We start from the raw sequence: 57,671 nt of genomic DNA, 5'->3' as shown, positions 1-57,671 counted from the left end.
GTATTAACAGACACATCTGCCCATGAAAATGTTGCAAAGCTGATTGCAACCATCAAGATGGAAGCTACCCATTTTAGATATTTTGTTATCATTATTTCATCCTTTCTCTAAATATAAAAGAATTTACCTACTTAAAAAAACTTAACTTAGGCATTTTTATGTGCAAAATGATACTTTAGTAAGGAACACTATGTTGTAAAATAGACTAACGTATGTTATATGCGCACACTTACCTCATTTTCACTTAATTCTAGTGCTTTTGCAAGATAAATTTAGAAAGTTTGACATATGATCAATGTATTTAAAAATCGTACACGTTTGTGTGCGTTGACAACGAGTGCTCTCTTCTTTTTACAAAGTGTGGATCCTTCTGTGGCGTGGATAAGCTTCCTTCCCAGCTTGCCTTCAATCAGAATACCAAGCATATTGAACTTTGGATCCAGTTCTCCTAAAGAATCAGGAGAAAGAGGGGATGAAACAGAAGAAAGGGGTGAGAGTCTTCCTCAAGCAGAGAAGGTCGTGGGCGTTCCTTCGCAGGATAATCCCTCTATGGATATTGTTTCTAATCCTTTTTCATTATCTGGTGGATTAGTGTTTTCTAATCAGTGTAATATTGAGGGAGGTAGTGGAATTACGGGAGATCATGAGCCGATTTCATGTGAAGATGGTGAAAGACATGAAGTAAAAAATGGCAGCATTCGTATAAAACAATTTGGCCAGAACGCTGTGTATGCAATGGGAAATCTCATGAAGGGTATTGAGGTCATAACGAATGGCCAAGTGGCTGGGGGGCATTCTACTGCTGACACTGTAGCTACGCAAGGTGGTAGCTATACTATTGGAAATGTTCCGGTGCCTGGAGGAGGGCTTCAGACGGATATTTCTAATCAGACGGATATTTCTAAATTAAATCCTATTATAGCTAAAGAGACAGTTATTGAAATGGAGGGGATGAATATTATTGGTTTAAGTCCTTCTGTTGAGGATCTTAAAGGTCTGCAAGTTGATAGTGAGGATTATAGTGAAGATGGGGATTTTGATGAATTTGATGCCATAAGTTTCGGAAGTGCTATATTTTCGGCAGTAGACGCACGGGTTGCTTTGAAAAATTCAAATATTCAGGATTTCATTACTGGGCTTGATGCCCAAGACAACGGGACCATTTTGATGGAGGGGGGAAGCATAACAAAATCTTATATAGGTGCTACGGCTGATTCCGGATCAGCTGTTTTGTTAGAAGGGGTGAACATTAATGTGGAAAGGACTAGTGAGAGCATACCTTTCAATGTAAATGGTCTGAGAAGTTTTGGCGATTCTGTTATATTAATGCAATCCGGATCAATTACCTTTCCAGTAGGTGGGGTAGGGATTATAGCGGAAAAAGATGGGTTTGTTGCACTAAAAGGTGTTAAAATTAACATTGCTGCAAAAGAAAGAGAAGAAAGGGTAACTAGAAACGCTGAAGAGATTTTAGCAATAGAAGAAGATGCTAGTATTCTTTTCTTGTTGCAAGGAGGTACTATTTCCCTTAGTGATGAAGAATTTGAAGGTTCCAATGCCGTTGTCTTTTGGGTTGAGGGTAGCCCCGTTGTTGATCAAGGTATTTTGAATATCATCGATATTTATTCTGATAGCTTTGATGGAGCCTCTGATAGTTTTAGGAAAATTGGAGTCTCTAATAGTCTTGGGGAAGTTGTTGATGGCATTTTGGCTGACACATACGCAAAAGTTAGCATTAGTCTTACATCTTCAAAGATTAAAGTAGAGGGAGAGGGGGCTTATGGCTTCTATTTTAATGGGGAAGATAGAGGTTTAGAAGAATTAGGAGAACAATCGGATTCTTTAGGTAAAACATCTTTGCAAGTTGATAGAGATGCAGTTGGGAGGCATATAGCTGTTTTGAAAAAAGCTTCTCTCAAGGTTCCGAGTGGTGTGGCCATTTATGGTGATAGTGCGGTTGCTTCTATTGTTTTAGGAGAGGATTCAGCTCTCTCTAGTGACGTATTATTGGAAGCTAAATCTTCTTCTGATTTTTCGATTTTTGTTCATGACTCTAGAATCGCAGGTGCTGCTCGCATTGACAAAAGTTCTAACGCAAGGCTTTTTTTATCCCATGGATCAGAGTGGCATGTAATAAAAAGCAAAGATGAAAATCGGGAAAGGGGGGATTGTACAGATTCATGTATTTCATTGATCAGTCTTGAAGATAGTAACATTAGATTCTTTTCTCCTTTAAGAAATGGAACTTCTGGTCAATATCAAACGCTTCGCATTGGAAATGGAAAGGGTACAGTTTACACTGCTTCTCAAGACTCTGCTATTTACTTTAATGTGCATTTAATGCCTGAAGATGAAAATCGTAGCAGTCAAATATCTGATAGGCTTTTAATTCACGGTGATGTTTCTGGAAAAACGACGGTGTATGTGGAAGATACTTCAGATGGTACGTTAACTGTATCACAAGCTGAAAATATGCCTTACAGTGTTTCTCTTATTCAGGTTTTTGGAAAAGCAGAAAAAGATTCTTTTAAGCTGAAAACTGATTATATTACACGAGAAGGGTTGCCTTATAAGTATGTTCTTCGTGCTTATGGTCCAACTATTCCTCCAAGAATGCAGTATTTTGATAAGGACCTTGTTAAAGATAGTACTGAGGTTTGGGATTTTCGTATAGAAAACCAATATGTTGTACCTTCTGTTTCTTCTGCATACACTGCTGCCACTGATTTTCAAGTTACTTATCCTTATCCTAGACGTCAGCGTGTTTTAATTGTTCCCAGTGTTGAAAATAGTGTTGATCTTGGTGAAGGTGAAGTAAATGCTGAATCCATAATTCTTCCTGTTCCTAATTCTTCTGAGGGTTCTACTCCTGTAACTCCTCCTCGAGGTGATTCATTTGCAAGATCTGAATCATCTGAAGATTTATATGATGTTTATTATGATAATGATTATGAAGAAGATGATTATGAAAGTTTTGAGGAATTAGATTCTTTTCCGACTCTATCTGAGAATGGAGATGGTCGGACATTAACATTGATTGATGGGACTGTTGTACCGTATTCAGAGGATATCCCTGTACTTGTTGGTTTTTATGAACCTGGTAATCCTTCATCTACACTTGGAAGATCTGAAACAGATGATGCTCCTTTAGTTGCTATTTCTCCTAATAGAGATTCTACAGAATCTCCTACTGTTCCTGCTACATCTCAGTCTACAGGTGGAGAATCTGCTACATCTTCTAATGTTTCTGGTGAATCTGAAGTTTCTGAACCTAGAGGACGTGTTCTCCTTACTACGCCTGTACGCTCTGGAACATCTGGAACTGTAGCATCCACTGTTTCCTCCCTTGCCCCTTCTGCTTCTCCTACTGTATCTAAGGGAGTTGCAATTATAGAACGTGTTCTCTCTGCTGCATCCACTGAATCCATGGAATCTTCTGTTTCATCTGTTGATGGACGAGCTGTTTCTTCTAACTGTGATGATACGAATAAAAATGGTACGATAGGATCGTCTACTCCTTATTCATGCAGTGATGGTAAATCCCACACTATAAAAGGTAGTACACTCAATGCAGATGGTAGCAATCAGTATTCTATACGGGCAAATAAACCCAATACACTTATTAATGTAGAGGGTACGGCTATCATTGGTAAAGTTTCTTCTGATGGTGTTGGTCTTAATCAGAAGCCTGTAAGTGCTGTGCTTGCAGAAGAAAATGCAGAGATTGTTTTAAGCAAGCAATCAACTGTTCAGTCTACCCTAATCGGGCTCGAAGCTCAAAGGGGTGGAAAGGTCAAAATGACCGATGGGACGATTAATGCTCATTATGCGGGGGTTCTGGTGGGGCGTGGATCCTCTGTTGATTTAGGTGATACGAAAATTAGTGTGAGTGGATCTTCGGCTGTAGCTGGTCTGGTTAGTAACGGTGGTCAGATAGCAATGAACTCTGGATCGATTACTCTTACAAATGGAGCAGCAGTCAGGTCTGAATTGCAGGGGTATATTAAACTAGACAAAGTTGACATTATTGTGAAAAAAGAACAAACAGGATCGAACACTGAAGAGGTATCTGGGCGGGCGGCTTTTCTGTTGAGTGATAATAGCTCTGTTGATTTTACTAATGGGAATGTTGTTACTGATGCCAATGCTGTGTGGGTTAGGGGAGATGATGATGGTGCCGTTGGGACGGGTGCTTCCAGGAGGAAGAGGTCCTCTGACGACGTTCGCTCTTCTATGAATCGTGCTAATATAGAGTTTTCTAAGATTCTAGTGGAAGGTGATAGATCTTATGGTATATATTTTGATAGAGTAGTACGGCAAGAAGGTGATACACAAAATCCGAATCAAGAAGTAATTTCAGGATCTTCAGTAAATCATCTTGGAGTAGGAACTTCTGTTGAAAAGGGAACGGTTGTTAAACGACATGCTGTGCTTCCACAGGAGAAAACACCTATAGGCATAATGGGAGCGGTTTCATTGAAAAGAACTGCTTTCGAAGTTCCAGAGAGTGTCGCTATTTATGGTAATAATTCTCATGGTCGCGTTTCTCTAGAAAGTAACACAACTCTTTCTGGTGATACGCTGTTGAGCGCTGAGAATAATTCTAATATATCGGTTTCGGTTGATAGCTCTATGATTGTAGGTGGTGCACGCGTTGACAAAAGTTCTTATGCTAAATTAGATTTTTTGAATGGATCAGGTTGGATTCTGAAAAGAAGTGTGCATAAGAATTCGAGTTCTCTAGAGGCGACGTGCATGGATTCGTGTGTTTCCTCTGTAAGTCTTGTGGATAGTATGATTGAGTTTGTATCTGAGGGATCTGGGTATCAAACTCTTCATATTGGAAGCGGGAAAGGTAGGGTTTATGAGGCGAGAGGCTTTGCTTCAATTCATCTCAATGCACGTTTGAATCCGCATGATCCGAGTGATTCTCAAGTGACCGATAGGCTTTTAATTCATGGTGATGTTTCTGGAAAAACTATAGTGCATGTGAATGCCGTTTCAGGAAGTGCTGAAGAAAATAAGAATAATGCTCGGGATGCTCATAGTGTCTCAATTATTCAAGTTTATGGAAAAGCAGAGCGGGATTCTTTCCGACTGAATGGTAATTATGTTGCACTGCAGAATTCGCCTTATAAATATACTCTTCGTTCTTATAGTCCAGAAATGACTTCGAAACAGGAGCATATCAATCAGAAATTTATGAAGGATGGTGGAAAGTTTTGGAATTTCCGTCTAGAAAATCAGTATGTTAAATCTGGTGGTTTTTCTGCCAATATTGTTCCTGATGAACGAGTTGTAAGGTCTGTCGTTCCGCAAGTTCCAACTTATCTCATTTTGCCCAATACCCTATTCCATGCTGGGTTAATGGATATCAATAATCAAAGCAAGCAGTTGGAAATACAGAGAAGCACTTCTAGTGGAATGTTAGAAGTTCGTGAAAACCCTGCTTTATATTTGCGTGGCTATGGTGGAAGTTACCGTTATGATTCAGATTTATCTGCGCTTGAATATGGTTACGGGGGCGAACTTGATTATAAGGGTGTAGAGGCAGGTGTTTTGCTGCAAACAATTGAGAATGCTGACATTGCAATGTCCTTTGGTGTTATGGGGTCTTATGGAAAGCTTTCTTTGCAGCCTTTAGAGGTTGAACAAAGCCTGAAAAGTGCATTTGATAAATGGACTGCTACAGCCTATGGTAGCGTGCAGCATGAGCTGGGCTTTTATGTAGATGGTCTTTTCTCCTACGGTTTGTTGAAAGGCGATGTTCTTACCCTTGCACGGGGCAAGACAGCGACATTGAAGGGTAATCCTCTAAGTGTTTCCTTGGCTGGTGGTCAGACATTTGCAATGGGGTATGAGGGTTTTGTCCTCGATCCGCAGGTTCAGGTTGTTTATCAATATCTCCAGTTTGATAAAGCTAGTGATATTGACAAATTTGATATTGAAATGGGTAAACTTGATCAGTGGGTTGCACGTGTTGGTGGGCGTTTGACAAAGAATCCTGCTGGATCTGAAGGGGTAAATGCTGTTGCTTTTTATGGTAAGCTTTATCTTGTCCATGGTTTTGGAGGAAAACAATCTGTACACTTTAAAGATGCGTTTCAGTTGGGTGCTTTTGGCTCTGCCTTAGAAGCTGGGTTAGGCTTTAATGCTAAACTGTTGCCAAAGTTTTCTCTTCATGGCGATATTGTCTATCAACATAAGCTCAATAAGGTTGGTTTTTCTGGAGCCAGTTTTTCTGGTGGAGTACGCTATCAGTTTTAGGATAAGGTATAGTCTATACCTTTAGATAAAAGGCAGCACAGTGTGCTGCCTTTTTTCCTTATAACAATCTGTATTTCTTTTAGATCTTTGTTCTTTTTGTAGAAGTGAAAAGAGTCACAATATTTTTCTTTTATTTTGCGCGTGAAAGTACCTGATGGTTATATCCATTTTCTTTTCGACTAGAGTGAATTTTTTTAAAGTTTTTGGTGATAAGCTACAATACAGTGAGTGATTTTTAAGGCTCTTTAATATTAATGGCCTGGGAGCTCATTTTTAGTGAACATATCCTGCTTTATGTAGATCTGATTTATCTGCCATAGTGTTCAATGCTTCCTAAATCTTGTTTTGAGAATTCGTTTTTTACTGATTTTGGCAACTTTTTTCATTCATATCTCTGGTTATCTGTTGAAAGATAACAACAATAAAGTGTGTATTTAACAAATTACACGGGATGATTTTATTTTCCCTTTACACGAAATACAGAATGCATTATACACCTATAGAGTGTATTAAAGTTATTCACCTATAACGGGGTGTTATGTTGCGTGTAAATTTTCCGCCGAGTTTATTTGAATAACGCATCACACTAGTCAAATGAGCCGTAGAGGCATCCTTTTAATTACACCTTTCTCATATGTTTGGTGTTCAGGGCAGTGTTTTTACGAATGCTTTTGTTTTCAACGAGAGGGGAAGGAAAGTTTCGAGGGAACTATGATTAAAGTTTTTAGAAATCATGTATGTTTATGTGCTTTCACAACGGCACTTCTTTCTTTGCTACAAAATGGAGTAGGGGGTTGTGCAACTGCTCAGGAGGGGGCAAACTCTTATGGCATCAGTGGTAGCTCTGTGCACAATAATGGGTTGCCTTATAGTATTACTGTTACCTCTATGTCTCCTAATGGGCCTTCACCTAGTATACCGTCTATATCCTCTATTAGAGTCAGCAGGCAAAGCGGAGATGGTGATTATAATAGTTTTGAAATAGTCAGTCCTTATAATTCTTCTGGACGGAGCGGAATTAGTGATTCCAGTTATGGTAGCAATATTCCCGAGATTGTGGTTACTCCACTCGTTTCCACTATTCCAATTAACGGGAATGGGTATGGGAGTATAGGCGGGTATCCTATCCCTGATGTCGACGGGTATCCTATTAACTATACTAATAGCTTTATTAGTGGAGGTGCTAGGGAAAGTGGAAGTGCATATGCCCATGAAGTATATGAATATAATAAGCTTATTTTACATGATGGATTATATTATATGTGCGACGGTTGCACAATAGGGCATGTAATTGATAACCGGTCTTATGAGATTAAGGATAAGAATATTCCTCTTAATCCTGTTGCTATAACGGTGAAGGGAGCAGGTACGAAAGTTAGCGGGAAGAATGTAACTGTTGGAAGCAAAGTTTATGGTGAAACTTTTCTATTTGGTGTATCTGTATCAGAGAACGGTAAAGTCGTTTTGGAAGACCTGGTTCTCAAGAATGCAGATATAGCCCTTCATGCTAGTTATGGAACAATTGAATTAAAGAAGGGGATTGTTGAGGAAAGTCAGAGGGGGGTTGACGCAATAGGGGATTCGTTGGTTATTTTAGAAGATACAAATGTCAAAACGAGGAATGGGAAGGCCAGTCTTTTGAGCTATGACGGTGCAGAGGTCAGGATGAAAGGTGGATCAATTGACTTCATGAACAGTCATGCGGTTTCTTCGACACTAGATGGAAAAGTAAATCTCGACTATGTTAGAATTACTGGAAAGAGTAGCAAAAACAAGGATCATGCAGTTTTTCTTATGGATGTAGGAGGTTCGGTTGACTTTAAGGGGACTATAGATGTCACTGATGTTCATGGCATCTTGTCAGAAAATACAGTTGATACTTTTAACTCTATTCCGTTGTCTAAGAAGTTGTCAAAGCGTGATCGTGTGACTGAGGTTAATATTGAATCCTCTTCTGTTACAGTGAAGGGTGATGGATCTTACGGTATATATTTTAGGGGAGAGAAGCCTTTAACAGAATACAGGCATAAAGAAGGCGCTTTAGGAGAAGAAAAAACTCCACTCAGAACAGAAGCTGTTAACATAAGAAAGACTATGTTTTCTGTTCCAGATAGCGTAGCTATTTATAGTACAGGCACTACTTTGGGGGTTGTTAATTTAATGCAGACCAATCTTTCAGGCAGTTCATTGTTAAGAGCTGAAAAGGGTGCTTTGGTGAAAGTTTTAGCAAGCACTTCTACCCTTGAAGGAGATGCCTATGTTGATGATGCATCTACTGCTGAAATTTATTTAGGGGCCGGTTCAACGTGGATTGTAAAACAAAATCAACAAAGAGAGCTCCATGAATCTGGTTTGATAGATAATTCATCTATTTCATTAGTATACCTAGCGGATGATAGTTCTATTAATTTTAAAAAACGAAAATCTGCTTCGACTTACGATTATCAAACACTCCGCATTGGAAAAGGAACGGGTGAAGTTTACAAGGCACAAAATGGTGCGCATATTTACCTTAATACATATCTGAATGAGGGTGGGGAGCTTAAAAATCAAAAGACGGATCGTGTTTTGATACATGGTGATGTTTCTGGAGAAACGACAGTCCATGTGCATGGCACTTCAGGAAGTCCAGGAGGAACCACAGGGAGTGGTGGAAATAATCAAGGTATCTCAATTATTCAGATTTCTGGGGAAGCGGATGTAAATTCGTTTCAGTTAGAAGGCGGTTATACCACATTGGAGCATTCACCTTATCAGTATAAGCTCTATGCTTATGGTCCAAAATCTGATTTAGGGAAAGCGGATTCATCTCAAAGATTAGTTGCAGGCAATGGTGAGTTTTGGGATTTTCGCCTGGAGAATAGATATATGAAGCCTAAGCCTGAACCCAAACCTGATGAACCTGGTCCTCAGCCTGATCCGGAGATTAAGGCTGTTGTTCCGCAGGTTCCCACTTATCTGCTTTTACCAAATGCTTTGTTCCATACGGATTTGATGAATATTACCAATCAAAGTAAGCGGTTAGAAATTTTGCGAATTGCTTCTGGAGAGGGAGAGATGCGTGAAAGTCCTGCACTTTTTATACATGGTTATGGTGGAAGTCATCGTTATCTCTCAAATCTATCGGCAGCTCAATATGGCTATGGAGGTGAGCTTGATTATAATACATTCGAGGTAGGTGTTTTGCTGCAAACAATCGAAAATGCATATGGTACTGCTTCTTTTGGGGTTACAGGAACTTATCAGAGACTTTCTTTGCAGCCTTTAGATGTTGAACAAAGCCAAAAAAGTGCGTTTGATAAATGGACGGCTACAGCCTATGGTACTATACAGCATGATGAGGGTTTTTATGTTGATGGTCTTTTCTCCTATGGTTTGTTTAACGGTGATGTTTCTACTCTTGCTCGGGGCAAGACGGCAACATTAAAGGGAAATCCTCTCAGTGCTTCATTGGCTTCTGGTAAGGTGTTTGTCTTAGGAGAGACGGGGCTTATTTTAGATCCACAGGTTCAGGTTGTGTATCAGCGTCTCCAGTTTAATAAAGCCAGTGATGTTGACGATTTTAATATTGAGATGGGTAAACTTGACCAGTGGATAGCACGTGTTGGTGGACGCTTAACAAAAACGTTTACTGCCACCGATGAGGCACGTGTTGTTTCCTTCTATGGTAAACTTCATCTTAATCATGGCTTTGGAAAAAAACAATTTGTGCATTTCAAAGATGCTTTTCAGTTGGGTGATTTTGGTTCTTCCTTAGAAACGGGATTAGGTTTTAATGCTCAATTGTCTCAAAAGTTTGCACTTTACGGTGATCTGGTTTATCAGCATAAGCTTACAAAGGCGGGTTTTTCTGGTGCTAGTTTTTCTGGTGGACTGCGTTATCATTTCTAGTTTCATCATGTTTTGATCATCCTTTAAAAAGCCACAAATATAATTTGTGGCTTTTTTCTTTTCTTGCATTCAGTTTTCTCTGGGTAGAATTTCTAAAGATGTAGATATCTTGTCTCTTTCAGATATGTTTTTTAGTTAGATTTTAAATTCTTTTTGAGAGGTTTGTTCAGATTTGTGCGTAACAGTTTCCAAATTCTGGGTTTCGTAGTGATTTTCCATTTTAGTATATAATGCATTCATTTATAATGATAATTTATTGTTTTACATATTGAATAAGAATCGCGAATATAGCAAAATTCTTTTATTTTAAATCCTCTTATCTTGAATCAATAAAATCGTTTTCTTGTCTATCATACAATAGATTGGTGGATGAGTAAAAAAACATTTAAGAAAGGGGTAAGTATATTTTTTTATGAACCCCATTTAAATATAAAATTAGACGCAACATTGGAAGTTGATAAATAGAATGCTGGTACCATCTATCTACATCTTTTAAGCGTAAAGATAGGAGTGTTCAATGGATTTTGGGTTATACTTTTCACGAGAGTCGCTTGGAAATATGGTCGGGGCAAGGTAAGATGTTGCTTTAAGATAAGGACATGAATGAACAATGCAATAGTGTGCTGTTCTTCGTGAGGAGTGTGATCTCATTAAAGAACGCAAAAAACAAAAGTTTTAGTATCTTAATAACTTCTATTATTTAAAAATATGGTTTGAGATGCTTTTGAAAGTTATAAGGCGGAATGAAAGGGAAAAGATGGCTGATGACTTTCACCTTTACACCTTCATATTCTGCTAAAGTGGGCTTGACTTTTTATTTCAGAACTTACTCAAATAAATGTTCACAATATTCTTTCTTATTGAGTAGATAAAAGCTGATACAGCTCGTAGGGTACTTAAGTATTGGGACTGTGTTAGGGCTGAATGTTTATTTACAGGAAACAGCTAAAGCACGCATTTTAATTATTGCAAATTTACAAGAACTGTTTTGGATTATAAATAATACAAAATATATTATTTAATATAAGATATTTTTAACATTGTGTGTTAAATTTATTTTACGTGTTCAAGGTAGTTTGCCAGAACATATATTCTTTGTAAGACGAGATAAAAATTACGGCGGAATCATGGTCAAAATATTTAAAAATTATTTCTCTTTATGTGCTTTTACTACAGCTATTCTTCTTTTTACACACAATGCAGATGCAAAGGTACAAGCTGAAAGTTCTACAGTTCAAACTAATAGGGTTAGTGGTGATGCGAAAAATAGTAAGGATTTCTGTAATGAAGATACCACATTTTATCGGTGTAATGATGGTAAGACATATGAAATATTAAATAAAACTTACCAGAAAACTCATGGGGAAAGTGCTGAAGAGGTAGCCATAGAAGTATCTGGAGAAGGGACAGGGTTTAAAGGGGAAAATATAATTATTAGAGATGCTTCGAGTGCTGATAAGTTGGAAAAAAGCTTTTGGAAATACAGTATAATTGCAAATAATTCTGGAAGAGTTGAAATAGAAAAAGGAGCGATTGATCTTACAAATGGTAGCGGCGTTCAAACAGGAAAGGAGGGAATGGTCTATTTAACGGGTGTTTCCATTACCGAAAAGGGGAGTCACAAAACTGATGTAGACAGGCATAATAAAAATTCAGTTTTTCATATGTTCGAAAATGGTGGTTATATTAAGTTTAAGGAAGGTAAAGTTAAGGTTGCAAATGCTCATGGCGTTTCATTTCATGGAGATGCTAGCTATATTGATATTTTAGACTCCACTGTTATGGTGGAGGGTAATGCATCTTATGGCTTCCGTTTTGTTGAGGAGCAAAAGAGCGAAAATAAGAAAAAGGCAAATTCTTATGTCAAAGAGCGGCTCTATACTTTTTGGGGGGAAAGCACGCTATTTGAAGGTTTGCCAAGAGAAAACTTACCTAAAAGAGGAAGTGTTAATTTGTACAACACTGTGTTGATGGTTCCAAATAGTACGGCTATCTATAGCAGAAAATCCGGTAGCCTTATTAAACTTTTAGAGAATTCTAAAATTTCTGGAGATTTATTGCTGAAGGCTGATGATGGCTCTTATATGAAAGTTTCAGCTGATTCCTCGATATTTGTAGGGGGAGCTCGTGTTGATGAAAGTTCTACTGTTGAACTTCGGTTAAGGGATGGTTCAAAATGGACTTTATCGCGACCGAAAAATGAAAATTTGCGAAATTCTGGCTCTATAGGTGATTCATCGATTTCATTGATACATATTACGGATAGTTCTCTTCTTTTTGAAAAACCGCAGTTCAGTGCAGCTGGTAATTATCAAATACTCCGTATTGGAAAAGGAATAGGTGAAGTTTATAAGGCCCAAGGTAAGGTGCATCTTTATCTCAACACATATTTGAATCAGGGTGGTGCTCTTCAGGATCAAAAAACCGATCGACTTTTAATCTATGGTGATATTGAGGGAAAAACAACAGTACATGTGCAAAGCGTTCCTGGAAGTCCAGGGGGATCTACAGGACAAGGCGGAAATAGAGAGGGAATCTCCATTATTCAGGTTTCTGGAGAAGCAAGCGAAGATTCTTTTCAGCTGGAAGGTGGTTACGTTGCATTGGAAAGTTTGCCTTATCAATATAGGCTTTATGCTTATGGACCAGGATCTCACCTAGGGAAAGCGGATTCATCTCAAAGATTAGTTGCAGGAAATGGTGATTTTTGGGATTTTCGTTTAGAGAATAGATATATGAAGCCTAGTCTTCAGCCTGCAATTAAGCCTAGTTCTGATCAAAGATTAGTTCCAGGTAATAGTGATTTTGGGGATTTTCGTTTAGAGAATAAATATATTAAGGCTAATTTTGAGGAGAGGGTTAAGGATGTTGTTCCACAAGTTCCGATTTATCTACTTTTGCCAAATGCCTTGTTCCATGCTCGTTTGATGGATATCAGTAATCAAAACAAGCAATTGGAGATACAGCGAACCATTTCTACTGGAATGTTAGAAGTTCATGAAAATCATGCTTTATTTTTACGTGGTTATGGTGGGAATTACCACTATACTTCAGATTTATCCGCATTGGAATATGGCTATGGAGGCAATCTTACTTATAATGCTGTAGAGGCAAGTGCTTTGCTGCATACAATTGAAAATCCCGGCATTACTGTGTCCTTTGGGGTTATGGGGTCTTATGGAAAATTTTCTCTACAACCTCTAGATGTTGAACAAAGCAAGAAAAGTGCGTTTGATAAATGGTCTATCACAGCCTATGGCAGTATGCAGCATGGTGCGGGTTTCTATGTGGATGGTCTTGTATCCTATGGTCTGTTTAAAGGTGATGTTCTCACTCTTCTACGGGGCAAGACAGCAACATTGAAGGGTAATCCTTTTAGTGTTTCGTTGGCTGCTGGTAAAGCGTTTGTGATAGGGCATAAAGACCTTGTTTTTGATCCGCAGGTTCAGGTTATTTATCAAAATCTGCAATTTGATAAAGCGTTTGATATTGATGGTTTTGATATTGATATGGGTAAACTTGATCAGTTGCTCATGTGTGTTGGTGGGCGTTTGATTAAGACACTGACTACATCTCAAACGGAGGGTGTTATTTCTTTCAATGGAAGGCTTCATTTTACCCATGGTTTAAAGGAGGCACAATCTGTGCATTTTAAAGATACTTTCAAATTGGGTGCTTTTGGTTCTTCTCTAGAAGCTGGCTTTGGTTTTAATGCTCGACTTTCTTCAAAGTTTTCCCTTAAGGGTGATCTTGTTTATCAACATAAGCTTAGCAAGGCTGGTTTTTCTGGAATCAGTTTTTCTGGCGGAATGCGCTACCGTTTCTAATTTGATTGTGTTTTTGATAAATTCTTTTAAAAGCCACAAGCTACGTTTGTGGCTTTTTTCTCTTTCAGTTTTGTTAGCAATTTTGAGAACAAGTCTTTTAATATGTCTAAAATGTGTTTTTAGTAGTACTTATTTTCTTCTTTCTTAAAAAAACTAAGTTAAGCTTTTTTATGCATAAGGGTTTTTAAATCCCACTTTTCTAGCGATTTTTACGACCTGTGTAAACTGATAAATTGTTTTAAATAACTGCTTTTCTTGTGAATTCAACATTGTTTTTCAGCTGTATTATGGCGAATTTTTTATGAAAGTTACAAATTTATATTGTGTCTTTTTTAGTATTTTTAAATTTCAACTTTACACATAATCCAAATCAGATTATTTCAATGAAACATAATGGATTTATTTATAGATTTGCCTCTTCAGTTTTTAATGAGGATCAGAAAAGAAAGTTTAAAGTTAATTATGATTAAAGTATTAAAAAGTCATGTATGTTTATGCGTTCTTACAACGTCTGTTTTTTTTTTCATGCAAAATATAAATGCTAAGGCGCAAGATAAACCTTTTTGTGGTCCTCTTCTTAAGGTGTATTCATGTGATGATCTTAGTAGTGATGGTGTATTGTATCAAAATAATTTTGATATAGGTTCTCTTGATGCTATGATCATAAAAAAGTCTGAAGTTATTAGGGCAGAAAAAAAGACGAATTCACACACTGGGGAGATTTTGCAATTTAAAAACTCTGAAACGATTACCTCAGAGGTGTTTGCACCCAAAAAGACAATAACTGTTTTGGAGAATGTGTTTGTTATCACAGAAAATAAAGAAGCAAATAGCAGTGATGATAGTGTATCTCACACAGTTTTTGGGGTGCAGCAAGGTGGTTCTCTTTTTATTAAGAACAGTAACGTTAATGTTACCGATGTCCATGGGATAGCAGGTGAAAGTTTACCATGGACTTCCAGTCTTGACCAGACTCCACAGTTCGATTTACGCAAGTTAGATATGTCGAGGGTTGTTGCTGAAAACTTAAAGGTCAAGGTTAAAGGAACTAAATCCTATGGTCTCTATTTTCGGGGGAGTTCTTCACAAGATGAATATGAAGAAGGAGAATTAAGGGTTCAGTTAGGAGATCTGCAGTTTAAGAAGAGCATCTTAAATGTCCCAGACAGTGCAGCTGTTTATATTGATGATGCTAGAAGATATCTTATTCTTTCTTTATTAGATGGTTCCAGTATCTCTGGTGATCTTTTGTTAGAGGCTAAAAATCACTCATTTATAAGAGTTGAAGCTAATGCTTCTTCTCTTGTAGGGGGGGCACGCGTTGATAGCGGTTCTTATACTGAATTTGAATTATCTAATAATTCACGATGGACTTTGAGGCCAAGCAAAAAGAGTAATTTACGAGATGGGCAATTTGGAGATTCGTCTGTTTCATTTATAAAGCTCATTGGTAGTTCTATTTTTTTTACGACACCAACAGCTGGTACTTATCAAACACTTCATATCGGAACAGGATTAGCTACGGATTCTTTAGATTATGTTTACATTGCGGAAGCTGGTGCACGTCTTTATGTAAATACATATTTCACTGCAGATAATCAAAAAGAGAGGAACAAGACGGATCGGGTTTTGATTTATGGGAATGTTTCTGGAACAACGACAGTGCATGTACGAGGTGTCTCAGCAGTTTCAGGAGAAAAAAAGAACTATAGCGAAAATAATCAGAGTATTTCAATTATTCAGGTTTATGGAAAAGCAGAGGAAAGTTCCTTTAAATTGCCAGGTGGTTATGCAGTGCTGAAGGGCTCACCTTATAAATATATTCTTCATGCTTATGGTCCGAAAGAGGCAAAAAATGAGAACAGATTGATTAAAGGGAATGGGGATTTTTGGGATTTCCGTCTTGAACGTCAATATATCACGCGAAATTCCCCTACATTTTCTTCTAAGTTAAAAAAGAGTGTTTCTCTTCGCCGTAAACCTCGTTCTGTTGAAGCTAGCACTGGTTATAATTCCATAGTATTTGATTCTGATTCTTCAGTTTTTGATCCTGAGGTGGGCATTAGTGCAGTTGTTCCGCAAGTTCCGACCTATCTACTCTTACCAAATGCTTTGTTTCATGCTGGCTTGATGGATGTTAGCAATCAAAACAAGCAGCTGGAAAAACTGTGGGCTGGGTCTGAAGATCTTTTGAAAAACGGTGAAAAACCTGCCTTTTTTGTGCGTGGTTATGGCGGAAGTCACCGTTATGTCTCAGATTTATCCGCATTGGAATATGGCTATGGAGGCAATCTTGATTATAGTGCTGTAGAAGCGAGTGTTTTGCTAAAGGTGATTGAGGGTGCACGTCATTCTACATCCTTTGGAGTTATGGGAACTTATGGAAAACTTTCTCTACACCCCCAAGATGTTGAACAAAGCCAAAAGAGTACGTTTGATAAATGGTCGGTTACAGCCTATGGCAGCATGCGGCATGACGCGGGCTTTTATGTGGATGGTCTTTTTTCTTATGGTTTGTTTAAAGGTGATGTTCTCACTCTTGCAAGGGGCAAGACAGCAACATTAAAAAGCAATCCTCTGAATGCTTCATTGACTGTTGGTAAAGCGTTTATGACAGGACATGAAGGTCTTGTTTTTGATCCGCAAATTCAGGTTATTTATCAAAATTTACAATTTGATAAGGCATCTGATATCGATAGTTTTGATATTGAGATGGAAAAACCGGACCAGTGGGTGATGCGTGTTGGTGGACGTTTAACAAAAACACTTGCTGCCTCTGAAGAGGGGTGTGTTGTTTCTTTCAATGGCAAGTTTCATCTTACTCGTAGCTTTGGGGAAAAACAATTTGTGCATTTGGGAGATGCTTTCCAGTTAGGTGCTTTTGGTTCTTCTCTAGAATCTGGGTTGGGTTTTAATGCCCAATTGTCCTCAAATTTTGCATTTCATGTAGACATGACTTATCAGCAGCGGCTTGGCAAATCTGGTTTTTCGGGAGTGAGTGTTTCCGGAGGTCTACGATACCGCTTTTAGTTACAGATTTAAATTATTATTGTAGTTATTATTCACTTTTAAAAAGTAAGAGGGGTTTTATACAATAGAGCTATGATAAAAATATTTAAAAATTATTTGTTTTTATCTTCATGTGCAACGATTATTCTTTTTTATTAGAGATCGTAGATGTTAATGCAAATGAGGCTTCTGTGGTTTTGTCTAATTCAGAGGCTCAGTTTTACGAATGTGATGATGGTGAAAAACACAAAATCGAAAATAAAACCTATCATTTAACAAGTTCTCAGGGAGAAAATCTTGTTTTTTCTCCCATTTCTGACGTCTATGTAGGAAAGCAAGGCACAGTTGTTGATGCATATCAGATAAATGTTTTAGGCGATAATCCAGAAAGAATATCTGCATATGGTGCGTCTATGACAGATGGTGGAGAGCTTATTCTAACGAATTCACATTTTAAGGATATACCTGGTCTTCGTGCTCAGGATGCAGTTATTAGCATGACAGACGGGTCTATTCAGGGGAGTTTGCAAGCTGTTTATGCATTGGGGGGAAAAGCTGATATTGCTTTAGTTCGTATAAATGTTGAGATTGAGCCAGGCAATTTGAATACGAGAAGTATAGGTATTGTTAGTGGTTTTGGTGCATTTGTTAGGATATCAGGTAGCACATTTAATTTTAAGGAGAGCGGTTCGTTTTTAACACGGTTCAGGGGGGGAGGTATCTTCTCTATAACACTACAATAATGGACAAGGAAAAAAGGAAAGCTCTATAGTTGGTGATAGAGATGTAAGTTCATTACCCCAAGCTTTTGAGGTTTATCAAGGTGGAGATGTTCATTTGAGGGATGTGTCTCTTCAACTGACACCGATATGCATGGTTTCATAATTAAAAATTTTCAGGTTTTATAAATAGCAGAGGCCAGCTTATTCAACAGTATGGTTCATCAGATATCTTTAAGAAGACAGATATTAAGATTGAAAGGTCAAATATTTCTGTGCAGGGGAGGGGAACTTATGGACTTTATTTTGATCTGTTAGATTCCACTACAGTGGCCGAATATTACGGATAAAAAGATGTTTCAAAAGAGCCAAGAATCACTATGGGGATGGTATCTGTTCATTTGTTAGATACAACTTTTGGAGTTCCAGATGGTACGGCTATTTATGCTACTAGGTTTAATGGTCATGGGGTTAAGGTTACGCTTGAATTATCAAAAACAAAAATCTCCGGTGATTTATTGTTAGAAGCTGAAAAAACTCTTCTATAACTATTAAAGCTCATGATTCTTCACTCACAGGAGCTATTCGCGTGGGAGAGATGGCTGTGGCTGACTTACAGTTAATGTGTGGTTCGACATGGTCTTTCACCAAAAGCAAATATAAAGATTTGCATAAATCAGATTCTACAGCTTCATCACTTTCATCTATAAGTCTTTCTGATAGTACACTTGTTTTCAATCAGAATGCATCAAAGGGTTATCAAATACTGCGCATTGGGAGTGAACAATACGGGGGAGCATACTATGACAAAGCATACAGTGCAGAGGGGAATGTTCAGATTAAGCTTAGTGCATTTTTGAATAATGATGGTTTGTTTGATCCTCAAAAAACTGATCGTATTTTGATCTATGGTGATGTTTCTGGAACCTCTGTGATCCATATGCAGAATTTTTCAAAAATTTCGAAAAAAAACATAAGTGATGGAGGAAGCCAAAGCAATTTCAATTGTTCAAGTTTCTGGAACAGCACAAGAAGATTCTTTTAAATTAGCCAATACTTATACGACTGTAAATGGTTTTCCTTATCAATATTATCTTCGTGGTTATGGTCCAAGTTCCTCTTTTGGAGAAGCTGACCCGAAGAATAGATTAGTTGCAGGTGATGGAAGGTTTTGGAATTTTCGTCTTGAAGCTGTCTATGTTGGTTTTCAATCGGATTCTTCCGAGATTGTACCTGTCTCACTTACGCCTTCTCCATCTGTGCCATCTGCTCCAGGAGATCCTACACCTATAGACCCTGTTCCTACTCCATCTACATCTGCCTCACCTACACCTTCTCCATCTGTGCCATCTGCTCCAGGAGATCCTACACCTAGAGACCCTGTTCCCACTCCATCTACACCTGTCTCACCTACACCTTCTCCATTTGTGCCATCTTCTCCAGGAGATCCTACACCTATAGACCCTGTTCCTACTCCATCTACACCTGTCTCACCTACACCTTCTCCATTTGTGCCATCTTCTCCAGGAGATCCTACACCTATAGACCCTGTTTCCACTCCATCTACACCTGTTTCACCTACACCTTCTCCATCTGTGCCATCTACTCCAGGAGATCCTACACCTATAGACCCTGTTTCCACTCCATCTACACCTGTCTCACCTACACCTTCTCCATCTGTGCCATCTACTCCAGGAGATCCTACACCTATAGACCCTGTTCCCACTCCATCTACACCTGTCTCACCTACACCTTCTCTATCTGAGTCATCTGATCCGATAGATCCTTCGCCTATTCCCCCGTTCCGGTTAAGCTTGATATTTGTCCTGAGCCAGGAATTATGGCTGTTGTTCCGCAATTGCCAACTTATCTTCTGTTTCCAAATGCCTTATTCCATGCTGGCTTGATGGATCTTACTTCTCAAAATAAAAAATTGGAGACAATGCGAAGCACTTCTCATCGTTTTTTGAAAAGTGATGAAGATTCGGCATTTTTTGTTCGTGGTTATGGTGGAACCCATCATTATGCTTCGGATTTGTCTGCTTTTGAATATAGGTATGGAGCCGAACTCGATTATACTGCACTGGAAGCAGGTGTTGTGCTGAAGGAAATTGAGAGTTTATACAGCCGCAAATTCTTTGGAATTATGGGAACTTATGGAAACCTCTTTCCCCATCCTCTAGATGTTGACTACAGCAAAAAGAGTACATTTGATAAATGGTCTGTTGCTGCTTATGGAAGTCTACAGCATGATAGAGGTGTTTCTATGGATGGAGTGTTCTCTTGTGGTCTTTTTAGAGGAGATGTTTTCACTCTTTTCCGGGGTAAGACAGCAACGTTAAAGGGTAAACAGCTTAGTGCTTCCTTGACCAGCGGTAAAACCTTTATAATGAGACATAAGGGTGTTTTTTTGACCCACAGATTCAGCTTATTTACCAGAATCTTCAGTTTGATCGCGTGCATGATGTTGACAATCTTGATGTTGATCTGGGAAAATTTGATCAATGAGCTGTATGTGTTGGTGGCGTTTAACTAAGATTGTTTCTGCTTCTGAAAAGAGTCAGGTTATTTCCTTCTATGGTAGGTTTTATCTTTCGCATAGTTTTTACGATAGACAGTCTGTGTATTTTAAAAAAGATTTCCATGTAGGTGTTTTCGGCTTTTCCCTAGAAGGGGGCGTGGTTTTTAATGCGCAATTGTCTTTAAAATTTGCACTTCATGGAGATATAACTTATCAGCATCGGTTTACCAAAGCAGGGTTTTCAGGAGCGAGTTTTTCTGCTGGTTTGCGCCGCCTTTTTTGATAAGATATAATGTATACTTTTGTGCAAAAGGCAGTATAGTCTGCTGCCTTTTAATTTATTAAAATCTCTCTTACTTCATCTCAATGGTTCTTTATATATTGAGGAAAAAAATCACAATATATGATTTCTTTGATTTGTGATTGAAAGCGCTTAGTACGTGTCATTGTTTTTTTCTATTCTACAATGTATCTTTTAAAGGTTTTTGAGATTTATAATATAATATGGAATTGGCAATTCCATTTTGATTTTGAGAATCTTGAAGTATGAATGCTTGACACTCATATTAATATTCCAAAAGATTTTTCGTTGTTGATGGTTTTTCTGTCAATATGAGTGGGTCAAGAAGGTTTTTTTTAAGCCTTTTTTCTGTTATTTTTTACCTATCTTTTTACCAGTTTTGAGGTAGCTTGCAAGTTTGAGTTGTGATCTTATTATTATGTCTTGTTTTCATTTTTGCTTTATATGAAAATATAAAATCTATTAACTTACAAAAAGAGTTAATACTTCTATTTTTGTTTTATTTTCTTCTTTTTAAAATGTTTACTTAGATATTTTGTGAGAAATATTTGTATTGAAAGAAAGAGAGAATGCAGTTTAAGGTAAAATAATAACGAAAATATTTTTTAAATATTACTGTTTTTTTATAGTCGTTATTTTTTTGCCAATTATAGGCACCCATGCAAATTTTGAAAAAGGTAGATTTTAATTTCTCTTCTTTTGACCAGAGGAGCGTAAGAAGATGAGAAGGTGATGGTGTTGCAATGATCGGCATTCTAAATAATAGTGTTGGAAAAGAGAGAGTTTATAACCAGAAACTTTAAAAAAATAAGTGCTGGCTTTGTTGTTAGAACAATGTTTGATGTTTTCTCAAAAAGTTCTTTTACGCGTTTTTACTGGTTTATTTTCAAGCATGATAAATTTTTTTAATCTTTGCTAGAGCGATTTTAAGCAAAACAGTTTTAAGTGGCATATCTTTTCATATTGGAAATGAATATGTTGGTATTCTCGGTGATGATGGAAGACGATTTTTATCCGAGGTTTTAAGGATAAAGACCTTTTATTAAAATCTATAGCATGACACAGTTTTTTATAGGGATGGAGGCTACCTTATTGTCTGATTAGGGACCAGATGTTTTTACTCTTGCGGAGGCAAAACAGCAACGCTGTATTTTGTATTGAGGTGATTTTGGGGGGCACGTCCGGAAGTAGAACCAAAAACCGAACTGGCAAAACAGTTACGTGAAATAAGACGGATGCTTGGAAATGAAGAACGGGGCGTTTTTGCGCAACGCTTTAATTTACAACGAGGTACCCTTGGTAATTACGAAATCGAGGCATATGAGCCGCCATCCTTAGTAATTAACGCTTATTATACAGCCTATAATATTAATCCTCATTGGCACGTTAGGGGTGAAGGTGGGATGTTTACAGACATGACAAAGGCGAAAGCAGCAGGTTTTAAGGCTCCCACCATTTCTGCTGGATTGATGAAAAAGCTCGGTCGCGTAGCTTACACAATTTGTCGCGATGCAAATATAAAAATCCTCCATGAAAATATTGTGGAATTAGCGGTAGAGCTTTATCGAGAGTTGCAAGAGCTTGTTCAAAACATCAACGATATGGAGGAAGTCGCGCTTACTTTGCCTCTTCTAAAACTGTATTCAAAGTGAGACTGAAAGAGCATGCTCTAAAAACTAAACAAGATACGACTTAATACCCCTTTAAAATAAAAGATGAAGGTGCGTCTCTTTTTACATTAAAAAAACTTTGTTAACGCATTGTTTTTAAAAGATTATACCTTATAAAAATAGAAATGCACCATATGGTGTATATCTTTTTTGTTTTTTTGGTCATTTGGAGCTGTTTTTAAGGCTCTTTGAACTTTTAGTTTAATTTTTTTAAAGGTCTTTCAAAGGCGGTTTTTTGGGCTATCACAGACTTTTTAAAAATCTTCAAAGCCTTTTCTCATTTTTATCGCCAAATTCTGATTTTTAAAATTTTTCACTCTGTTTTGCAATTTTAGATGTTAAAATCTAATTTTATAAACAACGCATTTAATGGTAAAAAATAGTCATAAAAACGATGAATTACCACCTGTTCCTCCCTAATTCTACCTCTTTTTACTTAATACAAAACCTTCTGTCAAACTACAGACATGAAAAGGTAAACAGTTTAGATATTTCAAAAGTATTTTCTTGTGTGAAGCGTTCGTTTTTTTTAGAGAGGAAATAGGGGAGGGGTGATGTTAATCGTCTTTGAAGGAGTATGCAGCTGTTTTTATCTGAAATGGTTGCTATTGTTGGTGTTTTTCTTAAAGAGTAATATCAATAACACCACATTCACCATTTTCGCTGCCGAAGGCTAGGTTATGTCCGGTTTGATCCCAGTTTAGCGCTGAAATGGCGCTTTTTCCACAATCTTTTAGAAGGACTTCTTTTTCAGCGCGAAAATGTGCACATAAAATCATTCCATCATTGAAGCCTATTGCTATAATTTCTTCGCTTGGATGGCATGCAACGGTGCTGACAAACGCATTTGCTCGTGTGCCGAGTTCCAATGGTGTTTTACCCATGGGACCATCTTTTGTATGAAAGGGCCAAATGATTGCTGCTGATGCGCCTGATGTTGCTAGCCATTTTCCTTTTGCGCTCCAAGACCAGCTTTTAACTTTGTTCGGATAGCCACTCATGCATAAATGTTGATTATCAGTAAGACGCCAGCCATGGAGGGCATTCTCTTGCATAGTGGAAATGACAAAGCGGTTGTCTGGTGAGAAGGTGACACCAAAATGTGCTCCTTTCCATTTCAGTGTGGTTGGAGCTGTCTGTGTTGATAACCAATGAAGGGTAACACCATTGTAATGGGCAACGGCTAGTCGTAAACCCTTTGGAGCGAAAGCAAGGCCTTCCACACTGCGTTCATGAATAAGCTCTTGAAGTCCTTTTCCGACATTTGCCAATGTTAAACGTGAAGAGGCAAAAGCAAAAACTTTCTCTGGTCCGAAAGCAACGCTACTTATCCATTTGCGTTTTTGTTGTTCTAGCACTTGTGTAAGACCATTTGCTGTTGTTTGACAGGCTTTTCCATCTTCTCCCCCAGTGATGATTGCGCTGTTATCATGAGAAAAGTGGCTTGAAATTATTCCTTGGTGAACTTCAATGGTTTTGGGGATTGGATTTAAAAAAACAATAAAACCTTCTACAGAAACGAAGGTTGGTTTATTGTCCATAAAACCGCAGGAAAGACAGTAGCTTTGGAGATCATACTTGGTAATGCTTGGCATTATCACTCACTTATGCGCGCAGTTTTCAAAACCAGTTTTAAGCTTTTCAGCATCAAGGTTGCGGCCAATAAAAACAATTCGGCTTTCACGCTCTTCATCTTCACGCCATGGACGTTGATGCTGTCCCTCAAGAATCATGTGTATACCTTGAATGACATATCTATCATTGTCTCCTTGAAATGCAATAATCCCCTTTAAACGCAAAATATCAGGACCTTGTTGCTGCGTAATTTGTTGGATCCATGGAAAAAACTTTTCTGGTTGAAGAGCTCCTGTTTTTAAACTTACAGAAGTGACTGTAATGTCATGAATGGGGGATGCGTGGTGATGTTGATGATCATGATTGCAATCGGGACCACATACATGGTCTGAATGGTGGTGATCAAGAAAATGGGGTGTATTATCTAAAACACGTTGGAGATCAAAGGAACCAAGATCAAGGAGTTTATCAAGAGAGATATTGGTGCGCTCTGTTGCATAAAGTACGGCTCGGGGATTAATCGCAAGAATAAGCGATTGCGCATGAGCACGTTCTTGTGCATTGACAAGGTCAATCTTATTTAAAAGAATGATATCAGAGAAGGCAATTTGATCTTCAACTTCACGGCTCTTTTTAAGTTGAGAGGATAAATGTTTTGCATCAACAACTGCGATAACACTGTCAAGAGCGGTTTTTTGATGTACAGTATCATCCATGAAAAAAGTTTGTGCAACGGGAATAGGATCAGCAAGTCCTGTTGTTTCGATAATGATGGCATCAAATCGGTGAGAACGTTGCATCAGGCTTTCCAGAATGCGAATAAGGTCACCACGTACAGTGCAGCAAACACAACCATTATTCATTTCATAAATTTCTTCGTCCGATTCAACGATAAGGTCATTATCTATGCCAATTTCACCAAATTCATTGACAATAACTGCATAACGTTTGCCATGATTCTCGCTGAGAATGCGATTGAGAAGAGTGGTTTTTCCTGAGCCAAGATAGCCCGTAAGAACGGTAACGGGAAGTTTATGGGGCGTATTTTGTGTCTTTTCCATGGAGGGTGCCTTTTATCGTAATGTGTCTATTTCAAATCGATTGATATCATAAAGTAAATCACGAAGCCCACAAAGAACATGAGAAAAAATTGCTTCTCCTGCTTTTGATGTTGCTTTGCTTGCATTGCCTGCTGCTCCCTGTGTATTGAGATCACGCATTTTCCATCCAAAAGCATGGGGACCATAAGCGCGTAAATACCGATAATTGGCAATCATATCAGCTTGCTTATTATGAAAATTTTCTGCCTTTTCCATATGCACTTTTTCTGGTGCTAAATAAAGCATTAAGGAGGTTTCGATAAATCCTCCATGGATATCAAGATGTTGTTGAGATGGCTCCATTAAACTTTGCGGTAGGCCAAAACGGCTCCAGCTTGTCGCAACCGCAAGCATTGAAAGTCGCTGTCGTAATTCTGTAATAACGATGCTCATTAAAGGTGAATTGCCTCCGTGAGCGTTGAGAAGAAGAAAACGCTTAATACCTTTACGATAGCAGCTCTCACCGATATTTATCCATCGTTTAATAGCGTCAGAAAAGGTGAGTGTTTTTGTACCAAGAACATCCATGTGTTCACCAGAATAGCCAATCTTTTCTACCGGTAAAAGTGCGATAGGGAATTGCTCTTTTGTTTTTAAAACAAGTGCTTTTGCAAAAGCTTCAGCGATAATCCAGTCGGTTTCAAAGGGAAGGTGCTTTCCGTGATATTCATGTGCACCCAAGGGTAAAAGAGCGAGAAAAGGCGTGTCGTCGGATGCCATAAATTTATTGTCCAAAAGAGAAGCTAATAGAGACAAAGTGATCAAAAGTGGTTTTCTACAATCTAATCTATCTATGAGAAAAACGCAAATAGGAGAGATTTCATACCAAGATATGTGTAATGGAAGTAAGAGATTTGTTAAAAAATGATAGAAATCTCATTGAGAAAAAGTACCTCAATTTTTGATACAAAATGAGTCTCTCAACATTCGAAGAGGCGGTATATTTTATAAGATTCTTTAATGAGTGCCTCTATTTTTGATAAGTGAGCATTTAGGGATATCAAATACTCCACATCATGAGATGAAAAATATATTTTTCATCCGTCTATTGAAAACTCAGGTTTAGATAAAACTGTGAACATTCCTCTTTCTGCTATGGAGGGAGGATAACTAAAGTATTTCTGCATAGGTTCTAGCGATCATAGAGTTTGATTTCAGTCCAAATTTTTGCACTCTTAATTTAAGACGACGGGATAAATGGGACAAAAGGATAGGAATGTTCGTTGACAAATTTTACTTTTGAAAGTGTATTAATGGATTTTAGTTTTCATAAAGCAAAATGCATATGTATATGTAGAACTAACACCGGATAAAGCTGCGTAATTGAGGAGTGCTTAATGAGCTTATAACGCGATGAAGAGAAAACACAGCTGAGTACATGATACAATGTAAGATGGGTGATAAGAGTATAGATCCTTTCCGTTATTGTATGGTCCGGTTATTCGGATGATAATGATAAGTTGATAGATTGATTGTGCAAAGAATGATACGCTTTATTTAAGAGTGAGGGAGATTTTTCATTTTAGCGAGTGTTTACACTTATCAAAACTGGTGAAAATATGAAGAAAGCCATGAAGAAATGCAAGCAGAGTGTCCTGCCTTTTTAGTATAATAATTTTTCTTACGTTATCATCAGAAACATACTCTTTTTAATAACAAATTGGCGCCATAATTTTATTTTCTAACTTCTAATATTTGTCGACAGCTCTTGCATTGAGATGGTTTATAAGAGACATTTTTAGTCTTTTCTAAAACGATTTTATCTACACACCAACCCCGTTTGTTATGTACAGAGGAATGGTTTGATTATAACTCATAATGAAGTAATTAGAAATGAGAGAAACTTACAATATTCAAGACGCTTACTTCAACAGACAAAAATATAAATTATCTTTATAATCAAAGTATTTCAAAATATTATTGTATTTATGAAAGAGTCAAATATTGTGTTTTTAAAAATTTTTAATGATGTCTTGTTTTTTTCTATGTTTAAAATGAATCCTCTTAAATTTCTGAGCGATGATGCTATCGTATAGATGTAAGCAAAAATTTATTTTGATCAATATTTTGAATATTTTATGCTGCATTATGGTTGGTGATTATTGAAGATAATACATGATGTTATTTTATTAATTTTATAAAAAATATAATTTTTATATTATCTATGATAAATTATTTTATTTTTTTAAATTTAAATTATATTTTTTTGTGTCTTTACATATGACACATAATGTATTATATTGCTTAAATATAATTTTTTGTTTTTATAAATGTGAATATACTTTGAATTTTTCAGTAAAGAAAAAGAGGTGCAAAGAAAGCTATGTTTAAAATATTTAAAAATCGTGTATTTTTATTTGTTTTTAAATTATTTATTATCTTTTTTTTACAAACTGTAGAAAGTCAGTCGAGTGTTGTAAATGTTCAATTTCAAGAGAAGGGGATTGTTGAAACATTTGAAAAAAATACAATTATGGCGCCAACGGATATGGCTGTTATCCGTGATACTGACGTGCAAGATGGATTTGCTTTTGGAAAAACTGAACAAATATCTTTATTTTCAGCATTTTGGTCCGGTTTCGGTATTGTCGCATTGTTGGCTTCTTTAAGTACAGGGAATATACCTGGTGCTGTATTGTCTATTATAGCATTATTGTTTTAAGCTCATAGAAGTTTCACCTGTTTTATAGGTGCGTTTTTTGATATTTTTGAAAAATTAATAGTTGGAGTGGTTTATGTTGCATTGTGGTGGGCAATTATTGAAGACACTATAGGATGTTATTTTAGTGTTTTTATAAACAAATATGGGTTTTATATTTTTTATAATAAATTATTTTATATTTTATAATTTTTAGTTTTTATAACTGTAAATATACTTTGAATTTTTCAGTAAAGAAAAAGAGGTGCAAAGAAAGCTATGTTTAAAATATTTAAAAATCGTGTGTTTTTATTTTTTTAAATTATTTATTTTTTTATAAAATGGAGAAAATGATATGCGTTTTGTAAACGTTCAAATTCGAGAGAGAGGCGATTGAAAAACAGTTATAGGGACACTCGATATAGCTATTATCTGTGATGCCGGGGGGAAAGATGAATTAAATTTTGGAAAAACTAAATAAATGTCTTTATTTACAATAATCTACGGCAGTATCGGGATTATCTCATTGTTTTCTTCTTTGAGTACGGGGAATATACCTGGCACTCTATTGTCTACTATGGCATTATTGTTTTTAAGCTCATAGAAGATTTGCTTGTTTTATCGGTGCATTTTTTGATATTTTTGCAAGGTCAATATTGGGAATGGTTTATGCTACATTGGGGTGGGCGATTATTGAAGACGCTATGGGATGTTCTTTCGATAAACATTAATGAAAGCTCAAAATCCTTTAATTGATAAATTTCCTTTTCAAAGTGGGAGAGCTTGAGTTCTTTTTTATAGTCTATGGTTATTTTGGAATAACAAGTCATTATTATCGTTATATTTACCAGCTTCCAATGTTGCTCCTCTTTTTGCATTGAGATGGTTTTATAAGAGATCTATTTTCTTCTTTTAAAACGTTTTTCCTACACGCTAATCCCATTTGTGAAGTGCGAATGAATGGTTTTTATTGATTCATCTAAGAGGAAATAAAATAAGCAAATCTCACTGTATTGGGAGCTCTCATATAAGTTGTAAAATGATGGATGATCTTTATAAATCAATACTTTGACTTAAAAAACAATAAGATCATGTTCATGCATTAGCAGGAGGAAGAGAGCAATTAAGCAAGAGGTCTTGTTTGGTGCGAAGACGTGCAATCCACTGATCTTCACGAATAGCAGTATTATGCATTGTAATCAGTTCATTCTTTTTAATTTTAGCTGTCACTGTTGCTTTTTCCAAAAGACCACAAGGAATGGCTTGGTGCGTGCGTGCTTCTGTACTGCTCATTATCCAAGCACGATAGCTATAAAGACCAATGAAATCTAACTGATCTCCAGGATGTAAATCTTTCTTAGCAACAGCACAGACTTCCGCAACGGGTTGGTTAAGAGGGGCCATATCTTTTTTGCCATAAAGCATAACCCGTGCACAAGTGAGTGGAACTTCCATGGCAGTTAAATGATAAGGGCGATGAAAGGTGAAATAAGGTCCTTGGCCAATTTTTAAATCTTCCATCCGTTCGCGTAGACGTGGGTGGGCTATTTCTGCAATGACAAAAACACCTGGGGAAACACCTTGACCTGTTGAGTAATCCACAACACCACATTGCTTTAAAATACCACCGTCCTTTTGGGGGATAAATACTTTGCTTAAATCCTGAAGTGCTGCTTGTGGCCCATGCATTCCTGGACGATCAGGGAGAAGCCCGGTTGCATTGGCAATTGCTGCCATTTCAACCATCGTTTTTGAACCGTCAATAAATTCCACTAACATGCGAACATTCATGTTACGTCGGCATGCTTCTTCTTCGTAAGCATCAGGCGTGGCATCAAAGAAAAGTGGATTGTTTTTTCCTTTACCAGCAGCAACAATCTTGTGCCCAAGAGCTGAAACAAATTCAATGAGCTCCATGCAAGAAGTTGGTTCATCACCGGCACCAAGTGTATAAACTAGACCACGTTTTTCTGCTTCATGTTTCAGATAGGTGCCAATTGTAACATCTGCCTCAACATTCATCATGACAAGATGTTTGTTGTTTTCAAGTGTTTTAAAACCAATTTCTGCTCCAGCTTCAGGATAGCCTGTTGCATCAACAATAATGTCAATTTGTTCATGACGTAAAACAAGGTCAATATCGTCTGTGGCTGCAATCAAACCTTTTTCAATTGTTTGGGTTAGGGCATGAGTATTTTCAACTTCACGTACATGTCCATCTTCACCATAAGCTAATAGAGCAGCATCAAAAATACGTGACGGTGTTCGGGTAGCAATGGCTGAGATTGTTATACCATCCATATGCGCAACACTGGAGAGCAAATCTGTCCCCATTTCACCGCAGCCAATCAATCCAATCCGGATGGGGGGATGGTTTTCTGCGTGCTGCTTTAAATCACGCGCTAAACCTGTTAGGCTCACATTACTTGCCATTATTTTTTCCCATTTGAAAATTACTTTACTAAAAGCTGCTTTCTTATTCATAAAGTGCATTTGCTTTTAAGAGAGTTAATCTTTTATTCTTGATGCTCTAATCAATGGGTTTTATAAAAGCAAGAGGGATCGAGTACTTTTATCAAATAAAACAGGAATAGCGTTATGCGGCAAAAAATAGCAGTACAAGATGTAACCAATTTTATTGGGAAAGAAATAGGATTATCTCAATGGCGTCTTGTTACCCAGGATATGATTAATCAATTTGCAGGCGCAACAGATGATCATCAGTGGATACATGTCGATGAGGAAAGGGCTAAAAAAACCCCTTTTGGTGGTACTATTGCTCATGGTTTTTTAACATTATCGCTTTTGTCTACGCTAGCCTATGAGGCACTTCCAGAGTTAGAAGGTGCAACAATGGGGATTAATTATGGTTTTGATAAAATACGCTTTATGAGCCCCGTAAAAACAGGTGCACGAGTGCGTGCTCGTTTTGTTTTAAGTGATGCTGAGGTTCGTCTTTCTGGTCGGGTTGTGTTCCATTATGGTGTCACGGTGGAAATTGAACAGTTTAAAAAGCCAGCTCTCACTGCTCAGTGGCTTATTGTTGCTATGGTTGGCGAGAAATACACAAATTTCTAAATTTTCTAAATTGCTTTAACGCTTTGTTTTATCAAGTTTTTGCACAATTTTATCAGAAGACCATTGGGTTATAACATTAAGAATGATCAAAAGAATGATAACACTTGTCATGATAGAGGTGTTATAACGCTGATAGCCATAGCGGATTGCCATGTCGCCTAACCCCCCCCCGCCGAGATATCCAGCAAGCGAAGTGGTTCCCATAAGAGAAATAACCATGACTGTAAAACCGGTCATCAGGCTAGGGAGCGCTTCAGGGATCAGAACATGCATGATAATTTGAAGACGATTTGCTCCCATGGAACGAATAGCTTCAATGAGGCCGTTCTCAACTGTTTTAAAAGAGAGTTCTGCCATTCGTGCATAAAAAGGAATAGCTGAAATGGTGAGTACGAAGATCACAGAAGGCATTCCCACCCCCCTTCCGACAACCATACGCGTAATAGGAAGAAGATAAAACGCAAGAATAATAAAGGGAATGGCACGGAGACTATCAATAATAATGCTCAAAAGGCGATTGATAAGACATGAGGCAAAGATCCCTCCACGTGTAGTTGTGTAGAGCAGAAGACCAAGAGGAAGCCCTATAATAAGAGCCATCAAAGAAGCACTTATCGTCATCAATATTGTATCAAAAACGGCGTTGGGAAGTTCATGAGAGAGAATATTAAACATACCCTAAAACCTCGCAATATCGCCCTTTTTCCTTTAACCATCGAACGGCTTTTTCTAAAACTTCTTTATCTTGATTTGGGAGACCTAAAAATAGCCGCCCGATGGTTTCACCTTGCACTGTATCAATGCCCCCATGGAGAATACGTGCTCTTAAACCAATTTCATCTTCTAAAAGATTGAGAAAAGGTTGTTGGGCAATTTCACCTGCAATATTGATTTCAATAACAGCTTCTTTACCTGTGGGCTGAAGATTTTTTGCAAATTTCTCAGGAAGTTGTGGAGTGACAAGCTTGAGCATGGCGATGGTTGTATCATTTTGTGGTGAAGTGAAGATATCTTTTACAAATCCTTCTTCGACAATGCGCCCTTTATTGAGGACAACAACGCGATGCGCAATGGTACGCACAACTTCCATTTCATGGGTAATAAGCACAATCGTGAGATTGAGGCGGTGATTAATATCGGCGAGAAGTTCTAGAATAGATTGTGTTGTTTCAGGATCAAGGGCAGAGGTTGCTTCATCTGATAACAATATTTTCGGATTAGCTGCTAGAGAACGTGCAATACCAACACGTTGTTTTTGCCCTCCTGACAGTTCTGCTGGATAACAGTATTCTTTACCACATAATCCGACTAATTCAATGAGTTCAAGGGCACGTTTGTGGCGTTGTGTTTTATTTATACCAATTAATTTAAGTGGTAATGCAATGTTCTCAAGAATATTTTTTGATGATAAAAGGTTAAAATGTTGAAAGATCATGCCAATACGTTGACGATAAGGTGCCCATTCTGTCTCTGATAAATTGGAAATATCCACGCCTTCAAAAAAAATGGACCCTGCATCAATTTGTTCTAATCCATTTAAACAGCGAATAAGTGTTGATTTTCCTGCTCCACTGCGTCCGATAATGCCAAGAATTTCACCTGCATAGATATTGAGAGATAAATTATCAACTGCGGGAATATCAGCCGTTTTGTTAAAGCAACGGCTGATGTTTTTTAAAGAGATAAGAGCGGGTTTTTCCATTCACAATTACCAAAATTTGGGGGCACAATTACCAAGATGTTTGGGCTGTTTGCCCGAAAATTTCTTTGATTTTTGCACGGACAGGTTCACTATTGTAAGCCGCCACTAATTTTTTGATCCACGGCTCATCTTTTTCGGCAGTACGTACGACGATGATATTATTATAAGGATTATTTTCAGCCTTTTCCCATGCGACTACATCTTGCTGTAAGTTTAATCCAGAGACCAAAGCCCAATTCGTGTTTATAATTGCGATATCAAAATCATCGACTGCTCGCCCTAACATACCAGCATCTAATTCACGAATTTGCAAATTTTTAGGGTTTTCAAGAATATCAAGTGGAGATGCGAGAATATCATGAGGATCTTTTAATTTAATGAGGCCAAGAGAATTGAGGAGAAGCAAGGCTCTTCCTCCATTTGATGGATCGTTAGGAATGCCAACATGTGCTCCATCGCGCAGTTCTTTTAATTCTTTGATTTTGTGAGAATAGACACCAATTGGAGTAATAAACGTAGATCCTACAATTGAAAGTTCGTAACCACGTTGTTCGATTTGATTATTAAGATAAGGTGCGTGCTGAAAAGCGTTCGCATCAATCTCTCCTGCATGAACAGCATCGTTAGGCAGAGTGTAATCAGAAAAATAAACAAGTTCAATATCTAAACCAGCTTTTTTAGCTTGTTCAGCTGCAATTTTCCAAATGGTTGCTTCGTATCCTTCCATAACGCCGAGTTTGATTGTTGATTTGTCTGATGCCATAGAAAAGGCAATGGAGAATAAAAGTGCCAAAAGAGAAAAGAGGAAACTGATAGTGGTACTTCGAGATAATTTCTTTAATGTCATATGCTTTTGTCTTTCTTTTTCTTTTCCAAAAGATTTTTTGAGAGAAAATTCAATATACTCTGTACTGGTTTAGGGAGGTTGAGAGTATAGAAGCTTCATAGAATATTCAATCATTTTTATTTTAAAAAATAATCTTATTTTTTTCTAATACTGTAAGCATTCTTTGCAGAAAATATAATGAGTGAGCAGTACTTCTCCAAAGTTTAGGCAATAAATTCTTTTATCGCAATCATTGGTTTTGGGAACTAATGGCAATTTCAAAACTTCTTTATGTGACGCTTGGCTGAATGGCAAAGTGATCCGATTATGTTTTTGAAAGTTGTAAATTCATAGAGAGAATATTGCGCAATCAAAACAATAGGCCGTGCGCATAGGACGGTAGAAAATAAAAGAGAATTTTTCTCGAGATGTAGTGGATCTTTGAAGGCAACAAAGAATTGATCACTGCATGGCTTAAATGCGGCAGATTTTTGCAAAGACGAATATTTTGCCATTTCAGACCCTGGAGAGGAAAAAATAATGTTTAAAAGGAATTTTTTATCAACCACAATGACTTTGTTAACTTTGGCTGGTGTAGGACTGGGAATAACTGCTTCTTATGCGGCTGTTGGGACGGTTGCTCACGTTGCATCGGGTCGGGCGGTTTTACGCACCGGTCCAGCGAAAGCTTACACAGTTATTGCAACCGTTCCAACTGGAGAAAAAGTACAAATTAATGGCTGTCTCTCCAATAAATCTTGGTGTTCACTTCGTTATAATGGAAGAGTTGGTTGGGCGTCGGCGCGTTATTTAAATGCCAACCATGTTCCTACGATCTTTTTTGCAGATACGCGCGTGAAGCAAAATTCTGTGATAAAAGCACCCAAGGAAAAAGCAAAACATGTTGTTTCTCGTTTTAAAAATCTTAAGGTGCCACAAAAGACACGGAAAAACGTCCAGAAAATGTATAGAACAGACTTGCTTATTGATTCTACAGGTGTAAAAGGAAGGGGCGAGCGAACAATTTTTAATCCATCACAAAAAGCGCGTGGCGTCTCTGTAAAGCATGTAACTGCTTATAATCCTTTCTTTTCTGAAGACGTTAATTTCAGAAATTTTGAACGTAATGAAACACGTTATCGTATTGTGACATATCCTGCTCCATAAAAGTAAAGCAAGCGCGTTGTTCTTAGGAAAATGGGAAAGTACGGCAGCATAAAGCATTTCTTGCTTTATACTGCCTTTTTTAGTTTGCTGATTTAGGAGTTATTAAATTACGAGAAATGAGTAATTCAGCAATTTGAACGGCATTCAATGCTGCTCCCTTTCTTAAATTGTCCGCGACAATCCAGAAAGCTAAGCCATTTTCAACAGTGATATCTTCACGAACACGGCTAATAAAGGTAGCATCCTCACCAGTGCTTTCATAGGGCGTTATATAGCCGCCATCCTCGTGTTTATCGATAACCTGGCAGCCAGGCGCATCGCGTAGAAGTGTCTGCGCTTCGTGAGCGGTTATTGGTTTTTCAAATTCAACATGAATGGCTTCAGCATGACCAATAAAGACAGGAACACGAACGGCTGTGGCTGTTAATTTGATTTTAGGGTCAAGAATTTTCTTCGTCTCAACCGTCATTTTCCATTCTTCTTTCGTATAACCATCTTCCATGAAAACATCAATGTGGGGAATGACATTAAAGGCAATGCGTTTGGTAAATTTTTTTGATGTGATTGGATCTGCAACAAAAACCGCCCGCGATTGTTCAAAGAGTTCATCCATCCCTTCTTTACCAGCTCCAGAAACCGACTGATAAGTGGATATAACAACACGTTTAATGATTGCTGCATCATGGAGAGGTTTTAACGCTAAGACAAGTTGGATTGTTGAACAATTAGGGTTTGCTATAATATTTTGCTTGGAAAATTCATCAATGGCGTCCGGATTCACTTCAGGCACAATCAACGGAACATTGGCATTATAACGCCAAGTGGATGAATTGTCGATCACCACACAACCGGCCGCAGCGATTTTAGGGGCATATTCTTTGGAAATCCTTCCTCCTGCAGACATTAGGCAAAGATCAGTATCAGAAAAATCATAAGTATCAAGTGCTTTTACTTTTAATGTTTTGTCACCATAAGAAACATTTTGCCCTAATGAGCGTCGTGATGCCAAAGGAACCACTACATGAACAGGGAAACCACGCTCTTCTAAAATTGTGAGCATTTCACGACCAACGTTTCCAGTTGCGCCGACAATTGCAACTTTAAAACTCATTTTCTCATACTCCTATCCCTCTCCCTCTCCATTTTTCTTTCCCGGGCTATACTCAGGAGAAGGCGCATGGGTCAAGGAATATTTAAGTATATTATAGATTTTTTATAGGTTTAATTTTTGTACACAGGTTCAATTTGTGCACGTTAATTATAACTCATAGCACATAAATTGGCTTATTTCGAATGTATCGTCCTTCTGGATCTTTGAGAGCTAAAAAAATCTTGCCTATTTATGCTAAGCTGTATGAAAATACCCAATAGGTTGATGAAGTGAATTGTTTATCTTATATTAATTTGTGTCCTTTGAAATGTTTAAACTTTGCAATGACTGCATTATGCATTGCGTTTGAAAAATTTTGTGTTTCATAATGATAGGTATTTTTTTATGTAGGGATAAGCCTGCGCCATCGTTGTATTTGCCAGCTTCTAATGTTGCTGCAGCTCTTAGCTCTTGTCTTGAGACTCCTCACAAGAGGGCATTTTAGTTCTTTCAAATGATTTTTATCTTCACACCGAGCCCACGTTTAACGTATAAGAAAAGTTTTATGTTTGATTTATCATGAACAGATTTGAAATGAGAGGATCTTCCTGTATTCGAGGATCTCATGTAATCGACAAGACAATAAATTATATCAATATAATATTATATACGTTTTTATGAAGGTTACACCGCTGTTTTTTCAGTATCAGTTCCGCTTTTTTCTTTGGGATTCGCCTTCTGAATAAGCCTTTTCCATATTATAAAGGAATTCATTTAAAAAACGTTCACGCAATTAAAAAACGTTCACGCAATTCATAACAATAAGAGGGTGTTTTCATTTTAATCAGAAATTAGTTGTAAGATTGCTCTCTGTTTTTCGGGTTTAAGCACTCTGAAATTTTTAAAAAGCAGATATTCTGCTTTGCTCAATATTCTGTCACCATGACGGTTTAGAATCTCTTCTTTTGTTGAGATATCGGTGTAAAATAAGGAAATAGGAACATTTAGTCTATCGGTAATTTCCTGCAAGCATCCTGTGCTCCCGTGATTCAATCCTTTCTCATACTTTTGAATTTTTTGAAACGTTACACCTAAGTAATTGCCTAATTGTTTTTTGAGAAAGCCCTATGTTGTTTCTTTTAAAGTGAATTTTTTTGCCCATAGAAATACATTAAAATATGGATTTTTGACTTGCACTCTGAAAGGTTCCCCAGCCAGTAGCAAGCGCCTTCACATTGCTATTCCGGGGTCTTGAAGGGCTGAAACCGAGTCAGCCTCTTGTTTTTAATGCTTATAGCACTTGGACATAACAAAACCCCCGGAAATTTCGAGACATCCGTCAAGCGGGTTCATTTTCATACTCGGTTTTAGAGCTTCCAGTCTCTATTGATCGCTGCGTATACGACCAAATTACAGGCTCATTCGTAGGGCGATTTCCTTAAATCGTCAACCATAACTAAGACAAGTTTGCTTGTTGGTCTTTCTTAAATTGAAGTGCAACCGTTAGAACGTGTCTTCCTGTTTTGATGGGACTTTGGTCAATTTCTCTCCATTTTTTCTGATTAAAAAATGATTTTTGAAGCAAACGGATCATTGCACTTTTACCTCCAAAAAAATCTTGCAAAGCAAGATATTTTTAGAAGCACATAAAATGCGTTTTTAACAAATTCGAAAATATCAAGCAGTGAAAAAAGAGGTAGGTCTAAGCATAGAGGTCTTTTTAGTTTATGAAAGTTATGAATGCTGGATTTTGGTTTTAAAAGGAAGACGTTTCAGATTTTTAATGTGTGGTTTTATTGATTTGCTCTGGAAGTTTTCGATTAGGCTTTTAATTTTTTCCGTCTATAATTTGTCTCTCACCCTCCGGTGTAATTTCTGGCATTAACAGAAGTACCGTCTCTTTAAAATCATCGTTTGGAGTATGTGTTTAAGGAGAGTATGGGAGCCTAAAGTTTTTCTTTCAATTTGATTTTAAATAGGTGGGAGGGATGTGCTCTCATTGTCTATGAGATATTTTTTTAGATCTCTTTTTAGTTTATCATTTTCAAAAATATTACGCTATTTTAGGGACGATATAGGAAAAAAAGCTATTGATAATCTTTCTTGTTTTGTTGTCGATTTTATATCATTTTCTCTCTATAAATTAACTCTATATGCGTATCAATGTCATCATTACTTGTTACACTGTAAATTATAACAATTTGATTTTATTTATTTTTGTATGTTCTTTTGTATAAAGAATGGGGTTATATGTTGTCTTCCGAATTAAAATAGCTTGAGAAAGAATAAATGTGCTTCTAATGAACCATCTCAGAGTAGGTGCAACATTATGTGTGCGTAAATAGAATAATGGTGCCGACTTGTTACGGAGCGTCTTTTCTGAAACAAAAAAATATTAAAAAATTGATTCAACAAAAGAGATCATATTGATGGAAAAGTGATTGATAATAATACGCGACAGAAAAGATTGAATGAAGATTTCTTATTTTTTATGGACTGTTTTTTCATGGTTCTGCAAAGGACGGGCTTCGGAGGCCAGCATAATAGGAACGCCATCACGAATAGGATAGGCAAGTTTTGCTTTGAGTGAGATTAATTCTTGGGTCTTTCGGTTCAAAGAGAGTGTTCCTCCTGTGATTGGGCAGACGAGCAATTCGAGCATTTTAGGATCAGTGGTCATTTTTTTCATATTTTAACATTCATTTAGTTTAAATGATAATTTGCCCCTGTTTGTTTCATGAGTGAACGTTCAGTTAAAGCAAGAAGGGTTTGAGCGCGGCTTCCAATATCTGGAGCTTCTAACAGTGCTTGTTTTTCTGCCGGTGTGAAGGGGATAAGGGCTGAAAAAGCATTAACCAGTAGAGGGGTAGGTGCTTGTATGATACTGCTCCAATTATATTCCATTTCATGTATAGTGAGATACTTTTCAACAATGTTGAGTAGGTTTTCTCGATTAATGTTTTCTGCAATGTCGGGTTCTTGTAAGTCTTTTATGTTTGATTGGATGAGAGCGGTTCGGTAGGGTTTTGTATTCACAAGTTCCTGTTCTAAGGTGAAACGGCAGACGCCTTGTAATATAATGAAAAGCTTACCATTTCCTGTTTCATTGTAGTTTGTAATACGCCCTATACAGCCTATTTTGTAAAGTTGTGTGCAGAATTGGTCTGTCTCTGATGAAAGTGGTTGAATGATGCCTAATAAACGATTGGATACCATAACATTTTCAACCATTTCAAGTGCTTCTGGTTCAAAAATGTTGAGCGATAAAAAACCACCTGGCAGTAAAAGTGCTCCTTCTAGAGGGAAAAGAGCAATTTGCTTTGGTAGATCATTTTCACAATTGTAATGGATATTGCCAGCTTTCATAGATATTTTTTAGCCTTTGTTCAATGAAGTTCTGTATGTAAATAGCCGCAATTTATGACACTATTTAGGGACGAAAATTTTAGAGAGGACAAATTAACTTTTTGTGCGTTAAGGTATATTTTATAAAAGAGCTGAAATCTTTCCTCTTAAAAGACGGGAAACTCCTTGGTTTAAGGGTGGACTGTGCAAGAGGGATATTGCTTTGTGATCATTTTTTGAGTGCACGAAATTTTGTATTTTTTCACGTCGTGTTTTTGTTTATGGCTTTTGCAATTTTTTCTCCTTGATCTCCTCGAGCACGGCCATTTACGATTTTCATAATGCTCAAAGGGCTATCATTATAGGTCTTTTAAGACAGTTTATGCAAGTTTTAAAATTAGAGCATTCTCATTACTTTACTAATGACAGCGTGATAAAGATAGGCTATAGGTCGAAATATGTCGGAAAGAACGTTGTTGTTTCTTTCATTCTTTTGCGGGAGAGTGCAGATTGCAAACTTTCGCACCTGCCGCCGAAGGGGAAAATAGCCCATAATCTCTCAGGCTCTAAGGACCGTAAGAGAAAAAGGCAGATCTGGAAAGTCGGAAAGCTCCGCGCCGAAGGTGTAAGCGAAAGATCTTTTCGCGAGTCTCTCAGGTTTGTGACAGAAGGGTGCAGAGACGGCCATATTGTGTGGGCGTTATTAGCATAGCTTTGGAGATATTATGGGTACATCACAAGAATTTGAGACATCTTCTCTAAAAATATTGCCTTTACATGAGTTGCATGAAAAAGCAGGCGCAAAATTTGGTGCTTTTGCGGGTTGGCGAATGCCTTTGACTTATCCTCTTGGTGTTTTGAAAGAGCATCTTCATACGCGTGCGCATGCGGGTCTTTTTGATATTTCTCATATGAAATTGATTGCTGTTGAGGGGCCACAAGCAGTGGAATTTTTATCTTATGCTTTTCCTGTTGATGCAGCACTTCTAAAGATTGGTCAATCACGGTATAATTATTTGCTTAATGAGCAGGCTGGTATTATTGATGATTTGATCCTTACCCGTTTGGCAGAATGCCGTTTTATGCTAGTGGCCAATGCCGGTAATGCACAGGTGGATTTTGCAGAACTTCAGAAACGTGCCCTTGGTTTTGAATGTCAAATTATTGCTCTTGATAGGGTCTTGCTTGCTCTTCAAGGTCCTCAAGCCGCAGCTGTTATAACTGATGCCGGGCTACCTGGTAATGAGCTGTTGTTTATGCAAGGATTCGAACCAAAAAAAGATTGGTTTATAACGCGTTCTGGTTATACAGGAGAAGATGGTTTTGAAATTGCTCTTTCTCCAGAGCAAGCACAGGCATTGGCTGAAAAATTGCTGTGTGATTCTCGTGTTGAATGGGTTGGTCTTGCAGCACGTGACAGTCTCCGGTTGGAAGCAGGGCTGTGTTTGCATGGCAATGATATTACGCCTGATACGACGCCCATTGAGGCTGTGCTAACATGGGCGGTGCCAAAAAATGTTCGAGAAAAAGCGCAATTTTATGGGGCAAAGGCTTTTCTTGAAGCTCTTGAGAAAGGACCTTCTCGTTGTCGTGTTGGGTTAAAACCGCAAACGCGCCAACCTATTCGTGCGGGTGCACTACTTCTCGATGATGAGGGCAATCAGATTGGGGTGGTAACGTCAGGTGGCTTTGGTCCTTCTTTTGATGGTCCTGTAGCGATGGGTTACGTTCCTGTTGGTTGGAAAGCTGAGGGAACGGAAGTTTTTACAGAACTGCGTGGCAAAAAGATTGCACTGTCTGTTCATTCACTTCCTTTTGTTGAACAACGTTATTTTAAAGGATAATTTTAATGTCTAAAACTTATTTTACGCAAGATCACGAATGGCTTCGTGTTGAAGGGCAAGTGGTTACCGTTGGGATCACCAATTATGCTCAAGAGCAGTTAGGGGATTTGGTTTTTGTTGATTTGCCACAAAGTGGAACGCGACTTTCCAAGGGAGATGCTGCTGCTGTTGTAGAATCAGTAAAAGCAGCTTCAGATGTTTATGCACCTCTTGATGGTGAGGTGGTTGAAATGAATGAAGCTTTGGCCAATAATCCTGAATTGGTAAATCAGAAAGCCGAAAAAGAAGGTTGGCTATGGAAAATGATATTGCAGGATGCAACGCAACTGGAAGGTTTGCTGGATGAGGCTGCTTACAAAGCACTGATTGGGTGAGTGCTATGCAGGAACGTCATTTTTTTTCTCGCCATATCGGGCTTCGTCCCGATGAAACACAAAAAATGCTGGATGTTTTGGGGCTTGATTGTATTGATACACTCGTTTCTCAGGCTGTTCCGCACTCCATCCATTTGGAACGTTCACTTAATCTTCCAGGGGCAGTAAGTGAAGGGCAAGCCTTGGAAGAACTCTCCAAGATGATGGCGCGTAATCATGTGCACAAAAGTTTCATTGGGCAGGGGTACCATGGAACCTATGTCCCACCCGTTATTTTGCGAAATCTTTTTGAAAATCCAGCCTGGTATACAGCTTACACACCTTATCAGGCAGAAATTAGCCAAGGGCGTTTAGAACTTTTGTTTTATTTTCAGACATTGGTTAGTGAACTCACTGGTTTACCTGTTGCTGCTGCTTCACTTCTTGATGAAGCAACCGCTTTAGCTGAAGCTCATGCGGTGGCTGTACGCTTCGCGCGTGAAAAAAAAACAAAGATTTCTCTTCAGAGTCTTTTGCATCCTCAGACTTTGAGTGTTGCACAAACGCGTGCTGAAACACAAGGTATTCAAATTAGTCAGAATGGTGAAATTTGTTCTGATACAGCTGCGATTGTTTTGTCTTGGCCTGATACAAAAGGCTCTTTTCATGATTATAGTGAAGTCATTAAGGAGGCAAAGGCAAAGGGAGCCGTGGTGATCGTTGTTGCAGATCCTTTAGCACTTACTCTTATGGAAGCACCAGCAAAATGGGGCGCTGATATTGTTGTTGGCTCTATGCAGCGTTATGGAGTTCCGATGGGGTTTGGTGGTCCTCATGCTGGTTATCTTGCGGTCAGTGATGCGCTAACACGCCTTATTCCAGGACGCATTGTTGGTCAATCCGTCGATACTAAAGGGCGTGTGGGTTTTCGTTTAGCATTGCAAACACGGGAACAGCATATTCGGCGTGATAAAGCGACATCCAATATTTGTACAGCACAGGCTTTGTTAGCAAATATGGCAACAGCTTATGCCGTTTGGCATGGTCCGCAAGGCTTGCAGGAAATTGCTCAGAGGATTCATCACCTAACATGCCGTTTTGTGGCTGGTTTAGAGGCAGCAGGTATTCCTTGTGAAGGGGAGTCCTTTTTTGATTGTGTCAGTATTGTTGTTCGGGGAAGAGCTCAGGAAATTGCACGCCAAGCTAGGGCAGGTGGGCGTCTTGTCCGTGTTCTCGATGATGACAGAATTGCGATTAATTTTGATGAATTGTCAACACAAGAAGATGCTTGTGCTTTAGCTCAGCTTTTGGGTGCACAATTAGTTGATCAAGTTTCTCCACGGCTTTGGGGAAAAAAGCGTGATGCTGCTTTTCTTTCGCAATCCTTTTTTCATGCGGTTCATTCAGAAACGGATATGATGCGCTTTTTACGTCGTTTGTCGGATAAGGATTTAGCATTAGATCGGGCAATGATTCCGCTTGGTTCTTGTACAATGAAGCTTAATGCGGCAGCTGAGTTGATGCCTGTGAGTTGGCCTATGGTCGCCAATATGCATCCCTTTGTGCCTCAAGAGGATGCCGCAGGTTATTTGGAAATGATCAATCAACTCAATGCATGGTTGTGTGAAATTACAGGATTTGCGCAAATTTCTTTTCAGCCAAACTCTGGTGCTCAAGGGGAATATGCGGGGCTTTTAGCAATCCGTTTATATCACCAATCGCGGGGAGAACATCAACGCACACTTTGTCTTATTCCTGCCTCTGCGCATGGTACCAATCCAGCTTCAGCGCATATGGCGGGGATGGAGGTTGTTGTGGTGAAGTGTTTGAATGATGGTAATGTTGATATCGATGATCTCAAAATGAAAGCACAATTGTATAAGGATCGCTTAGCAGCTCTCATGATTACCTATCCTTCAACCCATGGTGTTTATGAAGAAAGTATTAAAGATATTTGCTCTTTTATCCATGAAAATGGGGGACAAGTTTATTTTGATGGTGCTAATTTGAATGCGCTTGTTGGGCTTGCTCGTCCGGCAGATATTGGGGCAGATGTTTGTCATATGAATCTTCATAAAACCTTTGCCATTCCCCATGGTGGTGGTGGTCCTGGTATGGGACCGATTGGAGTAGCAGAGCATCTCATGCCATTTTTGCCAGGGCATGAACAAGAGGGGACAACACATGCAGTTTCAGCCGCTCCTTATGGAAGTGCATCTATTCTTGTCATTACGTGGATGTATATTCGAATGATGGGCGCTGATGGCTTGAAATATGCAACGCAAACAGCAATTTTGAATGCCAATTATATTGCTGCGCGTCTTTCACAGGTTTATTCCATTCTTTATCGAGGTAAACATGGACGTGTTGCTCACGAATGTATTGTCGATACGCGTGTCTTGAAAGAACAGTATGGCGTAAGTGTTGATGATATCGCCAAGCGTTTAATTGATTACGGATTTCATGCACCGACGATTTCTTTTCCTGTTCCTGGAACTTTGATGATTGAGCCCACGGAATCAGAGCCAAAAGCAGAAATTGATCGTTTTTGTGATGCTTTGCTCTCGATTGCGCAAGAAGCCAAAAAAGTTGGTACAGGTGTTTGGCCAAAAGATGATAACCCTTTAGTAAATGCACCGCATACATTGGTCGATACGGTAGATGATGCTTGGGTACGACCTTATTCGCGGCAAGAAGCTGCTTTCCCTAATTGCTTTCTTGATCCAGCAAATAAATATTGGCCTCCTGTTTCTCGGATTGATAATGTTGCGGGAGACAGAACGCTCATTTGTTCTTGCCCACCATTAGGCAACACCTATTAAATTTATTTGTTTGCATTGATGGAAAAAGCTCACACAAACTGTGTGGGCTTTTTGAATCACTTTCTGATCCATTGAGTCATAAAGTTATTGGCATATTTTCTGGAATTTTGAATAGTTATTTCATAGGATGATTTAGGGAAATAAAAAAATGCGTACAGAGCATTGATAAAAAGGATTGCTTTGTAGAAGTCCATTTAAAAGTTCTGTTTCCGAGTTTATTATAAGACTATAGAATCCATAAACATTAAAAATATTAATAAAATCAATTTGTTATTTATTATAGTTGAGGGGCAGGGGCTATGGGATTCGTCTCTCTCACCCTGCTTTTAGAGTCCATAAGATCATTCGCGGGCATGTGCTTTCTTCGGTAATGTGATTGATAGAGGTTATGCTATTTTTATTGGTGATATTCTTAACGGATTGATCGTTTTTTCTATTTTTCTCTTTCATATTTTCATAAATAATATTGGTAAATAGGTTATAAGGGGAGGATGTTATTTTCATTACTTTCTTTAAAATTATATCGTGTTATTTGTTATGGAAAGGTGTGTTAGAAGAATAAAGTCGCTTAAATTTTTAGTGTTTTCATTTGTTTCTTACGTTGTTGGAAAGTTCAAAGAGAGAGAGTGTTGTTGATTACCATTGAAGATTATTGTTGCTAGAATGTATACAAACTAAGGCTTGCATATTTTCGTTTTATCAAATTCTTTTAATGTAAAATTATAGTTTCTGTACATGTACCACACCATAATTGAGAGATTAATATTACAGCATATTGATTTTTAAAGATTATTTATAGTTGTTCTCTGTTGAATGAAAGGGCCGAATTCAGTCATTTTTCTCTCTCTTTTTCAGAATAAAAAACGTTTTCTTGTATGTTATAAGAGGGATGAGTGTGGGAATAAAATCGTTTAAAAAAGAACCAAATATACCCCTTATGAACCGTTTTCATACAAAAGTGGATGTCTTATTGAGGGCTGGGAAATATTCATGATTACGCTGGCTTCTACCTTAATAGCAGCAATCAATTCTAAAGAAAGATTGAGTGGTCTAATTTCCCCATGTCAATTTTTGGAGAGGAAGGTTTTGGGCAAAGTTTTATGATCTTGGAAAATGAGCTTCAAGAGAGCTGGAAATCAATAATCTATCTGATCAGATGAGATCTCTATCGATGTGCGAGAACAGTATTATAGCAATATTGTGCGGTTAGCACGTATTCTGTTTTTGGATGTTGGAAGATCTTTTTTGCAAGGCTTGCTCATAAGAGCATTTTCTAGGAGTGATGTTTTCCTTTTTTTATTATCGTTTATAATGTGTAATAATTTAAATGTAAATGCGTTTACAGCGGTTTCCTAAAGAAGTCAGAATTTCATGAGGAATGGTGTTGGCATCTGTAGAAACTTTTTCAAGGGTTTGATGTGTTCCAATGAGTTCTATCCAATCGCCTCTTTGCGGTTTTTTATCAAGATCGGTGGCGTCAACGGTGATGCAATCCATAGAAATGCGTCCAACAATGGGAAGCTTATGTCCGTTGAAGTAAACGGTACCTTTATTAGAAAGAGCGCGCAACCAACCATCCGCATAGCCGATGGAAATGGTTATAAGAGTGCTTGGTCTCTTGGTAATAAAGCTTCCTCCATAGCCGACGGGTACCTCTGCATCAATAAAGCGGCTTTGAATGACTTGGGCTTCAAGTTTTAAAACAGGTTTAAAAGGCGTTAGATGTTTTCCATGAGGATTAATACCATACAGTGCAATGCCTGGGCGAACAAGATCGAAATAAAAATCTGGACCGAGGAAAATACCTCCAGAATTGGCAAACGAGACTTTACAGGCAGGCAATTGTGCAAGGACAGACTTGAAAGTAGCTAATTGGGTATAATTGAATGAATGAGTGGCTTCATCTCCATTTGCAAGGTGACTGAGAATGTATTTTATTTCTGCTTTTTTGAAGATTGTAGGTTGTTTGATGAGTTTTTGTAACTCTTTTTTATCAAGCCCTAGTCGGTTCATATTGGTATCAATTTGAATAATTGCAGGAAATTTTTTATCCTTTTTTTGACAAAGTATTTGCCAGTCTTTGATAGAATTCCAAGAGTTCAGAACAGGGACAATTCCCGATTGTGCTACAAGTTCTTCTGCTGTGTGGGGAAGCCCATTCAAAAGAGCAATCATGGCATTGGGGGGCAAAATAGTTTTTAATTGGAATGCTTCTTCGATTTGGGCGACAAAGAAAGTGCGGCAACCAGCCTTATAAAGTGCAGGAGCAATTTTTTTAGCACCAAGTCCATAGGCATTTGATTTTACAACCGCTGAACATTCCGTTGGAGTAACACGTTTGGCTAAAATTTTATAATTTGCAACAATGGCACTTACATCGATGGTTGCTACAGTTGCATAAGGAAATAAGGCATTTGCTTCATGATTAACGGATTGGTTCATTTTTAAATTCTATCTGTGTTGATTAAGACACGAAGTTCCCTTTGATTATTATATATACACTATCGATGATAGGAAAGAAGATGCGAATATTGTTTATAATTTTTACAACCGTGAGCAGTTTGTACTGAGTTATACGCCATGATTGCAACCTTTTGATGTAAAATACTTCTTTTGTGATTTAATGAGTAGGATGATTCTTTTGTGTGTCTAGTGTCCATATTTGTGTGTCTAGTGTCTAATATATAATTGGTAGAAGCAATTCATTTATGGAAGCAATAAGTTTTTTTCTTTCTGTATTTTTGTAGTTAAGTCTATGTTAAAATTAGAGGTTTATCATGATTGGAGTGTTGTTTAGAGAGTGCAATGTGTGCCAATCATAAAGGTTTTTCGTTATTTTGAGGTTATTATTTGTGGGTGTTTTGAAGTTAAGAATAGATGTTATGGAGACAAAATACATTCTTAAATTATATGCTGTTAAAGGTGGTGTTGAACGTACTTTTCATCAGATGTGTTCATGCTTATTGCTATAATATGTTTTTATTCTAGTTTATTTATTGAGTTAGTTTTTATGCTAAAGCGTTAATTGCATGGTTTATGTCTTAAGAGAAATATTGGCAGATGATTGCGTAAGTATTATATGATTTTTGAAGTTTGAGTCCATATTTAGTACAGAGATTAAGGAAGGGTTTTATGAATACGTCTGCCACAAAATTTCAGTCAAATATCAGCAGCATTGTGTCAGATTTCCCGATTCCTGAAAATGTGTTTGCACTCACTGTTCAGGAAGTTTATCATTATACAGATCGTTTGTTTAAATTTCGTCTGAATCGTCCGGAAAGTTTTCGTTTTCGTTCAGGTGAATTTGTTATGATTGGTTTGCCAAATGCAGAAAAGCCAATTTACCGCGCGTATTCGATCGCAAGTCCATTTTGGGATGAACAGCTTGAGTTTTTTTCAATCAAAGTTCCAGGGGGGCCTTTAACTGAACATCTCCAAAAAATTAAAGTTGGTGATACAGTTCTCATGCGTAAGAAATCTACCGGAACATTGGTTCTTGATGCTCTTATCCCTGGAAAGCGTCTTTATCTTCTTTCAACAGGGACGGGAGTTGCTCCCTTTGCAAGTCTTATTCGTGATCCTGAAACCTATGAAAAATTTTCAGAAGTGGTTCTTATTCAAACAACCCGCGAGCGGGATGAGCTTGCTTATGCAAAAGATCTTGTTGTCTCTCTGCAACAAGATCCTCTGATTGATGCGTATGCAAAACAGTTGAAATTTTATCCTATGACCACGCGTGAATCTTCCGAGCATATGGGGCGTATTACGACTGTTATGGAAAATGGTACTTTTTTTGAAACGACCGGCTTACCAAAAATTAATCCTGATGAAGATCGAGTCATGATTTGTGGCTCCATGGCAATGCTGAAGGATTGTGCAAGAATGTGTGAATCCTTTGGTCTTATTGAAGGTGCTAATAATGCACCAGCCACTTATGTTGTTGAGCGTGCTTTTGTGGGATAAAAGGGTGGTTCATGCTGTTTGCATGGAAAATGGTACTTTTTTGAAACGACCGGCTTACCAAAAATTAATCCTGATGAAGATCGAGTCATGATTTGTGGCTCCATGGTAAGCTGTAAGGCTTGTGCAAGAATGTGCGAATCCTTTGGTCTTATTGAAGGTGCTAATAATGCACCAGCCACTTATGTTGTTGAGCATGCTTTTGTGGGATAAAAGGGTGGTTCATGCTGTTTGCATGGAAAATGGTACTTTTTTGAAACGATCGGCTTACCAAAAATTAATCCTGATGAAGATCGGGTTATAATTTGTGGCTCCATGGTAAGCTGTAAGACTTGTGCAAGAATGTGCGAATCCTTTGGTCTTATTGAAGGTGCTAATAATGCACCAGCCACTTATGTTGTTGAGCGTGCTTTTGGCTGATGAGAGGATAGCTGTGCTGCTGCATGTGCAATGCGCTGATCGCATCCAATCGCAAGCCGCAATAAGTTGTTTGGAGGCTATCCAAGAGCCTCCAACACAGAAGGCGTTGGAAAGCTGGAGCCATTGAGCTGCATTTTTTTGCGTAATACCGCCTGTTGGGCAAAACCGAATTTTAGAGAAGGGGGATGCTAGGGCTTGCATGAAGCGAACACCTCCCGCCACTTCAGCAGGAAAAAATTTAAAATATGAATAACCTTTATTCCATGCTTGCATTACTTCACTTCACTTGGTGTAATCACACCAGGAAGAAGGAGGACCTCACTGTTTTTTGCACAATCAATCAATTTATTTGATAATCCAGGACTTATGATAAACTTTGCTCCTGCGCGTTCAGCTTTTTCATAGTGTATAGTATTGAGAATTGTACCTGCGCCAACAATTGATCAGGCACTTCTTTATAATTGTTTTTATTGCATCGTATGCATTTGGTGTTCGCAATTTGATTTCAATTGTTTTCAATCCACCTTTGACAAGAGAGCACGTGCTAAGGTTATCGCACTTTGTATATCATCGATGCGTAAAATGGGTATGACGGTTTGGTCCTGTAGAAGTGATAAAAGGTGATCGACTTTTTGGGACATTGCATGCTTTCTTCAGGAGATAATATTGTGAGTATGGTTTGATTAAGCACAATATGTTAAAGAGCAGATGAATAGATCTTGAAATTAAGTAAAATGCACGTTATGGCAAGACTTATGAAAAAGAATTTTAGAGTTGCTGCACTTTATTGCTTCGCCGATTTGAAGCATTACCGTCAATTACAAAAACCTTTGCGGGATTTATGTGAAGCAAAGGATATCAAAGGTACCTTGCTCTTAGCACAAGAGGGCATTAATGGAACTGTTGCTGGGTCTTATGCTGCGATTGAAACATTAGTGGATTTTATTACAGCTGAACCAGTATTTCAAACACCAGAGATTAAATATTCATGGGCATCAAAAATGCCTTTTAATCGCATAAAAGTGCGGTTGAAAAAAGAGATTGTAACAATGGGAGTTGAAGGTGTTGATCCGTTAAAGATTGTCGGTACTTATGTAGAGCCGGAAGATTGGAATGCACTTATTCAAGATGAAGAGACAATTTTAATTGATACGCGTAATGATTATGAATATGCGCTTGGGAGTTTTCAAGGAGCGATTGATCCGCGTATTAAAACATTCCGTGAATTTCCTGCGTGGGTACACAAGCATGAAGCTGATTTAAAAAAGAAAAAGAAGATTGCTATGTTTTGTACAGGCGGTATTCGGTGTGAAAAATCAACAGCTTATGTTCGTGAACTTGGCTATGAAAAGGTCTACCATTTAAAAGGTGGGATTCTGAAATATTTGGAAACCATTCCACAAGAAGAAAGTTTATGGTGGGGCGAGTGCTTTGTTTTTGATGAGCGTGTTTCTGTGAAACATGGTCTTGAAGAATGTGGGCGTGAATTATGTCGCGCATGTCGTTCACCTCTTAATGCTGAAAGTAAATTATCACCTCATTATGAGGCAGGCGTTTCATGTGATGCTTGTTATGGTACGCGCGGTGATGCTGATAGGCAGCGTTTTCGTGAACGTCATAGGCAATTCCAATTATCAAAATTGCGTGCAATTCATTCTCATTAAGAGTCATAAAGCTATTGTATTTTAAAGCTTAAAATTTTAGCTTTTTCTCTTGTTTAGAGAGGAACGTTTTCGGGATTTGTGGACAATGTTTTGTAAGATTTGGTATTGTCCGATCTTTTGGATAGTATGCGAAACTAACCTATTGATTTACCATTATAAATAATCATTATCTCTTTTAAATCGTATTGTATTGGGTTTATTTCAACATTTTTAATTCTGGATCAGTAAAAATGGTTCAGTAATTAGTCTAATAGAGGAAATAAGCATAGAGAGATGTGTGAATTGAAAATCAGTTTGAGAATGAATGAAATAGGGGATTAATAGCCATGTAAATGGAAGAGCAGATGCAATATTAGAGAAAGTAAATCTATTAGCTTATAACTTTATAGACATAAATGTAATTGGAATGCATAAGCTTGAGTTATATTTTCTAGAGTGTGTTAGGAAATGGGGTTAGGAATCTCAAACAAAAAAATGCTTTTTAAAATACTGTTGTGAATTAGCACCACAATAATGTGGGGGATGAAGATTGTTACTCCCTTAAAAGAGAAAAGTGCCTTATCTGCTTAAAAAACTGTTACTTTTTTGCATCATCTTGTTTTTAAAAATTAAAAAATGTTTAAAATAAAAAAAATGATTGAAATGAATAGGGATTCGCTTTATATGGATCCTTGCCCAAAGTCGCACGTGCCTGTGGGTGTCCACTGGTTCTCAAATGGTGAGATTAACCGGTACGGTACCTGGAACTAGCCGCTCCAGTCATTCTTACGGCCAACCGAAAGAGTGAGGACATCTTGAAGCAACGACGGTGCGGGCCTTTCTGGTGTCTTCCAGCTGTCCAAATGCTGGGATAACTATAGAGGCACACCTCATTGCCTTCAGTGCGGAAGTGGTTTTCTCAACTCCAATCAAAAAGGCAGACAAAATAATGCAACGCGGTTCGCGCGCTGTTTTTTCGCTGCATGCAATGCTAATTTCTGATTATTTGAATAATCAGAAAGAGGGATGGTGGTTGTATGTGTTTTGTCCTTTGACTATTGGCGGCTCTATGCTGCCCAGGTGTAGAGTGGGGGAGTTTTCCTCCAGGGAGAATTACAAATGGCAACACAACGTATCCGTGATTTCCTTGCAACACATTGTTCTGAAGGTCCATGCTTAGTTGTTGACCTTGATGTTGTTCGTGAAAATTATTTAAATTTTGAAAAAGCTCTTCCACAATCTCGTATTTTCTATGCGATAAAGGCAAATCCAGCTCCTGAGATTTTACGCTTGCTTGTTTCTTTGGGCTCATCTTTTGATGCGGCTTCTGTTGCAGAAATTGAAATGGCTTTAAAAGCCGGGGCAACGTGTGATCGTATTTCTTTTGGGAATACTATTAAAAAGGAGCGTGATATTGCGCGTGCCTATGCATTTGGTATTTCGCTTTATGCAGTTGATTGTATTGAAGAAGTTGAAAAAATTGCACGCGTTGCTCCAGGAGCTCGGGTTTTTTGCCGGGTTCTTACTGATGGAAAAGGCGCTGAGTGGCCATTGTCACGTAAGTTTGGTTGTCTTCCTGCTATGGCGGTTGATGTGTTACGTCGGGCACATCAATTAGGCTTGCAAGCCTATGGTGTTTCTTTTCATGTAGGGTCTCAGCAGACAGACCTTAGCGCATGGGATCGTGCTTTATCAGATGCGGCTGCAGTTTTTAGAAATTTGGAGCAAGAGGGGATTTCGTTGAAAATGGTTAATATGGGGGGTGGATTTCCAACCCGTTACTTGAAAGATATTCCTACAGAGCAAGCTTATGGTACAGCTGTTTTTGATTCCTTGAAAAAATATTTTGGTAATCGTATTCCTGAAACGATTATTGAGCCAGGGCGTGGAATGGTTGGTAATGCTGGTGTTATTCGTACAGAAGTTGTTCTTATATCCAAAAAAGCAGACAATGATAATGTACGATGGGTTTATCTTGATGTTGGAAAATTTAATGGTCTTGCGGAGACTATGGATGAAGCAATTCGTTATCCTATCGAGACGCCTCATGACGATAAGGCAATGGAGCCTTGCATTTTAGCGGGTCCAACGTGCGATTCAGCAGATGTTCTTTATGAAAAGACACCTTACCTTTTACCTTTATCTCTTACGATAGGGGATGAATTGTTGATTCATGGAACTGGTGCTTACACCGCAACTTATGCATCTGTTGCCTTTAATGGTTTTGAGCCTTTGCGATCCTATGTGATCTAAATCTTTTTTATAATGACAAAGGATGTAGGAGGCATGTGACAACATGAATATAATTAATTTTCAAACAAAAGATGGTGCGCTTTTTACACTTGCATGTGAGAAAGAGGCTGATAAACCTTACCGGGAACACTTGCTGGATTTAGCTTTGGGGAAAGGGCGTAAGCGTAAGTCGTCAGAAGCTTTACGTCGTGGCCGGTTGGCTGCGTGTGGGTTATCCTTTGTCGTTAAAAATGTATTTGGAGAGCTTGTGGGGAGTGTCCGTCTTTGGCATGTTCGGTTTAGCAAAGGGCAAAATGGTATACAGCATGCTTTGCTTTTGGGACCTTTGGCTGTTTCAGCTGAATATTCCGGTATGGGGATAGGATCTGTTCTTGTGCAGCATGCAATTGAAACAGCAAAAAAGCTGGGATATGGCGCTATTTTACTTGTGGGTGATTCTGAGTTTTATCAGCGTTTTGGTTTTTCAAGCAGTTTAACAAAAAATTTAGCAATGCCCGGTCCTTATGAAAAACACCGTTTTCAAGCGTTGGAATTAATACCAGAATATCTTTCCGCATGTCATGGCACGTTGGTCCCTAGTGGAGAACGAAAAGATTTGAGTCATTTGCAGCATCATAAAGTGGCTTAAGGGGCTTATTTATTTTTCAACAGTTTGGTATTGTGGGCGGGTCACTTTTATTTCTGCAAGATATTTTTATGAGATACAAAGTTTTAGGTTAGTCTATTGTGTAGCACGCTTTTTCTTTTACATGCATTTTTTATTTTTGATAACTTCAATTAATTTATTAAGAATACTTGCTGTTTATACTGTTTTAAAATGCATTTAGCAAAATCATTGATATTCTCTTTTTTTGATATTTTTTTTCAGAGTTTTCTCAGTTGGTTTCTGTAAAAAAACCTAATGAGAAGCCAAGATTTAGGGTGAAAAGCAGCAGAAGCTCTATAAAGCTGTAATAGTTGTATACTTCATAAATTACAGGCTAAAGAGAGCGGTTTTTTATGATTATGAATATTTACTATAAACCATTTGAATAAGTTTTTGCTTTTGGATTTTATGAATCGAAAATGCCTGTCTCTTAATAAGAAAATGGGCACTTAAGCGTATCCTTTGCTAAAGCATTTTCTGGTGTACGCAATAGGAAAATATGAGCTTTTAATGCTTGAACAGTTATGTGAATGCACATCCTGACAATGCGAGGGAGGCTGCTGTGCTTAACAGTTGTGATCCAGCGATCATAGAAAAGGGTATAAGTGCTGAGCAATAATAATACATTGGTTAATTCTATGGTTATGTTTAGATAGATAAACACTTTGAGAGTTTTTGCATCACTTGAGCGCGTGTTGAAAGAGCCACAAGTTGTGAGAAAGGCTTTTAGTGTGTGATCAAAGCTTTAGATGTCAGATTCTTTAGAGTTGAGTAAAACAATAAATGTACATGTTCAAGAACAGTTATTGATTGCAAATAAGAATGCTTTCACAATGTCTTTTGTGCTTAAAGAAAGGCGTAAACATTATTCCAATATTTTTCTTTTGTCGTCGGATTGGGAGTGAAAAAATCTAAGAACAATAATCACTCTATCTATACAGTGTAGAAATTTTAAAAGTGCTTAGAGAAGATAAAAACTTTTTTTCTAATTTAAATTATACAATTACGGGCTTATGTAAGGGTAATTCTTGAAAGTGGGCTTCTCGCATTCAATAAGAGTTTTGTCAAAAATAATCGCTCAGTATAAAATGCTGTATCATTTACATACTCTCTCTATAGAAGATAAAATAAGGACAGAGAAAAGTGCTTCATTAAAGATAAAGAATATTACTCGACTTTTATCAGGTTAAGCTCAGTGAACTGAAATGTCATCGGTAAGTGGTGGTATTTTTTTTAGAAAGATAGTCATGAATGTCAAGATACTAAAGATGATGGTTATTATAAAGAAAATGTCACTAAAAGCCATAACTGTTGCTTGTATGCGCGCCATCTTAAAAAGCTGAAAAAGAGCAAGAGTGTGGGGATCAAAAGTTGCAGTTTTAAAGTACAGAGCGAGGCTTGAAAGCATTTCAGTTGCTTGGTTATTTCCGTATTGGACAGTTTCGGCTATTCGTGCATAATGCAGATCTGTGCGTTTTGTAATAAGTGTACTGATAATAGCCAGTCCCACGGCACCACCAAGATTACGTGTGAGATTAAAAAGTCCAGAGGCATTTTGTATTTGCTCTTTCGGAAGCACTCCGAGGGCGATATTACTAACAGGGACCATACATAACATAACAGATGCACCACGGAAAACTTGAGGCCAAAAGAGCTCCCAAAAACCCCAGTTGTCTGTGATAGAGCTCGCCAACCAGGTTCCTAATGCGAAGCCAAAAAGTCCTATCGCCATCATCAAACGTGCATCAATTCGTGCTGAAAGAAATCCGGCAAGAGGTGCGGTTAATAACATAACGAATCCTGAAAGGAATAAAGTTTCTCCTATCATGAGAGCATCATAATGGCGGATTTGACTCAAATAGATAGGATAAATATATGTGAGTCCATAAATGCCTATTCCAAGCATAAAGGAAAAAACTGCTGCGGTTGAAAAATTAAAATTGGAAAAAGCTGAAAGATCAACAATTGGTTCCTCTGCAGTAAAAGCGCGCCAGAAGAATAAGGAGGCAGACAAGATCATAACAATGAACAAGTTTAGAATCAGATTATCATTTAGCCAATCATGACGGGCTCCTTCTTCTAAAATATACTCTAATGTTCCTAAAAAGGTTGCCATAGAAATAAGTCCTAGCCAGTCAAATTTAGCCATTAAAGAAAGGTTAGCTTTGTCAAAATCAATCAATTTCCAAGCGAGAATTGAGATAATAATTCCGCAAGGTACATTGATGAGAAAGAGCCAGTGCCATGATAACATATTACAGAGATAGCCTCCTACTGTTGGACCAATAGTGGGTGCTAACGTTGCTACCAGTCCAACGATGGGGGTAACAATTGGTTGCTTAGAAGGGGGAAAAAGGACATAGGAAGCAGCAAAAACATTAGGAATAATACCTCCACCGATAAAACCTTGGAGTGCACGGTATACAATCATCTCTTCAATTGAAGTTGCTGTTGCACAAAGAACAGATGTAATTGTAAACCCGATAGCTGATAGGCTAAAGAAAACGCGTGTTGAAAGCAATCGCCCCAAAAACCCAGAAAGGGGCAACATGATGACTTCAGCGATAAGATAGGAAGTTTGAACCCACGAAATTTCTTCAGAGCTTGCTGAAAGACCAGCCTGAATTTCAGCTAAAGAGGAGGATACGATTTGAATGTCCAAAATAGCCATGAACATGCCAAAAGCCATAGCAATGAAAACCACGATTTTGTGGATTTCTATGCGCTCTTGAGAATGTGTAGACTTTGGCATGGGAGATGTCATAGTGAGATCATTTTCTTTTGTTATAGGAAGTTTTTATCTTGCGGTTTTGTCCGTGTATCAATTTCTACAGCAACACTCATTCCCGCTCGGATATGTCCGGTTTTTAAGGCTTCTTCTGGAATAGAGATACGGACAGGAATGCGTTGGACAATTTTAGTGAAGTTGCCAGTAGCATTTTGTGGGGGTAAGAGAGAAAAAACAGCTCCTGTTGCAGGTGCAATAGAAAGCACTGTTCCTGTAAACACATCTTTTTTATAGGCATCCACAGTAATATAAGCCGTTTGTCCAACATGAATATTTTTTAACTGTGTTTCTTTATAATTTGCTTCAATATAAAGTGCATGGAGGGGGACTAATGCTGCAAGACGTTGGCCATTCATAACAAAATCCCCGGTTTTAGCTGTTAAATTTCCAATAATTCCATCAAAGGGGGCCCGTATAATAGTTGAGTCAAGGTCACGTTGTGCTTTGTCACGTGTGAGTTCTAAACTCTTTGTTTGGCTTTCTGTTTCACGTCGTTGCGCTTCTAACACTTGGATATTCGCACGGGCTGCGGCTATTTGTGCATCTGCGCGGTTAATATTAGCAATGGCTTGTTCATAAGCTGATTTGGCATCATCAACATCCGATTGAGGGGCGTAATGATTAGTTTTAAGTTCTGTAGTGCGTTTTAAGGTTAGTTTTGCATTGGTTGCTATGGCTGAAGCGGCAGCTTTTTGTGCTTGCGCATCGTCTAAAGCACTGTGGGCAGCTATAATTTGTGCATCAATACGTAAAAGAGTTTTTTGTTGTGTGTCGAGACGAGCTTCTGTCTGTTTCAAGGCTATTTGATAATCACCATTGTCTAAGCAGAATAAGATATCATCTTTTTTTACAGTTTGATTTGCTTTAATCGCAATTTTCTCTATATATCCGTTTAATTTAGGAGCAATAGCCGCTATATCTCCTTGTATATAGGCATCTTCAGTGGCAAGCATATAACGCCATTGTGTTATCCGTTTATAGCCGAACCAAAGCACAGAAAGCACAAGAACGATAAAAAAGGCACTGATAATTTTTTTTTGTTTCGTTCCATTGAAATATTTGGTTGAAACAATTGTCTCAGGTATGAACATGGCTTTGTACTTTCAATATGTCTCAATGAGTAAAATATGCTCATCGTTATAGAATGGAACTCTGGGGATACAAGGGCGATAGAGGTTTTTTTAAGCAGTGAGTTAAATGGTAACACATAATGGTAACACATAACGTTAAACATCCAAACTTGCAAGTATAGAGATATTACTTTGTTGCGCACTTTTTACAAGTGCCTCGTATTTCTAAAGTGCTTTTCTGTGCTTGGAAATCAACTGCCTGAACCATTTGTTTAAGGTTGGATAAAATAGTTTGGTTTTGTATTTCATTTACTTTGCCACAGTTTTCGCAAATGATGAAAGTTGTGAGGTCGTGATGACAATTTTCAGGGTGTAAACAAACCATAAAAGCATTTACACTTTCAAGACGATGAATACACTTTAATTGTACAAGTTTTTCTAATGCACGATAAACTTGGAGAGGTGCACGAAACCCTTCTTCGCGTAACTGGTCAAGAATCGCGTAAGCACTTAAAGGTCCTTGTGCATTCTTTAAAGCATTCAGAACCAATGTTTGGTTACGCGTGAGTTTAAATGACATTGAAACCTTCCTTTTGCTCAATAAAGAAGCATAGAGCGTACGTGGTATTTGTGCAATGGTGAATATAGAATATGCGCGCTCTCTTTGGAATGTAGTTTTTATGGATTCTCAAAACACGTTACATTTTTTAAGTGTATTCTTCATGTCCACAACTTATAGAAGCATATTTATTTTATAGTTAAGACAGAAAAATGATATTGACTCTTAGTGTGAAAGGGTTCTATATAGCGGGGAGTGACGAGGGCAGTTTCTGCTTGCGATGGTAGGTTTTGTCGTTAGTTTTGTCCTTGTTTTTGACTTAATGATTTATCATATATGTGAGCGGGTAATTTAGCTTTTTAGTTTATGACTTGCGCTTTTTAGTGTATGGTGTTTTTGTTTTTTTAACGGTTTTTTTAAAGACTGTTTGTTCTTTGACAAGAGAAGAAAGAAGAAAGAGAAACGTGGGCGGCATAGTCTGCAGAAGTCTTAAATTTTATTTAAGATTTCACAAAGAATATGGCGGCACGTTTTTCAAGAGAAGATGTTAATACCGGATCTAAGCTTATATTTTGTAAGGTATTTTT

General features: G+C 37.9%; 37 protein-coding genes, 2 pseudogenes and 2 riboswitches (1 of these 41 running past the window's edge). Of the genes and pseudogenes, 22 read left to right on the top strand and 17 right to left on the bottom strand.

Translation table 11 applies throughout. The features are described from left to right. On the bottom strand, positions 1-92 hold the 5' portion of the coding sequence (locus tag HNQ69_RS04820; protein WP_183228941.1) for a siderophore ABC transporter substrate-binding protein. Its footprint begins 856 nt before the window's first position; the window shows 92 of its 948 coding nt (coding positions 1-92); it begins with the start codon at positions 90-92; its stop codon lies off the left edge, out of view. 196 nt (positions 93-288) lie between these two features. On the opposite strand from HNQ69_RS04820, the gene HNQ69_RS04815 reads away from it, so the two are divergent. From HNQ69_RS04815 to HNQ69_RS04785, 7 genes are all read left to right on the top strand, one after another. Then, positions 289-6,267, top strand: coding sequence for an autotransporter family protein (locus HNQ69_RS04815; protein WP_246348514.1), 5,979 nt, complete (start codon positions 289-291; stop codon positions 6,265-6,267). A gap of 711 nt (positions 6,268-6,978) precedes the next feature. Further along, positions 6,979-10,158 (top strand): autotransporter family protein, encoded by a 3,180-nt coding sequence (locus HNQ69_RS04810; RefSeq protein ID WP_183228940.1) that lies wholly within the window; start codon positions 6,979-6,981, stop codon positions 10,156-10,158. Positions 10,159-11,285: 1,127 nt separating this feature from the next. Then, entirely contained in the window at positions 11,286-13,985 is a 2,700-nt protein-coding gene (locus tag HNQ69_RS04805) for an autotransporter outer membrane beta-barrel domain-containing protein (RefSeq protein WP_183228939.1), read from the top strand. 462 nt (positions 13,986-14,447) lie between these two features. Then, on the top strand, positions 14,448-17,015 hold the full coding sequence (locus HNQ69_RS04800; RefSeq protein ID WP_183228938.1) for an autotransporter outer membrane beta-barrel domain-containing protein: 2,568 nt from the start codon (positions 14,448-14,450) through the stop codon (positions 17,013-17,015). Positions 17,016-17,185: 170 nt separating this feature from the next. Continuing rightward, positions 17,186-17,737, top strand: coding sequence for a hypothetical protein (locus tag HNQ69_RS04795; protein WP_183228937.1), 552 nt, complete (start codon positions 17,186-17,188; stop codon positions 17,735-17,737). 356 nt (positions 17,738-18,093) lie between these two features. Then, entirely contained in the window at positions 18,094-18,261 is a 168-nt protein-coding gene (locus HNQ69_RS04790; RefSeq protein WP_183228936.1) for a hypothetical protein, read from the top strand. A 56-nt stretch (positions 18,262-18,317) separates the two neighbouring features. Continuing rightward, positions 18,318-18,758, top strand: a complete 441-nt coding sequence (locus tag HNQ69_RS04785) for a hypothetical protein (protein WP_183228935.1) — start codon at positions 18,318-18,320, stop codon at positions 18,756-18,758. 162 nt (positions 18,759-18,920) lie between these two features. On the opposite strand, the gene HNQ69_RS07880 is transcribed toward HNQ69_RS04785, so the two are convergent. Continuing rightward, positions 18,921-19,571 carry a hypothetical protein gene (locus HNQ69_RS07880; protein WP_343056851.1) on the bottom strand — a complete coding sequence of 217 codons (651 nt, stop codon included), beginning with the start codon at positions 19,569-19,571 and terminating at the stop codon, positions 18,921-18,923. Here HNQ69_RS07880 and HNQ69_RS08240 point away from each other — a divergent pair. The 3 genes from HNQ69_RS08240 (at position 19,554) to HNQ69_RS04775 (ending at position 22,187) form a co-directional block, all read left to right on the top strand. Beyond that, on the top strand, positions 19,554-20,249 hold the full coding sequence (locus tag HNQ69_RS08240) for an autotransporter domain-containing protein (protein WP_343056850.1): 696 nt from the start codon (positions 19,554-19,556) through the stop codon (positions 20,247-20,249). The genes HNQ69_RS07880 and HNQ69_RS08240 overlap by 18 nt on opposite strands. Beyond that, entirely contained in the window at positions 20,218-20,517 is a 300-nt protein-coding gene (locus tag HNQ69_RS08235; RefSeq protein WP_343056849.1) for a hypothetical protein, read from the top strand. Before HNQ69_RS08240 ends, HNQ69_RS08235 begins: the two co-directional genes overlap by 32 nt. A gap of 1,253 nt (positions 20,518-21,770) precedes the next feature. Then, a complete protein-coding gene (locus HNQ69_RS04775; RefSeq protein ID WP_246348511.1) occupies positions 21,771-22,187 on the top strand; it encodes a transcriptional regulator in 417 nt (138 codons plus the stop codon). Positions 22,188-22,828: 641 nt separating this feature from the next. Here HNQ69_RS04775 and HNQ69_RS04770 read toward each other — a convergent pair. From HNQ69_RS04770 to HNQ69_RS04760, 3 genes are read right to left on the bottom strand one after another with little or no spacing between them, the layout of a single operon-like run. Further along, positions 22,829-23,800 carry a WD40 repeat domain-containing protein gene (locus tag HNQ69_RS04770; protein WP_183228934.1) on the bottom strand — a complete coding sequence of 324 codons (972 nt, stop codon included), beginning with the start codon at positions 23,798-23,800 and terminating at the stop codon, positions 22,829-22,831. A gap of 6 nt (positions 23,801-23,806) precedes the next feature. Next, complete coding sequence (locus tag HNQ69_RS04765) at positions 23,807-24,841, bottom strand: CobW family GTP-binding protein (protein ID WP_183228933.1); 1,035 nt, start codon at positions 24,839-24,841, stop codon at positions 23,807-23,809. Positions 24,842-24,853: 12 nt separating this feature from the next. After that, positions 24,854-25,600, bottom strand: a complete 747-nt coding sequence (locus tag HNQ69_RS04760) for a creatininase family protein (RefSeq protein WP_183228932.1) — start codon at positions 25,598-25,600, stop codon at positions 24,854-24,856. A 1,603-nt stretch (positions 25,601-27,203) separates the two neighbouring features. Here HNQ69_RS04760 and HNQ69_RS04755 point away from each other — a divergent pair. Beyond that, entirely contained in the window at positions 27,204-27,542 is a 339-nt protein-coding gene (locus tag HNQ69_RS04755) for a hypothetical protein (protein ID WP_183228931.1), read from the top strand. 1,071 nt (positions 27,543-28,613) lie between these two features. Here the strand turns inward: HNQ69_RS04755 and HNQ69_RS04750 are convergent. Next, positions 28,614-29,951 (bottom strand): NAD(P)H-dependent oxidoreductase, encoded by a 1,338-nt coding sequence (locus tag HNQ69_RS04750; RefSeq protein ID WP_183228930.1) that lies wholly within the window; start codon positions 29,949-29,951, stop codon positions 28,614-28,616. 165 nt (positions 29,952-30,116) lie between these two features. Between HNQ69_RS04750 and HNQ69_RS04745 the strand changes: the two genes are divergently transcribed. Further along, the gene (locus HNQ69_RS04745; protein WP_183228929.1) at positions 30,117-30,596 is read left to right on the top strand and encodes a MaoC family dehydratase; all 480 of its coding nucleotides are present in this window, start codon (positions 30,117-30,119) and stop codon (positions 30,594-30,596) included. Between the two features lie 15 nt (positions 30,597-30,611). Here HNQ69_RS04745 and HNQ69_RS04740 read toward each other — a convergent pair whose 3' ends face one another. From HNQ69_RS04740 to HNQ69_RS04730, 3 genes are read right to left on the bottom strand one after another with little or no spacing between them, the layout of a single operon-like run. Next, entirely contained in the window at positions 30,612-31,271 is a 660-nt protein-coding gene (locus HNQ69_RS04740) for a methionine ABC transporter permease (protein ID WP_183228928.1), read from the bottom strand. Beyond that, complete coding sequence (locus HNQ69_RS04735) at positions 31,264-32,298, bottom strand: methionine ABC transporter ATP-binding protein (protein WP_183228927.1); 1,035 nt, start codon at positions 32,296-32,298, stop codon at positions 31,264-31,266. The genes HNQ69_RS04740 and HNQ69_RS04735 overlap by 8 nt, the downstream gene beginning before the upstream one ends. A gap of 28 nt (positions 32,299-32,326) precedes the next feature. Beyond that, positions 32,327-33,145, bottom strand: a complete 819-nt coding sequence (locus HNQ69_RS04730; RefSeq protein WP_183228926.1) for a MetQ/NlpA family ABC transporter substrate-binding protein — start codon at positions 33,143-33,145, stop codon at positions 32,327-32,329. A 519-nt stretch (positions 33,146-33,664) separates the two neighbouring features. Here HNQ69_RS04730 and HNQ69_RS04725 point away from each other — a divergent pair. Next, the gene (locus HNQ69_RS04725; protein ID WP_183228925.1) at positions 33,665-34,291 is read left to right on the top strand and encodes an SH3 domain-containing protein; all 627 of its coding nucleotides are present in this window, start codon (positions 33,665-33,667) and stop codon (positions 34,289-34,291) included. A gap of 79 nt (positions 34,292-34,370) precedes the next feature. Here the strand turns inward: HNQ69_RS04725 and HNQ69_RS04720 are convergent, their stop codons facing one another. The 3 genes from HNQ69_RS04720 to HNQ69_RS04710 form a co-directional block, all read right to left on the bottom strand. Next, entirely contained in the window at positions 34,371-35,402 is a 1,032-nt protein-coding gene (locus HNQ69_RS04720) for an aspartate-semialdehyde dehydrogenase (protein ID WP_183228924.1), read from the bottom strand. Between the two features lie 2,461 nt (positions 35,403-37,863). Continuing rightward, positions 37,864-38,070, bottom strand: a complete 207-nt coding sequence (locus tag HNQ69_RS04715; RefSeq protein WP_183228923.1) for a Trm112 family protein — start codon at positions 38,068-38,070, stop codon at positions 37,864-37,866. Positions 38,071-38,084: 14 nt separating this feature from the next. Next, complete coding sequence (locus HNQ69_RS04710; RefSeq protein ID WP_183228922.1) at positions 38,085-38,747, bottom strand: LON peptidase substrate-binding domain-containing protein; 663 nt, start codon at positions 38,745-38,747, stop codon at positions 38,085-38,087. A 465-nt stretch (positions 38,748-39,212) separates the two neighbouring features. Then, a riboswitch (glycine riboswitch) is annotated at positions 39,213-39,312 on the top strand. Then, positions 39,313-39,404: riboswitch (glycine riboswitch) on the top strand. It abuts the riboswitch before it with no gap. 47 nt (positions 39,405-39,451) lie between these two features. Here HNQ69_RS04710 and gcvT point away from each other — a divergent pair. From gcvT to gcvP, 3 genes are read left to right on the top strand one after another with little or no spacing between them, the layout of a single operon-like run. Beyond that, positions 39,452-40,570, top strand: coding sequence for a glycine cleavage system aminomethyltransferase GcvT (gene gcvT, locus HNQ69_RS04705; protein WP_183228921.1), 1,119 nt, complete (start codon positions 39,452-39,454; stop codon positions 40,568-40,570). Between the two features lie 5 nt (positions 40,571-40,575). Continuing rightward, positions 40,576-40,944 (top strand): glycine cleavage system protein GcvH, encoded by a 369-nt coding sequence (gcvH, locus tag HNQ69_RS04700; protein ID WP_183228920.1) that lies wholly within the window; start codon positions 40,576-40,578, stop codon positions 40,942-40,944. A gap of 5 nt (positions 40,945-40,949) precedes the next feature. Next, entirely contained in the window at positions 40,950-43,745 is a 2,796-nt protein-coding gene (gene gcvP, locus HNQ69_RS04695) for an aminomethyl-transferring glycine dehydrogenase (protein WP_183228919.1), read from the top strand. A gap of 1,323 nt (positions 43,746-45,068) precedes the next feature. Here gcvP and alr read toward each other — a convergent pair. Further along, the gene (alr, locus tag HNQ69_RS04690) at positions 45,069-46,187 is read right to left on the bottom strand and encodes an alanine racemase (protein WP_183228918.1); all 1,119 of its coding nucleotides are present in this window, start codon (positions 46,185-46,187) and stop codon (positions 45,069-45,071) included. 690 nt (positions 46,188-46,877) lie between these two features. On the opposite strand from alr, the gene HNQ69_RS04685 reads away from it, so the two are divergent. The 3 genes and pseudogenes from HNQ69_RS04685 (at position 46,878) to HNQ69_RS04675 (ending at position 48,125) form a co-directional block, all read left to right on the top strand. Beyond that, the gene (locus tag HNQ69_RS04685) at positions 46,878-47,708 is read left to right on the top strand and encodes a ferredoxin--NADP reductase (protein ID WP_183228917.1); all 831 of its coding nucleotides are present in this window, start codon (positions 46,878-46,880) and stop codon (positions 47,706-47,708) included. Positions 47,709-47,744: 36 nt separating this feature from the next. Next, positions 47,745-47,918: pseudogene (locus tag HNQ69_RS04680) on the top strand (ferredoxin--NADP reductase); the annotation flags it as partial. Positions 47,919-47,936: 18 nt separating this feature from the next. After that, positions 47,937-48,125: a ferredoxin reductase domain-containing protein gene (locus HNQ69_RS04675; protein ID WP_425486675.1), complete on the top strand. Its 189-nt coding sequence runs from the start codon at positions 47,937-47,939 to the stop codon at positions 48,123-48,125. Here the strand turns inward: HNQ69_RS04675 and eda are convergent. Beyond that, a pseudogene (gene eda, locus HNQ69_RS04670) lies at positions 48,098-48,766 on the bottom strand (bifunctional 4-hydroxy-2-oxoglutarate aldolase/2-dehydro-3-deoxy-phosphogluconate aldolase). The gene HNQ69_RS04675 and the pseudogene eda sit on opposite strands and share 28 nt — an antisense overlap. Positions 48,767-48,880: 114 nt before the next feature. Here eda and trhO point away from each other — a divergent pair. The 3 genes from trhO (at position 48,881) to HNQ69_RS04655 (ending at position 52,649) form a co-directional block, all read left to right on the top strand. Then, the gene (gene trhO, locus HNQ69_RS04665; protein ID WP_183228916.1) at positions 48,881-49,789 is read left to right on the top strand and encodes an oxygen-dependent tRNA uridine(34) hydroxylase TrhO; all 909 of its coding nucleotides are present in this window, start codon (positions 48,881-48,883) and stop codon (positions 49,787-49,789) included. A 1,098-nt stretch (positions 49,790-50,887) separates the two neighbouring features. Further along, entirely contained in the window at positions 50,888-52,021 is a 1,134-nt protein-coding gene (locus HNQ69_RS04660) for a type III PLP-dependent enzyme (RefSeq protein WP_183228915.1), read from the top strand. Between the two features lie 43 nt (positions 52,022-52,064). Next, positions 52,065-52,649 carry a GNAT family N-acetyltransferase gene (locus HNQ69_RS04655; RefSeq protein WP_183228914.1) on the top strand — a complete coding sequence of 195 codons (585 nt, stop codon included), beginning with the start codon at positions 52,065-52,067 and terminating at the stop codon, positions 52,647-52,649. Between the two features lie 1,210 nt (positions 52,650-53,859). Here HNQ69_RS04655 and HNQ69_RS04650 read toward each other — a convergent pair. From HNQ69_RS04650 to HNQ69_RS04640, 3 genes are all read right to left on the bottom strand, one after another. Continuing rightward, entirely contained in the window at positions 53,860-55,431 is a 1,572-nt protein-coding gene (locus HNQ69_RS04650; RefSeq protein WP_183228913.1) for a DHA2 family efflux MFS transporter permease subunit, read from the bottom strand. 20 nt (positions 55,432-55,451) lie between these two features. After that, on the bottom strand, positions 55,452-56,546 hold the full coding sequence (locus HNQ69_RS04645) for an HlyD family secretion protein (RefSeq protein ID WP_183228912.1): 1,095 nt from the start codon (positions 56,544-56,546) through the stop codon (positions 55,452-55,454). Between the two features lie 166 nt (positions 56,547-56,712). Beyond that, positions 56,713-57,105 carry a Fur family transcriptional regulator gene (locus tag HNQ69_RS04640; protein ID WP_183228911.1) on the bottom strand — a complete coding sequence of 131 codons (393 nt, stop codon included), beginning with the start codon at positions 57,103-57,105 and terminating at the stop codon, positions 56,713-56,715. Positions 57,106-57,671: the final 566 nt, after the last annotated feature.

Origin of the sequence: Bartonella callosciuri (assembly GCF_014203215.1) — a bacterium.
In the GTDB taxonomy this organism is placed as follows: domain Bacteria; phylum Pseudomonadota; class Alphaproteobacteria; order Rhizobiales; family Rhizobiaceae; genus Bartonella; species Bartonella callosciuri.
The sequence above is the reverse complement of the archived record's forward strand: the minus strand, read 5'-3'. Positions and strand labels throughout refer to the sequence as shown.

Bases quoted from the DNA above. Each gene is read 5' to 3' on its own strand.
- HNQ69_RS04715 (WP_183228923.1), bottom strand. From the start codon at position 38,070: ATGAAAAAAATGACCACTGATCCTAAAATGCTCGAATTGCTCGTCTGC.
- HNQ69_RS04740 (WP_183228928.1), bottom strand. From the start codon at position 31,271: ATGTTTAATATTCTCTCTCATGAACTTCCCAACGCCGTTTTTGATACA.
- HNQ69_RS04685 (WP_183228917.1), top strand. From the start codon at position 46,878: ATGAATACGTCTGCCACAAAATTTCAGTCAAATATCAGCAGCATTGTG.
- HNQ69_RS04800 (WP_183228938.1), top strand. From the start codon at position 14,448: ATGATTAAAGTATTAAAAAGTCATGTATGTTTATGCGTTCTTACAACG.
- HNQ69_RS08240 (WP_343056850.1), top strand. From the start codon at position 19,554: ATGGCTGTTGTTCCGCAATTGCCAACTTATCTTCTGTTTCCAAATGCC.
- HNQ69_RS08235 (WP_343056849.1), top strand. From the start codon at position 20,218: ATGAGCTGTATGTGTTGGTGGCGTTTAACTAAGATTGTTTCTGCTTCT.
- HNQ69_RS04655 (WP_183228914.1), top strand. From the start codon at position 52,065: ATGAATATAATTAATTTTCAAACAAAAGATGGTGCGCTTTTTACACTT.
- HNQ69_RS04775 (WP_246348511.1), top strand. From the start codon at position 21,771: ATGCTTGGAAATGAAGAACGGGGCGTTTTTGCGCAACGCTTTAATTTA.
- HNQ69_RS04765 (WP_183228933.1), bottom strand. From the start codon at position 24,841: ATGGAAAAGACACAAAATACGCCCCATAAACTTCCCGTTACCGTTCTT.
- HNQ69_RS04790 (WP_183228936.1), top strand. From the start codon at position 18,094: ATGGGGATGGTATCTGTTCATTTGTTAGATACAACTTTTGGAGTTCCA.
- HNQ69_RS04710 (WP_183228922.1), bottom strand. From the start codon at position 38,747: ATGAAAGCTGGCAATATCCATTACAATTGTGAAAATGATCTACCAAAG.
- HNQ69_RS04735 (WP_183228927.1), bottom strand. From the start codon at position 32,298: ATGGAAAAACCCGCTCTTATCTCTTTAAAAAACATCAGCCGTTGCTTT.
- HNQ69_RS04810 (WP_183228940.1), top strand. From the start codon at position 6,979: ATGATTAAAGTTTTTAGAAATCATGTATGTTTATGTGCTTTCACAACG.
- gcvP (WP_183228919.1), top strand. From the start codon at position 40,950: ATGCAGGAACGTCATTTTTTTTCTCGCCATATCGGGCTTCGTCCCGAT.
- HNQ69_RS04750 (WP_183228930.1), bottom strand. From the start codon at position 29,951: ATGGCAAGTAATGTGAGCCTAACAGGTTTAGCGCGTGATTTAAAGCAG.
- gcvT (WP_183228921.1), top strand. From the start codon at position 39,452: ATGGGTACATCACAAGAATTTGAGACATCTTCTCTAAAAATATTGCCT.
- HNQ69_RS04640 (WP_183228911.1), bottom strand. From the start codon at position 57,105: ATGTCATTTAAACTCACGCGTAACCAAACATTGGTTCTGAATGCTTTA.
- gcvH (WP_183228920.1), top strand. From the start codon at position 40,576: ATGTCTAAAACTTATTTTACGCAAGATCACGAATGGCTTCGTGTTGAA.
- HNQ69_RS04755 (WP_183228931.1), top strand. From the start codon at position 27,204: ATGTTTAAAATATTTAAAAATCGTGTATTTTTATTTGTTTTTAAATTA.
- HNQ69_RS04815 (WP_246348514.1), top strand. From the start codon at position 289: ATGATCAATGTATTTAAAAATCGTACACGTTTGTGTGCGTTGACAACG.
- HNQ69_RS04770 (WP_183228934.1), bottom strand. From the start codon at position 23,800: ATGCCAAGCATTACCAAGTATGATCTCCAAAGCTACTGTCTTTCCTGC.
- HNQ69_RS04805 (WP_183228939.1), top strand. From the start codon at position 11,286: ATGGTCAAAATATTTAAAAATTATTTCTCTTTATGTGCTTTTACTACA.
- alr (WP_183228918.1), bottom strand. From the start codon at position 46,187: ATGAACCAATCCGTTAATCATGAAGCAAATGCCTTATTTCCTTATGCA.
- HNQ69_RS04660 (WP_183228915.1), top strand. From the start codon at position 50,888: ATGGCAACACAACGTATCCGTGATTTCCTTGCAACACATTGTTCTGAA.
- HNQ69_RS04725 (WP_183228925.1), top strand. From the start codon at position 33,665: ATGTTTAAAAGGAATTTTTTATCAACCACAATGACTTTGTTAACTTTG.
- HNQ69_RS04645 (WP_183228912.1), bottom strand. From the start codon at position 56,546: ATGTTCATACCTGAGACAATTGTTTCAACCAAATATTTCAATGGAACG.
- HNQ69_RS04745 (WP_183228929.1), top strand. From the start codon at position 30,117: ATGCGGCAAAAAATAGCAGTACAAGATGTAACCAATTTTATTGGGAAA.
- HNQ69_RS04650 (WP_183228913.1), bottom strand. From the start codon at position 55,431: ATGACATCTCCCATGCCAAAGTCTACACATTCTCAAGAGCGCATAGAA.
- HNQ69_RS04720 (WP_183228924.1), bottom strand. From the start codon at position 35,402: ATGAGTTTTAAAGTTGCAATTGTCGGCGCAACTGGAAACGTTGGTCGT.
- trhO (WP_183228916.1), top strand. From the start codon at position 48,881: ATGAAAAAGAATTTTAGAGTTGCTGCACTTTATTGCTTCGCCGATTTG.
- HNQ69_RS04760 (WP_183228932.1), bottom strand. From the start codon at position 25,600: ATGGCATCCGACGACACGCCTTTTCTCGCTCTTTTACCCTTGGGTGCA.
- HNQ69_RS04730 (WP_183228926.1), bottom strand. From the start codon at position 33,145: ATGACATTAAAGAAATTATCTCGAAGTACCACTATCAGTTTCCTCTTT.